The 41,426-nt window shown below is 29.4% G+C and carries 32 protein-coding genes, 8 pseudogenes and 1 other annotated feature; of the genes and pseudogenes, 35 read left to right on the plus strand and 5 right to left on the minus strand.

Annotation, left to right across the window (positions count from 1 at the left end):
* Positions 1-13 precede the first annotated feature (13 nt).
* The 28 genes and pseudogenes from HGPT_RS08815 to HGPT_RS02105 all read left to right on the plus strand — a co-directional run.
* Positions 14-277: pseudogene (locus HGPT_RS08815) on the plus strand (replication initiator protein A); the annotation flags it as partial.
* A pseudogene (locus HGPT_RS08820) lies at positions 274-456 on the plus strand (ATP-binding protein); the annotation flags it as partial. The pseudogenes HGPT_RS08815 and HGPT_RS08820, both read left to right, overlap by 4 nt.
* Positions 457-654: 198 nt before the next feature.
* Entirely contained in the window at positions 655-1,347 is a 693-nt protein-coding gene (locus tag HGPT_RS02000; protein WP_019138219.1) for a response regulator transcription factor, read from the plus strand.
* Positions 1,344-2,375 (plus strand): sensor histidine kinase, encoded by a 1,032-nt coding sequence (locus tag HGPT_RS02005; RefSeq protein ID WP_019138220.1) that lies wholly within the window; start codon positions 1,344-1,346, stop codon positions 2,373-2,375. Before HGPT_RS02000 ends, HGPT_RS02005 begins: the two co-directional genes overlap by 4 nt.
* Before the next feature lie 180 nt (positions 2,376-2,555).
* A complete protein-coding gene (locus HGPT_RS02010; RefSeq protein ID WP_019138221.1) occupies positions 2,556-3,221 on the plus strand; it encodes an ABC transporter ATP-binding protein in 666 nt (221 codons plus the stop codon).
* 17 nt (positions 3,222-3,238) lie between these two features.
* Positions 3,239-5,737, plus strand: coding sequence for an ABC transporter permease (locus HGPT_RS02015; RefSeq protein WP_019138222.1), 2,499 nt, complete (start codon positions 3,239-3,241; stop codon positions 5,735-5,737).
* Positions 5,738-6,121: 384 nt separating this feature from the next.
* The gene (locus tag HGPT_RS02020) at positions 6,122-6,331 is read left to right on the plus strand and encodes an SHOCT domain-containing protein (RefSeq protein WP_019138223.1); all 210 of its coding nucleotides are present in this window, start codon (positions 6,122-6,124) and stop codon (positions 6,329-6,331) included.
* 59 nt (positions 6,332-6,390) lie between these two features.
* Positions 6,391-7,770 carry a recombinase family protein gene (locus tag HGPT_RS02025; RefSeq protein WP_019138224.1) on the plus strand — a complete coding sequence of 460 codons (1,380 nt, stop codon included), beginning with the start codon at positions 6,391-6,393 and terminating at the stop codon, positions 7,768-7,770.
* 175 nt (positions 7,771-7,945) lie between these two features.
* Complete coding sequence (locus tag HGPT_RS02030) at positions 7,946-8,362, plus strand: serine integrase family protein (protein ID WP_019138226.1); 417 nt, start codon at positions 7,946-7,948, stop codon at positions 8,360-8,362.
* Positions 8,355-9,701 carry a recombinase family protein gene (locus HGPT_RS02035; RefSeq protein WP_425357418.1) on the plus strand — a complete coding sequence of 449 codons (1,347 nt, stop codon included), beginning with the start codon at positions 8,355-8,357 and terminating at the stop codon, positions 9,699-9,701. The genes HGPT_RS02030 and HGPT_RS02035 overlap by 8 nt, the downstream gene beginning before the upstream one ends.
* A 29-nt stretch (positions 9,702-9,730) precedes the next feature.
* Positions 9,731-9,916, plus strand: a complete 186-nt coding sequence (locus HGPT_RS10565) for a hypothetical protein (RefSeq protein WP_019138227.1) — start codon at positions 9,731-9,733, stop codon at positions 9,914-9,916.
* 195 nt (positions 9,917-10,111) lie between these two features.
* A pseudogene (locus HGPT_RS10470) lies at positions 10,112-11,660 on the plus strand (sensor histidine kinase).
* Positions 11,632-12,237 carry a response regulator transcription factor gene (locus tag HGPT_RS02045; RefSeq protein WP_019138228.1) on the plus strand — a complete coding sequence of 202 codons (606 nt, stop codon included), beginning with the start codon at positions 11,632-11,634 and terminating at the stop codon, positions 12,235-12,237. Before HGPT_RS10470 ends, HGPT_RS02045 begins: the two are co-directional and overlap by 29 nt.
* A gap of 331 nt (positions 12,238-12,568) precedes the next feature.
* Positions 12,569-13,249: an ABC transporter ATP-binding protein gene (locus HGPT_RS02050; RefSeq protein ID WP_019138229.1), complete on the plus strand. Its 681-nt coding sequence runs from the start codon at positions 12,569-12,571 to the stop codon at positions 13,247-13,249.
* A complete protein-coding gene (locus HGPT_RS09630; protein ID WP_020693787.1) occupies positions 13,239-13,925 on the plus strand; it encodes an ABC transporter permease family protein in 687 nt (228 codons plus the stop codon). Before HGPT_RS02050 ends, HGPT_RS09630 begins: the two co-directional genes overlap by 11 nt.
* Positions 13,926-13,947: 22 nt before the next feature.
* Positions 13,948-15,591 (plus strand): FtsX-like permease family protein, encoded by a 1,644-nt coding sequence (locus HGPT_RS02055; RefSeq protein WP_245544082.1) that lies wholly within the window; start codon positions 13,948-13,950, stop codon positions 15,589-15,591.
* Positions 15,592-15,661: 70 nt separating this feature from the next.
* Positions 15,662-16,336, plus strand: coding sequence for an ABC transporter ATP-binding protein (locus tag HGPT_RS02060; protein ID WP_019138230.1), 675 nt, complete (start codon positions 15,662-15,664; stop codon positions 16,334-16,336).
* Position 16,337: 1 nt separating this feature from the next.
* Positions 16,338-18,428 carry an FtsX-like permease family protein gene (locus HGPT_RS02065; protein ID WP_019138231.1) on the plus strand — a complete coding sequence of 697 codons (2,091 nt, stop codon included), beginning with the start codon at positions 16,338-16,340 and terminating at the stop codon, positions 18,426-18,428.
* Between the two features lie 52 nt (positions 18,429-18,480).
* Positions 18,481-18,698, plus strand: a pseudogene (locus tag HGPT_RS10570) (hypothetical protein); the annotation flags it as partial.
* A 20-nt stretch (positions 18,699-18,718) separates the two neighbouring features.
* On the plus strand, positions 18,719-18,976 hold the full coding sequence (locus HGPT_RS02070; RefSeq protein ID WP_019138232.1) for a hypothetical protein: 258 nt from the start codon (positions 18,719-18,721) through the stop codon (positions 18,974-18,976).
* A 377-nt stretch (positions 18,977-19,353) separates the two neighbouring features.
* On the plus strand, positions 19,354-19,698 hold the full coding sequence (locus tag HGPT_RS09635; protein ID WP_245544084.1) for a TetR/AcrR family transcriptional regulator: 345 nt from the start codon (positions 19,354-19,356) through the stop codon (positions 19,696-19,698).
* Positions 19,698-19,943 (plus strand): TetR-like C-terminal domain-containing protein, encoded by a 246-nt coding sequence (locus HGPT_RS09640; RefSeq protein ID WP_245544085.1) that lies wholly within the window; start codon positions 19,698-19,700, stop codon positions 19,941-19,943. The genes HGPT_RS09635 and HGPT_RS09640 overlap by 1 nt, the downstream gene beginning before the upstream one ends.
* A gap of 98 nt (positions 19,944-20,041) precedes the next feature.
* A pseudogene (locus tag HGPT_RS02080) lies at positions 20,042-21,834 on the plus strand (oleate hydratase).
* A gap of 101 nt (positions 21,835-21,935) precedes the next feature.
* A complete protein-coding gene (locus tag HGPT_RS02085; protein WP_019138233.1) occupies positions 21,936-23,999 on the plus strand; it encodes a hypothetical protein in 2,064 nt (687 codons plus the stop codon).
* Complete coding sequence (locus tag HGPT_RS02090; RefSeq protein WP_019138234.1) at positions 23,996-25,201, plus strand: hypothetical protein; 1,206 nt, start codon at positions 23,996-23,998, stop codon at positions 25,199-25,201. The genes HGPT_RS02085 and HGPT_RS02090 overlap by 4 nt, the downstream gene beginning before the upstream one ends.
* Positions 25,202-25,211: 10 nt before the next feature.
* The gene (locus tag HGPT_RS02095) at positions 25,212-27,134 is read left to right on the plus strand and encodes a vWA domain-containing protein (RefSeq protein WP_019138235.1); all 1,923 of its coding nucleotides are present in this window, start codon (positions 25,212-25,214) and stop codon (positions 27,132-27,134) included.
* 131 nt (positions 27,135-27,265) lie between these two features.
* The gene (locus HGPT_RS02100; protein WP_019138236.1) at positions 27,266-27,787 is read left to right on the plus strand and encodes a GNAT family N-acetyltransferase; all 522 of its coding nucleotides are present in this window, start codon (positions 27,266-27,268) and stop codon (positions 27,785-27,787) included.
* 262 nt (positions 27,788-28,049) lie between these two features.
* Entirely contained in the window at positions 28,050-29,291 is a 1,242-nt protein-coding gene (locus HGPT_RS02105) for a YkvI family membrane protein (RefSeq protein ID WP_019138237.1), read from the plus strand.
* A gap of 64 nt (positions 29,292-29,355) precedes the next feature.
* Here HGPT_RS02105 and HGPT_RS02110 read toward each other — a convergent pair whose 3' ends face one another.
* On the minus strand, positions 29,356-30,822 hold the full coding sequence (locus HGPT_RS02110) for a helicase HerA-like domain-containing protein (protein WP_019138238.1): 1,467 nt from the start codon (positions 30,820-30,822) through the stop codon (positions 29,356-29,358).
* Between the two features lie 113 nt (positions 30,823-30,935).
* Here HGPT_RS02110 and HGPT_RS02115 point away from each other — a divergent pair, with 113 nt between their 5' ends.
* From HGPT_RS02115 to HGPT_RS09645, 3 genes and pseudogenes are all read left to right on the plus strand, one after another.
* Entirely contained in the window at positions 30,936-31,682 is a 747-nt protein-coding gene (locus HGPT_RS02115; protein WP_019138239.1) for an AAA family ATPase, read from the plus strand.
* A gap of 87 nt (positions 31,683-31,769) precedes the next feature.
* Entirely contained in the window at positions 31,770-33,113 is a 1,344-nt protein-coding gene (locus HGPT_RS02120) for a C1 family peptidase (RefSeq protein ID WP_040542388.1), read from the plus strand.
* 361 nt (positions 33,114-33,474) lie between these two features.
* Positions 33,475-33,588, plus strand: a pseudogene (locus HGPT_RS09645) (transposase); the annotation flags it as partial.
* A 478-nt stretch (positions 33,589-34,066) separates the two neighbouring features.
* On the opposite strand, the pseudogene HGPT_RS02125 reads toward HGPT_RS09645, so the two are convergent.
* The 4 genes and pseudogenes from HGPT_RS02125 to HGPT_RS02140 all read right to left on the minus strand — a co-directional run bounded on the left by HGPT_RS02125 (position 34,067) and on the right by HGPT_RS02140 (position 38,128).
* Positions 34,067-35,348: pseudogene (locus HGPT_RS02125) on the minus strand (O-acetylhomoserine aminocarboxypropyltransferase/cysteine synthase family protein).
* Positions 35,349-35,444: 96 nt separating this feature from the next.
* Positions 35,445-35,686: a binding site (T-box leader), on the minus strand.
* A 62-nt stretch (positions 35,687-35,748) separates the two neighbouring features.
* Positions 35,749-36,462 carry an ABC transporter permease gene (locus HGPT_RS02130; protein WP_019138243.1) on the minus strand — a complete coding sequence of 238 codons (714 nt, stop codon included), beginning with the start codon at positions 36,460-36,462 and terminating at the stop codon, positions 35,749-35,751.
* Positions 36,463-36,471: 9 nt separating this feature from the next.
* Positions 36,472-37,227 carry an ABC-2 family transporter permease gene (locus HGPT_RS02135; protein WP_019138244.1) on the minus strand — a complete coding sequence of 252 codons (756 nt, stop codon included), beginning with the start codon at positions 37,225-37,227 and terminating at the stop codon, positions 36,472-36,474.
* Positions 37,228-37,231: 4 nt separating this feature from the next.
* Positions 37,232-38,128 (minus strand): ABC transporter ATP-binding protein, encoded by an 897-nt coding sequence (locus tag HGPT_RS02140; protein ID WP_019138245.1) that lies wholly within the window; start codon positions 38,126-38,128, stop codon positions 37,232-37,234.
* 134 nt (positions 38,129-38,262) lie between these two features.
* On the opposite strand from HGPT_RS02140, the pseudogene HGPT_RS02145 reads away from it, so the two are divergent.
* The 4 genes and pseudogenes from HGPT_RS02145 to deoC form a co-directional block, all read left to right on the plus strand.
* Positions 38,263-38,957 (plus strand): annotated as a pseudogene (locus HGPT_RS02145) (response regulator transcription factor).
* On the plus strand, positions 38,944-40,266 hold the full coding sequence (locus HGPT_RS02150) for a sensor histidine kinase (RefSeq protein WP_019138246.1): 1,323 nt from the start codon (positions 38,944-38,946) through the stop codon (positions 40,264-40,266). The pseudogene HGPT_RS02145 and the gene HGPT_RS02150 overlap by 14 nt, the downstream one beginning before the upstream one ends.
* A gap of 113 nt (positions 40,267-40,379) precedes the next feature.
* A complete protein-coding gene (locus HGPT_RS02155; RefSeq protein ID WP_019138247.1) occupies positions 40,380-41,105 on the plus strand; it encodes a YebC/PmpR family DNA-binding transcriptional regulator in 726 nt (241 codons plus the stop codon).
* The coding region (gene deoC, locus HGPT_RS02160) for a deoxyribose-phosphate aldolase (protein WP_019138248.1) at positions 41,105-41,426 on the plus strand (322 nt) is incomplete at its 3' end. The genes HGPT_RS02155 and deoC, both read left to right, overlap by 1 nt.

The following is a 41,426-nucleotide window of genomic DNA, read 5'->3' on the forward strand; positions in this document are numbered from 1 at the left end:
GAGTTTATAAAATAATGATTTTAGTAAAGGGCAAAAACCTTATGGAATATATAAAAACATATTTTTGACTGATGAAGAATACAAGGACTTAACAAATGAGTTAGGAAGTAGAATTAGTGAGTATATTGATAGATTGTCATCTTACATGAAAGCATATAACTGAGTTTATCAAGACCACAAGGTAACTATAATCAATTGGTATCTTAATGATCAGGCAAAAAATATTAATGACAAATCAACAAGAAAAATGAATTACGATATAGGAGAGAGTTTATGAAAAGCTTAAAAGATTTTGTATTAAGAGAAAATGATATTGAAAGAAATGAACATATCTAGTGCAATGTATGTGGTAAAAGAGTAGATGGAGAATTAGTTGACCTTGGCTTTACAAAGTTTATTCCCAGAATTAAATGTGAATGTGAAATAAAGAGAGATAAGGAAAATGAAAAAAGAGATTAACTAATACAGGATATGACTATTATGCTATTCAGAAAAGAGTGAACCAACTATTATAATATGTGAGTAAGAAGCCTGTGCCGATTTTGGTGCAGGCTATTTTTTTATATTAGGAGATATTTTATAAATTTGTTCGCTGTAATATTTTTCGGACATTTACCTGATATACTATATACATAAAATAAAGGAAGTGGGGATATGAAGAAGATTTTAATTGTCGAGGACGACAATTTTTTGAATAAATTGTTAGCTTATAACCTAATTGCAGAAGGCTATGATGTTACTTCTGTCTTAAAAGCAAGGACTGCCGCTGAAACCATTCTCCAGCGAGAATTTGATTTGGTAGTTCTCGATATCAATTTGCCCGATGGGAATGGTTTTGAGCTGTGCAAGCTTATAAAGCCTCAGTATCCATCCACCATTGTAATTTTCCTGACAGCCAATGACCAGGAGAGTGACCAGATACGAGGTTATGAGGCGGGTGCAGTAGACTACATCACAAAACCGTTTGGAATCGCGGTATTGCAGAGGAAAATCAAAGCCATGTTGGACATGCTGGAACATCATAAACCAGTAAAGGATATTTACGATGACGGGCGCTTGTTTTTGGACTTCTCGGAGCAGGCGGCTTCCTTAAATGGTAAAACTATAACTCTATCAGCTATGGAGTTTAAAATGCTGAATCTGTTTCGCAAAAATCCTCGGATAGTTTTGACTAGGAGACAGCTTTTAGAAAAGCTGTGGGATATAGATGAGAAGTTTGTGGACGAACACACACTGACAACCACCATCAGCAGAATTCGTAGTAAGATTGAATCTGATGGAGGAGCACCATACATCAAGACTGTATACGGCATGGGTTATCAATGGACAGGAGGCGAAGCAAAATGAAGTTTAAGGATCTATCAGTAAAGCGTCTGTTTGAGAGGCTTACTCTGGGACTTTTTCTCTCTATGTTTGGAATTATCATAGCTTTGTTTCTTATGACAAGACAGACGGCAGTCCTACTGACAGGCGGAGCGATGCTGACGTTCACCATTTTAGGACTCTTTATATTAACTCGGGAGGTTGGGAAACGCCTTTTGCAGTTTACCGATACTCTGTGTCAGACCTTAGACTATATGATTGCTGGAAATGAAGTTCCTCAGTGTCCGAAAGACAGCGAAACCCAACTTGATAAAATTGACCATCGCCTGACTAGGCTATATCATATCATGCAGGAGAATCGCCGTCTTGTTGACGAAGAAAGGAAGGAATTACAAACTCTTGTATCGGATATTTCGCATCAAGTAAAAACACCTATAAGTAATCTAAAAATGGCGACAGATACAATGTTGGAAAAGCATATGACCGAGACGGAGCGTATCGACTTTATTCACGGAATCCGTAGTCAAACAGATAAACTTGACTTTCTTTTTCAGGCCTTAGTGAAAACCTCACGATTGGAAACGGGAGTAATTCAGCTGGATAAGAAACCGAGTCGCTTGTTTGACACTGTGGCACAGGCCATGAGTGGAATTGTGTATGAAGCTGAACAAAAGAAAATCGCTGTGTTCGTGGATTGTTCGGAGGATTTCGTTGTTTCCCATGACAGTAAGTGGACATCTGAAGCAATATTTAACCTGTTGGACAATGCGGTGAAGTACACCGAGACAGGAGGAAAAATCACTGTGTCTGTAGTATTATGGGAAATGTATGTAGAGATTAAAGTAACAGATACGGGTAAGGGTATTTCTGAAAGTAATCAGGCCGCAATATTCCAGAGATTTTATCGTGAGGAAGAAGTACATGAACAGCAAGGTATAGGTATTGGTCTGTATCTGGCCCGCGAGATTGTAACACGTCAGGGAGGTTATATTAGAGTAATTTCTGAGCCAGGTAAGGGTTCAGAATTTTCTATAATGCTTCCTTTGTGGTGAAAAAAGTTTTCTACTTATGGAAAATTGAAACACAACGTAGAGATAAAATGAAAAGTCTTATCATTGTAACATTCTTTCATGGTTTTCGATGCATTTTTTAGCTACTGTAACATTTCACGGACATTTGGGTTTTATAATATTCTTAACAACAGGTAGGAAGCCTTGAAAGGAGTTTTGAATATGAACGTTTTACAGACAATTGACTTGAAAAAGTATTACGGCACAGAACCTAACATTACTCGAGCTCTTGACGGAGTAAACTTCTCAGTTGAGGATGGAGAGTTTGTGGCTATTGTAGGAACATCTGGAAGTGGGAAGTCTACCCTTCTTCACATGATGGGAGGACTGGATATTCCCACCAGCGGAACTGTGATTGTTCGGGGCGAAGAACTTGCAAAGAAAAATGACGAACAGCTTACCATCTTTCGTCGTCGCAATATTGGTTTTATTTTCCAAAACTATAATCTTGTTCCCATTTTGAATGTTTATGAAAATATAGTCCTGCCAGTAGAGCTTGACGGGGATACGGTGGATCAGAAGTTTTTTAACGAGCTTGTTAATCTTTTGGGATTGAATGATAAACTGACAAGTATGCCAAACAATCTTTCAGGTGGACAACAACAGCGTGTAGCTATTGCACGTGCATTGATTAACAAACCAGCTATTGTGCTTGCTGACGAACCTACTGGTAATCTTGACAGTAAGACAAGTGCAGAGGTATTAGGTCTTATCAAGCGTACCAGTGCAGATTTTCGTCAAACTGTAGTTATGATTACCCATAATAATGACATTGCCCGTCTTGCAGATCGAATTGTTCGTATTGAGGATGGAAAAATTGTGGAGTAAGTAGGAGGTGGTATAGCATGATTTGGCCTTTTGAAAATAATACCAGCAATATTGAAAAGAAGATTGCTAAGCGTAGTTTACATAATGAACAGCAGCGCAATCTATTTGCAATCATTGCTTTGGTTCTGACTGCATTTATGATAACTGCGACATTCAGTATTGGATTTAGTTATTTTGAAACATATAAGATGCAGCAAATTCGGCTAATGGGGACTACTGCAGATGTAGGAATCACAAATGCAACAGAAGAACAGTTAGTAGAAATATCAAAATCAAATCTTGTACAAGACGTAGGAATACAGCAACATTTAGGTAGTATTGATACAGAAAAACTGCAAAATGCGAAATTAGGTATAGTTTGGATAAACGATACAGAATGGAAGGTTCATCGTCTACCGACCATATCAGATATCGTAGGAAATTACCCTTTAAATAAAAATGAAATTATGCTGCCAACATGGGCGCTTAAACAGATGGGTATTTCTGATCCACAAATAGGGATGGAAATAGTACTGTCTTATCAAATTGGTGATAGCTATGATTATGTATCAGACACCTTTTTGTTGTCGGGCTACTATACGGACTACATTTCAATGCGTACAAATAATCGTGGCTATGCTTATGTTTCAGATGCTTTTAAGGACAGTTTAAATGAATCGCTGGATAATAGTTTTACGGCAATGATTAGTTTTCAAGGTAATGATGATGTTGATAAAAACTGTGAAAGATTACGTGGTGAGATTGACTTTACAGAAGGTCAAGCATTTGAAATTGTCCCATTAGGACAAGCTAATGGTTGGACAATTATTTTAGCTGTAATAATGTTAGCATTTTTTATATCATTTAGCGGATATCTTTTAATATACAATATTCTTTATATCTCTGTCATAAAAGATGTGCAATTTTATGGCCGTCTAAAAACAATTGGAGCTACGAAAAAGCAAATAAAGAGAATTATCTATAAACAGACAATTAAAATTTCCTGTATTGGTATTCCGCTTGGTTTGCTACTTGGTGCGATTGTTTCTTTTGGTATTGTTCCCTATTTCCTGAATATGATGTACTCAACAAATTCTGATGTGGGTACAAAAATATCTTTTTCTCCTTTTATTTTTATTGGAGCAGCTATATTTACATTCCTAACAGCTATGATTGCAAGCATGAAGCCTGCTAAAATTGCTGGGGGCGTTTCACCAATAGCGGCACTTCGATATACAGTAAAAAGCACAAAGACAGTCACCAAAAATGGCGGAAAAATGAAGTTATCTAAAATGGCATGGAACAATGTCTTTAGGAATGTAAAGAGTACAATTCTCGTCTTTACGTCATTGTTTTGTGGTTTTTCCTTGTTTCTAGTTGTCACGGGATTATTGTATGGATTAAGTCCAGAGAATTATGTTAAGCAATGGGGAGTAAGTGATTTTGCACTCACATATAGTATTTACGAAGATGAAGATTTAATTACCAATGAAATGGTGTCAGAGATCAGTCAGATTGATGGAATCAAGAATTTGAGGTTGACATATGCGTCTTATCCTCAAGTAACAGTAGATGTTTCATATGATGATGCTGTATTTCATGACTTTCTCATGTCATTAGATGGAGTAAGTGGACTTGATTTATCCGATTCTTCAAAGTTAAAAAATTATCAGCAAAATTTTTTCAGCGGAGTTTTTGGAATTGATAATGCATATTTGAAAGAAGTCAATGAAAACATAAATTCGCCCGTTGATATAGATGCCTTTGAGCAAGGAGATGTTGTGTTACTTTCCAATACGTTAGAAGGCATCATTCAACCAGGACAGAAAATAACTATTCAGACACAGAACGGACAACACTCTTTTGTAGTGGCAAATGGTTTTTTGAATGATGGTTTTCGTGCTGGAGGAGGAAATGAGCGTGGAACAGCTCCTGATTTATATATTAGCCAAACAGCCTTGAAAGAACTTTTTCCACGAAATAGAGTGTTTCGCATGGCCTTTGATACGGATGGTCAAAATGACGAAAGTATATTGAAAGAATTAAAGCAAATCACCTCATCTAAAGCAAAAATTGATATTGTATCCCGCTATGAACGTAGAGAAGAAGTGCGAGATTATCTAGTTACAGCAAATGTTCTAGGAACAGGGTTATCTGTAATTTTAATGTTGGTGGGTGTTATGAACTTTGTAAATACAATGGTTGTTAACGTAAGTACTAGGCGTTATGAATTAGCTGTTCTAGAAAGTGTTGGAATGACAAAGAAACAAATTAAACGGATGCTGTCTATGGAAGGTTTATACTACTGGGGTATTTCTTTTTCCCTCGTAGTCACAATAGGGACGGCAATCTTCTTCTTACTATATGTTTTATTTAGCAAAGTAGTCTATTATGCTGTTTTTTCTTATCCATTTATCCCGATGATACTTGCATCTGGACTGGTGTTGTTAATTTGCCTTATAGTTCCTATATTGGTATACAAAACTGATATTAATCTTCCAGTTGTTGAACGTTTGCGATTGACAGAGCGAGTTTAAATAAATAAAAAGATATCTTTCAGATTAATAACATCTAAAGGGAGTAGATTCTAACTGCTCCCTTTTTTTATTTTACATACATATTAAAATTTATAAAACAAAAGTAATCTACTTGATAAAACAACCACTCAAAAAATAAGATTTAAATTATATAAAAAAGACTAGACAGAAATCAATTTTAAATAATAGAGGAATATTATCTTATAGATAAATAAGATATGTAGATCAATTTGTATCAAGTCAGTAAGACTGATGGGTTTTTGTATTAATAATAGAATTAAACTTTACTCAAAACTACTCCCTTTGTCCTAAGGGATATAGAGGAAAGAAAATTAAGGTTAAAAATAGCCTTAATTTCTTTGCCTGTGATATAGGAGGTGGAGTATGAGAGTAGAAAAGCTTGAAGGTGAAAAAGAAGTTATAAAGACTGAATATACTGAAAGGGATTTAAAGGCAGAGCTTAATTTCTATCTATCGGATAAATTCATTCAAGACCTCTTTCTTTTAGATGAAATCAGTCTTGAAGAATATAGGAAAATTAGGAGAGAAAACATTAAAAAATTCAGACCTATTCTTTCAGAATTATTGCTATAAGACTTGATAAATACTCACTTGTACGGGAATATAGCACTAGCAGAAAGGAGGTTGAATGGATGAAAAAGATAACAAAAATAGAAGCAAATCAAAAAGAAGGATCCATATTAAGAGTTGCTGCCTATGCAAGAGTATCGACAGATGAGGAAGCTCAGCTTGTAAGCCTTAAAACACAAAAAGCACACTACGAAAAGATTATATCTGAGAACAAGTCATATGCTTTTGCAGGTTTATATTTTGACGAAGGCATCACTGGAACAAATAAAGAATGCAGGGATGGACTTCTAAAAATGTTAAATGACTGTGAAGACGGAAAAATAGACTTTATCCTAACTAAATCCATCTCAAGGCTTGCAAGAAACACGACAGATTGTTTGGAAATCGTAAGAAGACTCCTTGACTTAAACATTGGTATCTATTTTGAAAAAGAAAACATTGATACAAGAACCATGGAAAGCGAGTTGATGTTATCCATACTTTCATCCCTTGCAGAAAGTGAGTCCAGGTCTATTTCAGAAAATAACAAATGGTCCATAAAGAAAAGATTTCAAAATGGAACATTTATTATATCAAGCCCACCCTATGGCTATGAGAATATAGACGGAAAGATGGTAGTGAATGAAGAAGAAGGAAAAATCATAAAAGAAATATTTGAACAGTATCTCTCAGGTAAAGGAACTCACAAAATAGCAGATGACTTAAATAAAAGAAAGATTAAAGGACAAAAAGGAGCAAGCTGGCACGGGTCGACTATAAACGGAATCTTAAAAAATGAAAAGTATATAGGCGATGTCATCTACCAAAAGACTTATACAGATGAAAATTATAATAGACATAAAAATAAGGGAGAAGAAGACCAATATAAGATTATAGACAACCATGAAGCCATTGTAAGTAGAGAGGAATTTGAAAAAGTACAAGACCTAATAAAGATAAGGGCTATAGCAAAAGGAAATGGAGAAAACACCAAAAGATATCAAAATAGATATAGCTTATCAGGAAAAATCAAGTGTGGCGAGTGTGGTTCAGGCTTTAAAAGAAGGCATCACTGTAATGGCAAAGATAAATATATAGCTTGGACTTGCAGCGAACACCTAAAAGATATTAATAAATGTTCTATGAAGTTTATTAAAGACAAGGACATAAAACTAGCATTTATGACTTTAGTAAACAAGCTAGTCTTTGGAAAAGATAGTATCCTTACACCACTTTTGGAATCATTAAAGAGTGTGGACAGCAAGGGAGAAGTTGCGAAGATAAATAAAATAGAAGAAGGCTTAGAAAAACTAAAGGAAAGAAAAGAGGTTCTAAGCAAACTAATAACTTCTGGAGTTTTAGATGCAAGTATTTACGCAAAAGAAAGCAGTAAAATTTCAAGCGAAGAAAGTTATCTACTCAAAGAAAAGGAAAGAAGTAAAAAAAGCCATCCTTGGAAATGATGAAGAAATGAGAGAACTTGAAAACTAATAGGAATCTTAGATAAAAGTAAAATGATAGATCACTATAAAGGTGACTTGTTTGAAGAAATTATAGACCACATTCAGGTTGTCAATAGAAAGACCCTTGATTTTCATTTAAAGTGTGGACTTGTATTAAGAGAGGAAGTGAAAGAAGATGTCTAGACTATGTTATGGCTATACCATAAGAGATGGTAGATTAGAAGTTCAAGAAAAAGAAGCGGAAAATATAAGAAAAATCTTTAAAAACTATCTTGCTGGCAACGCCCTTATAAAGTCAGCAGACCTTGCAGGCTTAAAGAAAAACAGCTCAAGTGTAAAAAGAATCTTAATCAATAAAAAGTACTTAGGAAATGAGATCTACCCCAAGATAATAGATAGAGAAAGCTTTGAAAAGGCGGGACAAATGTTAAAAGAAAGGGCAGTGGCCATGGGACGAGTTTGGGAAAAGGAAGAAGAGATTATTAAAGTTCCTTGTAAGTTTAGGTATAAAGAGGAAGGAGTTCTACCAATAGATCCCCTTGAACGAGCAAGCCACCAGTACAATTTAATCGAGGTGATAGATGATGAATAGCAAGGTCATAGTTATACCAGCGAAGAAGAAAAAAGGAAACTCCATCAAGGAATCAGAAAAGAAGAAACTAAGAGTAGCTGCCTATGCAAGGGTATCAACAGATAGCGATGAACAAGCAACTTCTTATGACACTCAAGTAGGCCATTACACAAACTATATTAAGAAAAATCCAGATTGGGAATTTGCGGGAGTATTTTCTGATGAAGGAATCAGTGGAACTTATACCAAGAAAAGAGCAGGCTTTAATAAAATGATTGAAGAAGCCATGGAAGGAAATATCGACTACATCATTACAAAGTCCATATCGAGGTTTGCCAGAAATACCCTAGACTGTTTAAAGTATATTCGTAAACTAAAAGAAAACAACATCCCAGTTTATTTTGAAAAAGAAAACATCAACACCATGGATGCAAAGGGAGAAGTCCTCCTTACCATTATGGTATCTCTTGCTCAACAGGAAAGTCAGTCTTTATCACAAAATGTGAAGCTGGGATTTCAATACAGATTTCAACAAGGTCAAGTCCAAGTAAACCATAATAGGTTTTTAGGCTACACAAAAGACGAAGACGGAAAACTTGTCATAGTTCCTGAAGAAGCAAAAATAGTAAAAAGGATTTACAGAGAATATTTAGAAGGAGCAAGTCTACGAGATATAAAAGAAGGGCTTGAAAAAGATAAGATAATTAATGGTGCAGGAAATAAGAAGTGGCATGTATCAAACCTCAATCAAATATTAACTAATGAGAAATACATGGGGGATGCCCTCTTACAAAAAACATACACTGTAGATTTTCTAAATAAGAAAAGAGTAAAGAATGATGAGATTGCACCTCAATATTATGTAGAAAATAGCCACGAAGCCATCATACCAAAAGAAATCTTCATGAGAGTCCAAGAAGAAATTGATAGACGAGCTAATATGGTAAGTGGTAAAGGAAAGAGAAGAATTTATTCGAGTAAATATGCCCTTTCAAGTATTATTTACTGCTCTAAATGCGGGGATATTTACAGGAGAATAGCATGGAATAATAGAGGAAAGAAATATACTGTTTGGAGATGTTGTAAAAGAGTAACCCATGGACCAGAAGCATGTAAAGCAAGAACCATAAAAGAGACTGATCTACAAGAGGCAGTCGTAGAATCCATTAATCAACTTATATCTGAAAGCAATGAATTAAAAGAAATAATAAAAGAAAATATAGAAAAAGTCATCACAGGTGATGAAAGTAGCAGGATAGAAACAATAGACAAAGAAATGCTTGAGGTACAAGAAAAACTTTTAAAAGTAGCTAATGCAAGAAAGACTACACAGACCTTGCAAAAAGGGTTGAAGAATTAAGGAATGAAAAAGAAAAGATACTCCTAAATGTGGTAGAAGAGAAAAACGAACAAAGCAGGCTAAAGGAATTAGAAGAGTTTTTAGACAATCAAGAATTAGAAATAGAAAGCTATGATGAAGAATTGGTAAGGAAACTAGTAGACAAGATAGTAGTATATGAAAAGAAGCTTAAAGTGATATTCAAATCAGGATTAGAAGTCGAGATTGAGAAATAAATTGAATTTATTCAGATTTTTTTCACATAAGTTAGCAGTAATTTATTTGATTTGAGATTATAATTATGTATATGATGAGAAATAGATAATTCAAAATGCTCAATACAGGAATAAAAATAGCGTATGCAGTAGAATTAAATTGAATTTTAATATTTAGCTTGAAGGTATAGGAAGTAATTAGAAAAAGAGGTCAGGATGAGAAAACAAAATTTTATTTTAATTACACATATATTATTGCAATTTATTTTGTTTATTCCCTTAGCACCATTTATAAAATATCAACAGACATTAGATATGGGAATTGTAATAGTATTTTTACTAGGTATTATAAACTTTTTAGCTTACATTATATGTGTGTTAAATGCTGAAAAAGAATATATACTGATGCATAGCTTAGTTGTTGAATTATTTATTATTTTCATGTTTTTACAAGATTTAATATTAAGAAATCTTTCGACAGGAAAGTATATCGAACTATTAATCTATAGCTTGATACTATTTGCAAGTTTCAATCTTTTAAGCTCATCGAATAGAATTAAGTTCATCCCATTAATTACAACAATGGGGATTATCATATCAATAATAATAATGAAATTTAATACTTATTTGGCATATTCAATATTTAATTATGTTGTGATTATTTTGTTATTGGCTCCAATTATATTATATTCAAAGGATAAAAATATTCGAAAATACGAAAGTAAGACGATTATAATATTGCAAATTTTATTTATAACAGCTTTTTTTCATATACAAGAAGTATGAAACTGAGGGTCTTCTTTCTATAAGTGAGTATCAGCTGTTTACATGTATCTTCATAGAGTCTATATTGCTGTACAGGATCAGTAAGACAAAAATCAAAAGCGGTTTCTTATTTTTCTCCCGTTCTTTGAAAAAAATATTTCCTGAATTTATAATTTTGTCTCTAATGCTCCATTTTACATTATTATCTTTTTCAGGAGTGATACTATTTTCTTTAAGCTTTTTCATGTTTATAGTAGAATTTAGCTTGTTTGAAAAACATAAAAAATCCAATTATATAACTTTTGAGGAGATGTTGGATAACTATTATGCTGAAAAGCATAGAAATTTAGAAATTGAAAAACTGAATACTTTAAAGATACAGACATTTTTACATGATGACATTCTACAGATTATAATAGCTATAAGAAGGTGGATAGAAGATAATCTTTCAGGATCTGGCAAAAAATACATTATAGAAAACCTGGATAAGTTAAACGATTTGATTCGCCATGAAATAAATTCATTCAACCCAATGCTCAATGATTATAGTTCTCTATATGACGCATACAGTAGACTTATAGTTGATATAGAAAATATGTATTTAGATAATGAAATGCTTATAGAATTTGAATGTGACAGAAATATAGATTTACCCAGTCCTTATGCTGAATTGATTTACAAATGTATCAATGAATTATTAATAAATGCATTAAAACATTCAAAAGGATATAGTACAGACATTGTTCTTATAAATTCAGAAGATAAGATTCATCTTACCATAAAAAATTATGGAGACTATTTAGAAGATGAAGAAAAAATAGTAGAGGGAAATATAGGATTAAATATATTAAGATTGAACTTAAGAGAATATGGCGGAAAATTTGATTTTAATTTTTCCAATAATCAAAATGAACTAGATGAATCATTTGTAGAATTTAAAATAGAAGTTCCAATAGAGAGGAGAGTAGTAAATGAAAATCTTATTAATAGAAGATCATAAAATGGTTGCAACTTCTTTAAAAATGAGCTTAGAGACGGACGACTCTATTTCTGTAGATATAGTAAATAATCTTAGAGACCTAAGTATAAATGAATCCGTCCTTAACTATGATCTGTTACTTATAGATATTAATTTAACAGGAATAGAAGGGACGATAAATGGTTTAGATGTGGCTGAAGAATTGATTAATAAGTATGAAGCTCTAAAAATAGTAATATTAACAGCGTATAAATTAGACTTTTATATTAAAAGAGCAAAAAGAATTGGATGTAAAGGATTTATTTCCAAAGAAGAAGAGACATCTAAACTAATAGAAGATATAAAATCTATCGCTTTGAAAGGTAAAGTAATCTTCCCAGAAGAAAATCATATGTTAGAGCCATTAACGAAAAGTGAAATTCATATAGTTAAACTATATTCAAACGGACTATCAAGGAAAGACTTGGCTAAGACACTAAATACAAATGTAAGAAGCCTGGCAGTATCCTTATCAAGAATATATCAAAAGTTAGGCGTTAGAAATTACCAAGAAATGATCGATAAAGTGCGTGAATTGGGATATGTTGATTCATTTTAGAGACAAGCATTAGAATTTTGTAATTCTAGTGCTTTTTTTATTCACAAAAGTTAGCTGAAATAGAATTCAAAAAAATATAAAATTAAAGGAAGGTGGAAATTAATAACATTTAAGGTTCGTAAAGCAATGAATTATTCTAGTAAACTAAAAAAATAAATAAAAATAGTTAGGAATAACTAAAGAATAAGAACTTAAGACTTTAGATTTTAACGAAGTATAAGTTTGTGGCAAGGCTGTTGATAGTAAACGATTTATAGTATGTATGATTATTTTGATGATACAATTGTGAATAAACATATAAATAGATTTTCAAATTTACGGAGGATGTTTAATGATTTTAATTATAGATAAAGTGAAAAAAATATACAAACAAGGAGAAATAGAAGTCAAAGCAGTAAATGATGTAAGTTTTACTGTTAAGGAAGGAGAATTTTTATCTATTATTGGAGACAGTGGTTCGGGGAAGACAACATTGTTAAATCTTATAGGAGGGATTGATCATCAAACAGAGGGGAAAATTATGTTTGATGATGTTGAATTAAATAATTTAAATGAGGAAGAATTAACAGAGTATCGTAGAAAGAATATAGGGTTTATTTTCCAAGAATACAATCTAATTCCTATCTTAAATGTTCGAGAAAATATAATTTCACCTTTAAATTTAGATGGCAGAGAAGCCGATAACGACTATTTGGATGAAATTTTAGATTTGTTAGAGATAAAACAAAAAATATCTGCTTTCCCAAACCAATTGTCAGGAGGACAACAACAAAGAGTAGCTATTGCCAGAGCTCTCATTTCGAAACCAAAAGTAATTTTAGCAGACGAACCAACAGGAAATTTGGATCAAAGAAATAGTCAAAATATAATGGAGCTATTTGTTCAGATGAATAAAAAATTTAATCAAACAATTATAATGATTACACACAATTTAGAATTAACAAAGTATTGCGATAGAGTTATACGCATATTAGATGGTCAAATTGTGGAGGATAAAAAAAATGAAAAATAATATCCTGAAAACATATGTCAAAAGAGATTTGAAAGTTAATAAAATTAAAAGTTCTACAATATTGCTGACTATAATTTTATCTTTTGTCTTTATTAGCATAATGAGTTTGTATTCTATAAGTGCTAAATTAATGTTTCAGGAAAAACTAGAAAATGGACATCAAGCATCATTAATTAAAGTAAATCCTAAACAAGTTGAAGGGATAAAATTAGAGAAGAGCATAAAAAAAGCGGAAATAGGATATATTTTTCCAGAAGTTAGTATAGGTGATATAAATCTAAGAGTTGCATATATGGATTCAGATTTACGTGACTTAGGGAATGTAAATAATATAGAAGGATCTTATCCTCAAAAAGATAATGAGATAATAGTGTCTGAAAACTACTTAAAACGTATTAACAAAAAAATTGGTATTAGAGAAAGTATAAACCTAAATTTAGGTAATGGTTCAAAAAAATATATAATAAGTGGAATTTTATATAAAGAAGGTATAGAAGGAACTTATCCCGTATTTGTATCTAAATCTTATGTTGATAAATTTGGTCAAGTTGATAATTACTTAGTACAACTAAGTATGAAATCACCAAATTCATACTCTGAAGATATGCTAAAAAATGAGATAAATTCAATAGCATATAAGTATAAAGTAGATGAATCTAACGTTCATTTTTTTTGATATGTACTTTAGTTATATGAAGTTGGTTAATACAGATCAATATATTATGCTTTTAATATTGGCAGTTTTGTTAGGGGTAGTTTCTTATTTAATTATCCATAATATTTTATATGTTTTTACATTAGAAGATAGGAAAAATATAGCAATTCTTAGATTGATAGGAGCAAGTAGAAAACAGTCAATGATTATTCTAAATAAAAGGATATTATATATTGGTCTAATAGGAATTTGCTTAGGAATTTTAGGGACTTTTAGCATATTTTTTATCAATAACAGAAATGGACTAATATTTTTATTAGAACATAATCCATTATATATAATAGTCACTTTAATACTTAGCAGTTTGTATATTTTTATGGTTCTTAAATCTTCGGCAATCTCTATAAGAAAAGATATAAATAGAATTTCTGCTAAAGAACTTTTTACGAGTGGTCAATCTACAAGCCACCTGGTAAAGAGAAAGAAAAATAGTTTTGTTACACCTAAATTTATAGCATGGCTTAATATAAAAAGAGATCCTAGAAAGACAATAACTATGATTCTATCACTAAGTATTGGAGGAGTATTACTTGTTTCATCTTATGCTTTTTTAAAATCCTTTGATCCAGAACAATTAGCAAGAAAAAGTTATACAAATTATGAAATAAGTATTATGTCAAATGAAGATTCTATTTTGGACAGTTCTAATGATGAAATTAATGATGATATGGAAAAAAGAAATCCATTAGATAATAACTTAATTCGTTCATTAGAAAAGGTTGATAATGTAGAAAAAATTGAAGTGGTAAAAGGTATAAATGCGACTTTTGTAAGTCCAAATGGAAACTCAGGAGATTTGAGTATTGTAGGATATACTAATCAACAAGAAAGCTTTCTTAATAACAAACTTATAGAAGGAAATACCTCATATTCGAAGTTGACCAAAGAAAAGGGAGTTATTGTTAATCAGCCAAAAGAAATAAAAAAATATTATGGATGGGATGTACAAATAGGTGACGAAGTAAAATTTCAACAAAATGGCAAAGATTTTATGGCTAAAGTAATGGGTATAACCGATACTTTAAGTAGTGGGATATACTTTTATATTCCAGATAATTCATTGAATTATTTTGGAGATAATAATACTAATTTTAATTATGAATTGAGACTTGAATTAAAAGATAAGACATTAAAGGCTCAAAAAAGTACTGTAAATAAAGTGAAACAATTGATAAATATGCGTCCATTAAAAATGGAAACCTATTTAAATGCGGTAGATGAATATAAAGTTTCTTTAAAAACTAGTAAAAAGTTTCTTTTATCAATAACTATATTAATTTTAATTATGGGTGTTGGAAACTTAATAAATACTTACTTTACAAATGTGATTAGTAGGAAGAAAGAGATTTCTTTCTTAAATCTTGTAGGAATGAGTAAATCTCAACGTATTAGTATGCTTATGAGCGAAAATCGTTACTATATGAAGAGAATTCTTATAATTACTTTAATAGGTGGAGTTATTATTTCGTATGGTCTTCACGTTTATACAAATAATGATCCGATTCTTGGTGGATTGCAATATAGATTCCCGATTGCAGAATATATATTGTATTCTATTATCATGTATTTCATTGGAAGAATTGTTTTGAGGATTGTTGATACCATATTGATTACGAAGAGGAAATAGTATGGGGAAAAATAAGAAATCAAATTAAAGTGAAAGGTTAATAATTGCAAAGGAAGAGGAGGTAATTAGTGTGGAAAATCTAATAAAAATAAAAAATATTTATAAGAGTTATGGTAAAGGTTCAGTAAAAAATGAAGTTCTTAAAGATATAGATTTAAATATTAATGAAGGTGAATTTGTTTCTATAATGGGAAAATCTGGATCTGGAAAGTCTACACTTTTAAATATAATAGCTACTATAGAAAAACCGGATAAAGGTCAGATAGTAATTGAAGGAAACAATATAGAGAAACTTAGTTTAAAAAAGGCAAATGACTTTAGAAGAAAATATTTAGGTTTTATTTTCCAAGATTTTAAATTAGTTGAATCTATGAATGTTAAAGAGAATATTGCAGTTCCACTATTATTAAAAAACGAAAAGCCTAATACTATAAATCAAAAAATAGACAATATCTTAAAAAAATTAAATATAGAATACTTAAAAGATAAAAACTCTTATGAAATATCTGGTGGAGAAAAACAAAGAGTTGCTTGTGCAAGAGCACTTATAGGTAATCCTAAGATTATACTGGCCGATGAGCCAACGGGGGCTTTAGATTCTAACTCTGCTGAAAATTTGATGAATCTTATAAAAGATATAAATAAAAAATTTAATACTACAGTGCTTCTAGTTACTCATGATAAAAATGTTGCCGAGTATGGAGATAGAATTATAACAATAAAAGATGGAGAAATAGAGGGATAAGATGAGAATAAGAATATCTAATTTAAGTCTAAAAGATAAAGTAGATAAATATAAGACTTATTTCATATCAATTATTGTTTGTTCGGCTTTATTTTTTTCATTTCTTTCTATAGCGGATTCTAAAAGTGTGATAATGTCAAATGATTTATATGATTTTTCATATTTTGAAAAAATAATAAGGTGGTTAATATATATAGCATCAGCAGGGATATTTTTGATATTAAATTTCGTAAATGGAAATATTTATAAAATTAGAATTAAAAGCATATCAGTATTAAATATTATGGGAGCAAAAAGATCTACCTTGGCTAAAATACTTGCTATGGAGATGCTACCTATTTATTGTATAGGTGTTTTAATTGGAATTTGTGTAGGTCAAATCACTTCTCAATTTATAAATGCTTTTATAGCAAATGCAATTTTAGAAAAATATTCCATAAATTTAGTATTTTATGCTAGTACCCTTCTTAGAACTATTATTTATTTTGCTTTGATATTTCTTATAACAAATCTTTTTAATGCTTTTAAGATAATTAAAAAGAAACCAATAGATTTAATAAATGATGGAAAAAATATTAATAAAAAGACTGTATCAAAAACTAAGTTAATAATATCAAGCCTCATCTTCATTATCTGCTTAGTATATATATCATATAATATATACACTTATTTTAATTTAGGTAGAGACTTTACAGGTCCAATACCTAATTACGAAAGCAATAAAGTTCAAACTAGTCTTTTAATAGCGTCTATACTACTTATGTATTCATTTTTCTATACTATTATTTATTTTTTAGATAAGAAACGTAAAAATGAAAGCATATATCAAAAAGATAAGCTTTTTGTTTCATCTAATATTCAAATGAATATATTTGAAAATGTTAGGTTATTAGTAACTATAGTTATATTCTTGGTTATTTCTATTTTGGCTTTTTCATTGCCTAGAATCATGTCTACGATTGGGGAAGAGAATTATCATAATAGGATGAAAAATGATATATATGTTCTCACTGATTTTTATGTCATGGACAGTCAAAAAGATGTTATAGAGAATGATTATTCTTTTATTGAAAATTTAGTAGAAGAGAAGGAGGCAAATTTAGAAGGAAGCGTAGAACTTAAATATTTTTATCCAAGAAAAGAAGATTTTAAACCATATAGTAAGAAGAATAATAGATATGATGAATCTCGTTTAGCTATATCTTTAAGTCAATACAATGAATTAAGGAAAATGCAAAACTTAGATGAAATAGAACTTAAAGATAATGAATTTGCCTACCAAGTAGCAAATACTGTAGACATAGATCAGTATAAAAATGATTTAGCAAAAAATAGAAAATTAACATTGGATACAGTAGAACTAGTAGGTAAAGGTGAAGGACTTGATCATGTTTACAACGACAATCTAGGAACTTATATTTATGGTGGCATAAACCAGGATTTATTGATTTTTCCAGACAAAGTAACAGAAAATCTCGATCTTGCTAAAATTAACTTTGTTGGCAATACTGATGGAGGGTTAGATTATAAAAGTGCAAAAGAATTAGAAAATGAAATAGAAAATACTGTTAATAAACAGTTTACAAATTTGGAAGATAAATATAAAGAAGAGTTAGAGAAAGAAAATTCAGAAGGATTTTTACAAGTTATTAGGCTTGATGAAATAGAAAAAGTGGACACTAAATTTATGTCACTATTGACTTTAGTATTGGGAACATATATTGGATTTATATTTACAATCATTGTAATGACAATTCTATTAATACAGTCCCTAATAAATACCAAAAACTCACTAGAAAACTATAAAATGTTAGAAATTCTTGGTTTAGATAAGAATAGGATTTTAAGTATAAATAACAAAATCACACGCTCTTTCTCACTGATACCACTTATTATTTCTATTTTTATAATAGTATCTATACTAATATCTATCTATATTCGATTTAAAAATAGGATTAAGCTTTTTATTGGATTAGATAATTATATTTACTCGCTTTTAATAAGTATTTGCCTTGTACTAGTTTTTATAGTTCTATATATTTTTATTATAATTAGAGAAAATAAGAAGCTAGTAAATCAAAAAATGAGATAAGTAAGGAGATGAATATGTTTATAAAATTCAATGATAAACAAATGAATTTGAAAAGTCGGTTACAATTTCTATTATAACAAGTTTATGTGTTATGTTAGTAAAATCATTAATCACTTCTAATTTAAGAATGAATTCTTTAATAAAATATTATGACTGCAAAAGCTTTCTTGGATTCTCATTAGTCGTAAATGGTATTAATCTAATCATCTACACTTTTCTTTAAATAAGATATTAGAGAGACCGACTATAGATTTAATTCGAACAATATAATTCCAAAGAAGGAGAAACATATGAAGAAAAATATCAGTAAAAAATTATTTCTACTTGGACTCGTAATATTTGTGATTTCCTACTTACTGCCAATAGATATATTTGAAGACTATACAAACCTAAAACCAACTGGACTCACATCAATGTTTGTTTGCCCAATTATTGGACTAATAGGTTTAATATTTGGGGTAAAGGAAAAGGATAAGTTGTTTATGACGTTAAATGTCCTTTTGATCTTATTACTTCCTATAGTAATGTTTGCTAGTCATCTAATATAAGTAATTCGACTAAAACAAGAAAATAAATTAAACAGCTCTTTTATGGGCTGTTTTTTCTTAGTTCTAAAATGATATAATAAATTATAAGATGCTTATTGATTAACCTATTCCCACATACGAGGCTTTTTAAAAAAATTAAATTTTATCCATACCGACCACTCAAGCCATGTGGAATTAGTCGCTATCCTTGAGAAAAATAAATAATTGTTTATAAGGATTAAAAATAAATATTTAATTTTAAATGCCTTAATTTAGAAAGTTTGAAAATTTTAGAATTTTACTAATAAAATAAATCATAACTATAATGATACTAGAGATATGTGAAACTAATAAAGTTGACTAAAGAAATTATAATAATTCTAAGAAAGAGGTTTTTTATGGCAAAAAACTATACTAGAAATTTGATAAGAAAAGAGTTTATAAATCTTTTAAATAAAAAGAGTTTACATAATATAACTGTAACGGAGATAGCAAGGGAATGTAAGATAGAAAGAAAGACTTTTTATTATCATTATGAAAATTTACCTCAATTGATTAAGGAAATTTTTGATGAAGAACTTGAAAAGGTAATTGAGGAGTTCAATGAGACCTTATCATGGGAAGAGAGTTTTATTTTAGCTGCTAAGTTTATTTTAGATAATAAAAAAGTTGTAAAGCACATGTATGAATCTGATTATAAGATTGAATTGGAAAAATATATTTTTCTATTTCAGGAGAAATAATGAGGAAATATGTAAGAAGAGTTGCTGTGGATACTAAGGCAAAGGAAATTGATATAAAACTAATTGCTTATTTTTATCAATGTGCTCTAAGTTCTTCTTTGATTCAATGGGTAGCGACTGACATGAAGACAGATCCAAAGGCTATTGCACGCAGAATAGGAGAGCTAATGGACGGTAATATTTTGTTATCTTTAAAGAGAAGTGAGAATCTAAAAGAGTTTACCCAAAACTTTGATGTTGGGTAAAATTACCCCAAATGTCCTCTTTTGGGAGATGACACTTTATCAAAATAATGGTCTAATGAATATAGAAGGAAGATAAAGAACTATATAAGGAGGATGTTATGGAACTTAAAACTCATGATAAAAGACTTAAATTAACTAATGGAGATTTTCAAAGATTAGTTAAGGCTAGAAAACCAGAAGGTATTGAAGAAAAATCTGCATATCTAGTTGGAACTGGAATTGCAGCACTTACTGCAGCTTGTTTCTTAATTAGAGATGCTCACATGGAAGGTAAAAAAATTACTTTCTTAGAACAATTAGATATTCCTGGTGGTTCACTTGACGGTGAATACATGGACACTAGAGGATATGTTGCTCGTGGTGGTAGAGAAACTGGGGCTCACTTCGAATGTCTATGGGATATTTGGAGTTCTATCCCAAGCTTAGAAGACCCAGAAATGAGTGTTTTAGACGATTATTTCTACACTAACTACGACGATCCAAACTTTAGTAATTGTCGTATTACTCACAAACAAGGTGAAAGATATGATGATGGTAAATTTAATCTTACTCAAGATCAAGTTAAAGAAATTGCAGAATTATGCATGACTCAAGATGAAAAGCTTGAAGACAAAGCTATTGAAGATATTTTTTCAGATGGTCTTCTAAATTCGGATTTCTGGACACTTTGGAGAACAATGTTTGCTTTTGAAAATTGGCACTCTGCTCTTGAAATGAAATTATATTTAAATCGTTTCATCCACCACGTTGGAGGACTTACAAATTTATCTGCCCTTAGATTTACAAGATATGACCAATACAATTCAATTGTAAAACCTATGGTTAAATATCTTGAAAATCACGGCTGTAAATTCCAATATAATATTAAGGTAACTGATGTTGATTTTGATATTTCAGAAAATAAAAAGGTTGCTACAAAAATATTGCTGAAGATAAAGATGGAAATGATAAGTCAATTGATTTGACAGAAAATGATTTATTATTCATTACAAATGGTTCTATGACTGAAAATTCTAGTTATGGAGATGACAACACAGCAGCTGAACTTTCAGATGAACAAAGTGGTTGTTGGGAAATGTGGAAAAATATTGCTAAAAAATCTGATGATTTTGGACATCCAGAAGTTTTCTGTTCTGATGTTGAAAAGAGTAACTGGGAATCTTGTACAGTAACTTGTCACGATGAATCCGTTCCAAAATATATTGAAAAGATTACAAAGAGAAGCCCTTATGGTGGAAAAACTGTAACAGGTGGTATTGTAACTTGTGTTGATTCAAGCTGGTTAATGTCTTGGACAATTAATAGACAAGGACAATATCCAGAACAACCTGAAAATGATGTTGCTGTATGGGTTTATGGTCTATTCACAGATGTAGAAGGTGACTTCATCAAGAAGAAAATGAGAGATTGTACTGGTAAAGAAATTACAAAAGAATGGTTATTCCACATTGGCGTACCAGTAAATGAAATTGATAAACTTGCAGAAACTTGTACAGCAGTACCAGTTATGATGCCTTATATCACATCTCAATTTATGCCTAGAAAATCTGGAGATAGACCATATGTTGTTCCAAAGGGTGGAGTAAACTTTGCTTTTCTAGGACAATTTGCTGAAACTTTAGACGATCCAGGAAGAGATACAGTATTCACAACAGAATACTCAGGAAGAACAGCTATGGAAGCAGTTTATGTTCTTTGTGGAGTTGAAAAAGCTGTACCAGAAGTTTTTGCTTCAAGATATGATTTAAGATATCTCCTAAATGGAATGGTTGCACTATCAGATGGCAAAAAACCTGAACTTCCACTTAGTCCACTACAAAAGATGAAAGTTGCAAAACTTATAAAAGGCACAGATATAGAAGAAATGTTAAAAGAATTTCATATAATTTAATAGTTTATTATTAAATTATTAATTTAAAAATTTGGGACGGTTTAATTATCGTCCCTTTTTTAAACTATAAAATAAAGGAGTATTCTCATGAATAAAACAACTTGAATAATCAAGCTATACCTACTTTGGATGAAATTCAAAAAGTCTATGAAGATGTTTTGAGAAGCAAAGCATCAGAAGAAAATGAATCCAATCTAGAATCAGGAGAATTTTTTAAAACTTTTAGGAAATATGAAAAACTAAATAAAAAAACGAATAAAGAAAGTTCAATATTAAAAAAGTATGAAGATTATTTAAAATACGAGAAAAATAAACAAAAAAAGATTATTGAAGAATTAGAAAATTTAATTGAATATGAAAATTTTTTCTTAGAATACGAAAGAAATCTAAGTCAAAGGAATTATAAGAGTAATTTTGCTGGAAGTAATCCTGCCACAAGATATAGAATCAATAAAATTAATGAATATTCTAGAAAATTGAAAGAAATTATAAATTCATCTCCTGAAGCTTGGGAATTTTATTATCAAAGACAGTTAATGAGAGATATAGAAACTGGATATAACAAGGGTCTAGTTGAAGTGAAATATGTTGTTGATGCGAAGAAAAAGATAATTTCATCATTAAAACAAGGGACTCCAGTATATATAATTGGGCACTTGGGAAGTGGAAAAACACAGATAGCAAGAGAAGCAGCAATGGAGTTTACTATAGAAAATATTATTCAAGAAGAATTAGAAGACGATTTAGAAAAATGGTTTTTAAAAAATAAAAATGCAAGTGAAGATGAAGCTATATATAAGTTTAGGGAATTAAGAGAAAATAAGAGAAATTATTATAAAAATATTTTAAAATCTGGAAATCAAGAAGAAAGAGAAAATATCTATCCATATTTTATTTCTGGCTCTTACAATTTAACTTATGAAGATATGTTTGTAGAAAAGACTTTATCTTTAGAAAAAGCTTCTTCTAGAGAAAGTAACATAGACTTAATAGATAAGGTTGTGGATCAATATTTTACTTGGACAAAATCTCATGAAAAAGAATTAGAAAAAATGAATCCACAAAAACAAGATTTAATAAAAAGTAAGCTTTGGGATAGTATATCTGAAATTTTTATCGCTAGAAATACAACTTATGGAACAGTGGTTAAAAAGATAGAAAGAGAAATATTACTAGCTGTAAAAAAGGGAAGACCTGTTATTATAGATGAGCTTAACACTATAGCTATGCAAAATTTAATAGGTTTAAATGATATTTTACAAAGTAAGATTGGATCTTATGCTTATGTTACTGGAGTTGGTTCGGTAAAAATAAAAAAAGGTTTTGGTCTTATTGGTACAGGGAATCTTTCAACTGATTCTGTAAGTTATGAAGCAACCAATGATTTCAATCCAGCTTTTAAATCTCGTTTTCAAACAATAGAATATAATTATGTAAATCAAAACACTATTGGATCCTTAAAGAATCAAAAGGATAATAAAGAGAATGAACTCTTTAGAATAATATTAGTTAGACTTGCGGATAATAATGGGAATTTACACATTCCAACGCCTACAAAAACTCTAGAAGAACTTTTTAGATTGGCACAACTTTCAAGAATAACTCAAGAAGTCTTCATGGGAAAACTAATATCTGATGAAAATAAAAAGTTATCTCAAGATTCACCAGAATTAAAAGAATCTGTTTTGTCACTGAGAAATATTTTAAGAGTATTAGATAATTGGAATTTAGGAGAAGAAAAAGATTTAAGTATGGCTTTATGGGACGGGTTTATTAGTTCTATTACAGAGCCAAAAGATCAAGCATACATTTTTTCCCAAGCTCTGAGATTTGGATTTTTTAAAGAATCTGATGGCTGGAAGATAAACAATGAAAATCTTGGAAAAGTTACTCTTGAATATGATGAAATAAGAACAAGACCTTATGAATACACAAGGGGAGAAACAGAAAGTTTAAGTTATCTAGATTTAATAAAAATATTATTTGGTCCAAGTCCTCAAAGAAAAGAAGTGCCAGAGAATCTTAAAAGTTTTTTAGAAGAAATTGATAAAGAAGATAAAATTTCTTTGGAAGAATATGAAGAATTTGATAAAAGATTAAATCAGCTAGAATACTCTAAATTTTTTCTGGAGTATTTAGAAGATATGGAAAAAAGTAAAAAATGAAATTCTCTATAAATATAAATGAATTTAAAGAAAATTTAATAAAATTAAGAAAAGATTTAAATGAGAGTTTAGAAAAGGGTAATTTAGAAGAAGCTTTTGAAGATAAATTATTAGCAATTGAAGAAAATGAAAATATAATTTTGAAGGAACTTTTATCTTATTATAGGTTATATGCTCCAGATTTATATGAAACAAAAATAAATAATTCTCCTATAGAAATAGAGGGAACTTTTAAGCCTGAAAGTTATTTGAAATCTTATTTAAAGATAAAAAAAGATATATTTTTCTTTTGTGAATCAAATCAAAAATCTTTTTTTGGGAGATTTTTAGACGAAGATAAATCTAAGCTAGAATTAAGTTCTCCTATAAAAAATTTTAACAAATTAATAATTTTTTGCTATCAAATAAATGAAGATAAATTTTTAGTTTTTACTGTAAGTGGAGAAATATTTATTTTTTCATGCAAAAATAGTGAGGATTTCTTTGAGAATATTAATTCTTTAAAAATCAATAAAGTAGAAACAAAATTCAAAGGTTTTGAAAATATTATTAATTTATCAGATAAAAAATTTTTATGTCAATTAGGAAGGAATCACTTATTAATATTAGGATTTAATGATGACTATTCTAAAGTCAAAGTTTTAAATCAAATTAAATTATCTATTATAAAAGCAGAAATTAGTTCGTTGATTAAAATTTCTAATTCTAAATTTGCAATTGCAACAAGTGATGGAAATTTTTTAGAGGCAAATTTTATTGATAAGGAAATCAAAATTGAGGTCAATAAAAGTATTTTTGAAGGTCGAATTGAGAAATTAGCTCTTCTTGAAAATGAAAATTTAGATAAAAATATATGCGTAATTTTAGGAGAAAGTGGAAAGTTTGCACTTTATGATTTAGAAAAGAAAGAAGTAATAAATTTAGAAAAAGAAAAAATTAAAGGAAATTTATTTAATATTTCATCAAAAAATGGAAGTGCTCTTATTCTTACAGAAGATGGATTTGTATATTTATTGGAAGAAAATATGGGAGAGTGGAAATTAAATTCTAAAGTTTTTCTGTCTGAACTATTTTTAATAAATCTCATACCAATAGAATCATCAAATTTTTTATCTGTGGATTTTAATGGCAATTTTTCAATTTTAAATATTGATAGACTTGATTCTTTAGATAAACTGAAAAGAATTAGTTTATATGACTAGGAGGAAAGAAATGTTTGGATTAAGTAAAGAATCTTTAGATGAAAACAGTATAAAAAAAGAAGCTGAAGAAAATCTAAAGATATTTTTAGAAAATCATAAACAATCTCTCGCAACCTTTACTAGGGATCAGAGCCTCAGATATATTAGATCTAAGAGTTTAGAAAAATTTTCTCTTAAAGCAAGTGAATCTATTTTGTATCTTCCACTAGCTACTTTTGTGGAAGATGATTTAAATAATAATGAGGTTTTATGGCACATATATAATGAGTTAGCTTTATATCCAGATTGGAAGAAAAATCCTAAATATTATTTAGATAGAGATATTACGTGGAAAAAAGAAATTGATGAAATTACTTATATTATTTCAAAAAAAACTAATGAACTATTAGATGATGATAATAAAATTGATATAAAAACTATAAGAGAATATGTAAAAAGTGAAATTTTAGATTTTTTATTTGAAATAGATAAATATACAGCTTTTCTAAGAGTTCTAGAAAGCTGTCCTGTTTACAGAGATGAAGAAGAAAAAGAAAAAATTATAAATTATATGAGAGAAAAAATTGACCCTGAAGAAATCTTTTCTTCATTAGCTCACAAGGGATTCTCAGAAAGTTTTTTGATTTGGAATATTTATAGTGAAAATGAAAGTTTAGTTTCTGAAATAGAAGGGAAATTTGATACTAAAATTTTTTCACAGTCTATCTATAAATTTTTAACTAAAGAATTAATAAAAGAAATCAATGAAGATGAAGGTATAAGAAGGAGAGATCCTCTTATAAAATCTTTTATTTACCCAAGTTTTAAAAAATATTGGCTAGAAGAAATCGACTCCATGGGAACAAGTGAAAGCAGTGGAGAAGAAGGAAAAAAATTTTTTGAAGAAAGTAAAAAAGAAAAATCTTCCAATAAAATTGAGTCTACAAGAAAAGATGTGGAAGAAACACTAGAAGAAATTCTAAATCAAGAAATTAATAACATGAACGCTATTGGAGAATTTGATAAAAAAGATTTGGAATCTTATGGTGTTAATGAGAAGGATCTAGAGCTATTTAATTTTTATGTAAATAAGACAAACAAACAAAGAAAAGAAATGGGAGAGTTTTGGAAAAAGTTAATAGGTTCTGCAAAAAAAGAAATTAATGTAAAAAGAAATAGACAGGCAAGGGGAAAACTAAATGTAAATGATTTAATATACAATTACCCAGACTTTGTTGAAGCAGAACAAAAGGGGAATTATAAAGAACTTAAAATTTTTGATAAGAATTTTTTAGAATCTCATAACAAACTTTTGCCAGAAAAAATTGAAATATCTTTTTTAATAGATAATTCAGGATCTATGAATAAAGAGAAAATTGAAGCAACAAGAAAAACATTAGCAGCTACTCTTTTATCCATAAAAGACTTTAATAATTATTTGCAAATTGAGGCAAAAAAGACAAATCAAAAAATAGAAGTATTGACTGAAACGTGGTTTTTCGGAAAAAATCATTATAAAATAAAAGACTTTAAAGACAAGAAGGATTTAGAGGAATCAAAAATTATATCTTCTATAGTAAAAGTTGATGCAAGTGATGGAACTACTGAGGATGCAGCTTGTCTTAGGGACTTATATAATAATATAGATGATGAGCAAAAAATGAGAATAAATTCTAAAAAAGAATACAAAATAATATTTGAAATTACAGACGGAGCTTCTACTTTTCCTGGTTCAACAAAAGATATTGTAAGGGATTTAATCGAAGATGGAATAGAGATTTATGCAATTCAAATAGGAAAAATATCAAATATAGATACAAAAACCTTTAATTATATCTGGAATGATTCTTTTAAATATAAGCACGGAATCATTTTGGGAGAAGATATTCAAGAATTGACAAATGAACTTTTAAAATTAGTCAAAAAAAATATTGAATCAATTTTTCACAATTAAATAATAATTTTTCATTTTATAAATTTTTTAAACTCTTTGGATTAGAAATAATCTTAAGAGTTTTTGTGTTATATAATATATTTTAAGATAATACAAATATAAATTTTTAAAAATTAATTTAGGAGATAAAAATGATAATAAGAAAAGCAAATACAAGAGATATAGACTTTGTAGTAAAGATTTACGGTAAGATACATCTAGCTGAAGAAAAAGGCTTAACAAGCATTGGCTGGAAAAGAGATATTTATCCAGTTAGAAAAACAGCAGAAGATGCTCTTAAAAGAAATGACTTATTTGTCATGGAGGAGAATGGAGTCATTATAGCTTCTGGGATAATTAATCAGGAGCAAGTAGATGTTTATGAAAAAGCTAAGTGGAGATATACAGCAAAGGATTCAGAAGTTATGGTTCTTCACACACTTGTTGTAGATCCGGATACGAAAAGAAAAGGTTATGGAAAAGAATTTGTAAAATTTTATGAAGAATATGCAAGGAGTAACAATTGTAAATATTTGAGAATAGATACAAATGAGAAAAATAAAAAAGCTAGATCTCTTTATAAAAGTTTAGATTATGAAGAAATTGATTGTATACCATGTACTTTTAATAGACTTAAAGGTGTAAATCTAATTTTAATAGAAAAAAAGTTATAAAATTATTAATTTAAATAATTTAATTAATGAAAATAATTAAGTGAATTAAATATGAAATTTATTAATATAATAGATATTTACAAAAGTTATTTACAAATGTTTAAAGTATTAAATAAGGGGAGATAAAATGTTTAAAGTAAAAAAGAAATATCTTTTAGTAATTATTTATGTAATATTTCTTTATCAAGTATAGATTTGTAATTTATTTTCATTGTGATAATATATAAGGGTTAAGTTATTAATTGGAGAATAAGGAGAATACATGGATAAAAAAACTATAAGCATAATTTTGGCTTACGTAGGTGTACTTACAGGTGCGGGTTTAGCTAGTGGACAAGAAATTATGCAATATTTTATTTCCTTTGGGAAAGACGGACTTTACGGATTAATTGGTATAGGTGTACTTCATATATTTGTTGGGGGTATAGTGCTTCAACTGGGAAGTCATTTTGTCGCACAAAGTCATATTGATGTTTTAGAAGAAGTTTCGGAAAAATTTGTTACAAAATTTATGGATTTTGCTTTAATTTTAAATTGCTTTTTAATGGGTTTTGTAATGATAGCAGGAGCTGGATCAAATCTTGAGCAACAATTTGGATTAGCACCATGGATAGGTTCATTAATTTGTACTTTATTAATTATTGTTGTTGGAATGATGGATTTTGAAAAAGTGACAAAAGTTATAGGATTTTTCACACCTTTAGTTTTAGTTTTTACTTTAATTGGAGCTATTTATACAATTGTGAAGGCAAATCCAGATTTTGAAGCTCTAGATGTATTAGGTAAATCAATGGGATCATCTCTTCCAAATATTGCAGTATCAACAATTAATTATTTTGGACTTTGTATGATTTCAAGTATTTCTATGGCTTTTGTATTAGGTGGAAGTAGAACTGATTCTTCTCAAGCAAGAGCTGGGGGAATGCTAGGTGGTGGACTTGTTGCAATTCTTACAGCTTTAGTTGGTCTTACTCTTTTCTTTGCACTAAATGATGTTAAAGATGCTGATATACCAATGCAAATAATTTTAAATAATGTACATCCTTACATGGGACTTGCAATGTCACTAATTATTTTTGGAATGATTTTTAATACTGCCATCTCATTATTTTATTCAGCAGCTAAGAGATTGTCACTGACAGAAGAAAAATTTAAGAGAAACTTAGTAATTTTCACTTTACTTGGATTTGCTTTATCCTTTATGGGATTTAAGAAACTAATGGCCCTTTTATACCCAATACTTGGATTCTTAGGACTTATATTAATAATTATCCTCATTGTAGCTTGGTTTAAAGAAAGAGATGCAATAAAATCAGAAAATAAAAAGAGAGATCAAATGAGTGATCTTACTAGAAAAAAATTAGATGACGATGAAGATTTTGGCAAGAAAGACAGAGAAAAACTAAATAAACTTGCTGAAGCTTCAATTATAGAAAATGATAAAATAAAAGAGGCTGTTGAGGAAGAAGTGGAAGAAGAGCTAGAAGAAGAAAAAGATAATTAAGTAGAAAAGACTGGAAATAGTTAAAAACTAAAATCCAGTCTTTTTTTACCTTTAATTTTTGCAATTATCTTTTCTTTTTTATAGAACCAAGTATTCCTCTTGCAATTTCACGACCAATACTTCTAGTAATTGTACCTAACATGGAATCTATGCCCTTGTCTACGTAAGATTTTTTATTTGCATGTTGTTTTCTTTCTTTTTCTAGTTCCTTTTCTCTTTTTGCTAACTCTTCTTCTCTCTCTTTTGCGATTTTCTCCCTCTCAAATCTTTCTTTTAAAATTTCATAAGCAGATTCTCTGTCATAAACATCTTTGTATTTATTATAAAGATCTGAAGTCTCAACTAAATTTCTATATTCAAGATCACTAAGAGCATCAAAAGAAGAATGAGGAGCTAAAATCATTGATTTATCAGCCACTGTTGGAGCTCCACTTTCATCAGCAAAAGAGACTATTGCTTCGCCAGTTCTCAAATTTATAATTGCTTCTTTTAAATCAATAGAATCATCTTGTCTAAAAGTATCGGCAACTGTTTTAATAGTTTTTAATTCTTTAGGTGAGAAAGCTCTTAATTGATGAATAATTCTATTGGATAGTTGTGAAGAAACTTCTTCAGGTATATCTAAAGGATCTTGTGTTATAAAGAAAACACCGACACCTTTACTCCTAATAAGTCTAACAACTTGAATAATTTTTTCCTTTAAAATGTTTGGCGTATTGTTAAAAAGTAAATGGGCTTCGTCAAAGAAAAACACTAATTTAGGCTTATCTAAGTCACCAACTTCAGGGAAAGTTTCATAAATTTCTGATAACAAATATAACAACAACATTGAATATAAAAGTGGATTTGAAATTAGTTTATTGGCATTTATAATATTCACAAAACCCTTGCCTGTGGCATCAGTTCTTAATAAATCATTTATATTAAGAGCAGGCTCTCCAAAAAACAATTCTCCACCAGCATCTTCAACATATAATAATTTTCTAGAAATTGCAGATAAACTTTGACTAGCTACATTGCCGTAGGTCTTGCTAATTTCATCACGATTTTCAGACACATAATTTATTAGTTCTTTTAAATCCTTTAGGTCAATTAGAAGAAGACCTTCGCTGTCAGCAACTTTAAAAATTATATTTAAGACTCCACTTTGTGTGTCATTTAAGCCCAATATATTTGATAACATTAATGGACCCATTTCAGAAACAGTCACTCTAAGTGGGATTCCTTTTTCTCCATAAATATCCCATAAATTAACAGGATAATTTTTAAATTCAAAATCAGCTAATCCCAAAAAATTAAGCCTTTCTTGCAATTTTTCATTTATCTTTCCAGCCTTAGAAATATTAGCAAGATCGCCCTTTACATCAGCAAGAATAGTTGGAACTCCAGCATCTGATAAAGCTTCAGTTAAAACTTTTAAAGTCACTGTCTTACCAGTGCCGGTAGCTCCACTAATTAGACCATGTCTATTAATTTTATTTAAAAGAATATAATTTTCATTTTTTCCCTTGCCAATAAGAATTTTATCCATAATAGCCCCCTTTATCATCTAAGATTATTATAGCAAACTTATCACAAGTTCAAAGCAAATAAATTTTTTTGAGTGATATAATAAAATAGAAAATGAAGAGGGGAGGATTTGTTTTGCAATACATAAAAGAAATTTATAAAATAAATAAAGAAGATTTGCCAAAAGATTCCTATTTAAATAACATTCCTTTCTTAAAAAACTTTAATGGAATAAAAATAGAAAAGCCAGTGACATTTTTTGTTGGAGAAAATGGGAGTGGAAAATCTACTTTGCTTGAAGCTTTGGCAATTGCTATTGGTTTAAATCCAGAGGGTGGATCTAAAAATTTTAATTTTGCAACAAAAAATACTCATTCTGAACTTGGTAGTTTATTAGAAATTGCTAGGGGACCAGCTAGGGAAAAAGATGGATTTTTTTTGAGAGCTGAATCTTTTTATAATCTTGCAACAGAAGTTGATGATTTAGAAAGATCTGGCTTTGGTAATTGTAATTTTTATGACAATTATGGTGGGAAGTCCCTACACAGCCAATCTCATGGAGAGAGCTTTAGATCACTTGTCTTAAATAGATTTAGATCAAGAGGAATTTATCTACTTGACGAACCAGAAGCTGCACTTTCTCCAACGTCGCAGATGTCTCTTCTCTATATTATCCACCAATTAATAAAGGAAGATTCTCAGTTTTTTATTGCTACTCATTCGCCAATATTATTAGCATTTCCAGATGCAGAAATCTTTGAATTTAATGAATATGGATTAGAGAAAAAAACCTACAAAGAAACAGAAGCTTATAATATAACAAAAACTTTTCTAGATAATCCAGAAAAAATGTTAAATTTATTATTTGAAAAAGATTTGTAAAATTTTAAAATTTCAATTATAAGAGTATACTTAATAATAAAGAGAAATTTGATAATAGATTTAATAAAGAAAGGGAGAAAAACTTTTATGGAATTGACACAAGAATTTTTAAAAAATAGTAGAGAAGATTTTTATAAAAATAGAGCCAATAGAATAGCACAAAGAGCAGCTGTAAATAATGGCCTTGTTGAAGCTTCTATTGATAGACTTGAAGATAAGAATAATACTTTTTCTTTTAATATTGAACTAAAAGAAAAAGAAATAAGAAATCAAAAACAATCTGGAAGATGTTGGATGTTCGCAGCCCTAAATTTAATGGAATATAAACTCTGCAAAAAATATAATTTAAAGGGATTTGAACTTTCCAAAAATTATACTTTATTTTTTGACAAACTTGAAAGATGCAACTATTTTTTAGAATCAATAATAAATACACTTGATGAAGATTTAGACAGTAGGCTACTTTCTCATATACTGACAGATCCAATGGGTGATGGTGGTCAATGGGACATGATCAAAAATATTATAAATAAATATGGATTGGTGCCTCAATATGCAATGAAGGAATCTGTAAATTCGTCTGCAACTGCAAGTTTAAATAATTATTTAACTAAAATTCTAAGAATGTATGCAAAAAATATTAGAAAATCTTATGAAAAAAATAAAGACATTGAAAAATTAAAAGCTTTACAAGAAAAATATATGAGAAAAATTTATGAAATTTTATCAATAGCCTTGGGAACACCTCCAGAAAAATTTGATTTTGAAGTTAGAAATGAAGATGATGAATTTATTTCTCATAAAAATTTAAGTCCACAAGAATTTTTCGAAAATTATTTAGATATAAATTTAGATGATTATATATCTTTAATTAATGCACCTACAAAGGACAAACCCTACTTTAAATCTTATACAGTAGATTTTTTAGGAAATGTAAAAGAATTAGATGAAGTTAGATATGTAAATGTGCCTATTGATGTAATGAAAAAATCAATTTTAAAACAGTTACAAGCTGATGAAGCAGTTTGGTTTGGTTGTGATGTTGGACAATTTTTTAATAGAAAAGGTTCCTCGCTTGATCTTTCAAGTGTAAAAGTTTTTGATTTACTAGATGTAGATTATGACTTTTCTAAAGAAGAAAGATTGGACTATAAAGAGTCACTTATGACTCATGCCATGGTTTTTGTTGGTTGTGATTATGATAAAGAAAATGACAAAATAAATAGGTATAAGGTTGAAAACTCATGGGGCAAAGATTCAGGAGAAAGAGGTTATCTTGTTATGAGTGATGAATGGTTTGATGAATATATGTATCAAGCTCTTATAAACAAAAAATATTTAGATGAAAAAGTTATTAAGGCTTATGAAGAAGAACCTATTCATTTGAAACCATGGGATCCAATGGGTTCTCTTGCAAGTATAAAATTTTAAAATTTTAAGATTAATTTTATGACTTTAAAATCAAGCTATTTAAAAGATAATTAAATGCATCTTTTTAGTCCTACACCGATATTAGGCTGTAGCGGGTTTCCCGTTATCGAGATAAGACTTAATTGACCCTGATAGGTTTTTATTATTTTAATAAAGATAAAAAGGTGGAATCACGGTAGCTCGTCCTTTGTTTAGGACGGGCTATTTGTAATTAGAACCACTGGCTTGGCTGGGTTTCAATTTAGCTTTAGCGATGAAAAACAAATAAAAAAAAACCTCCGTGTTAAAATAAATTTTTGGTTTACCAGAACACAAAATAACAAGATCTTTTTTGAGTCTAACTTATACATTCAGTTTATAACACACAAAATGGAATTGTAAGTACCACATAATATTTGAGTCGAAATACAGAAGGAAAGTATTTTATGGAAGTAAAATATTGGAAATAAGAGCAATATTAAGAGAATTATGTAATTGAAAAAGAGTAAATTTAATAGAAAGAGAAGTCTGCTCGGATCAAGTTCAATGTTAATCGGAATACTAGCGAGGCTAGTATATAAAACTTTATGGGTTTTATAAGTTAAGAGTAGCATAATGATATGTGATAAATGGGGCAATTTAAAATACAAATACAGAGGAAGAAAATTTTAATGATGGGGAAATTTTTTAGATACAGCAGGTAAGAATACAAAAAGCAATAAAAGAGAATATTCATAATTAACTTAAAGAAGATGAAATGAGTGATCAAATAACAATGGATAACACAGACCTTTTTAGAGATTAGCAAGTAAAAATGCAAGTGGTAAATCACAAGGCACCATTGAGGCACGACAAGTCTAAGGGACCTTTGTACCGCAAATGCAAAACCACCCATTTGACGGGTGGTTATGATTTAAGATATTTAAGAAGTTCTTTTTTTAGATATTTAAATGGAATAAAATAATTATTTTATATTATAGGGAATTTAAAGCTTGTTCTACATCAGCTATTATATCTTCTGCATCTTCTATGCCAACGCTCATTCTAATTAAGTCAGGGCTAATGCCGGCTTTTTTTAAGTTCTTCATCATTCATTTGTCTATGAGTTGTGCTTGCAGGGTGAAGGACACAAGTTCTTGCATCGGCTACGTGAGTTACCACAGCTGCAAGTTTTAGTGAGTCCATAAATTTTGTAGCAGCAACTCTTCCGCCTTTGATTCCAAATGCAATTACACCACAGGATCCCTTCGGCAAATATTTTTGTGCAAGTTCATGTTGTGAGTCATCTTCTAATCCAGAAAAATTAACCCAAGATATTTTATCATTAGATTTTAAATATTTTGCAAGGGCAAGTGCATTTTCGAAATGTCTTGGCATTCTCAAATGAAGGGTTTCAAGTCCTATACCTAAATAAAAAGAATTTTGTGGTGAAGGGATACTTCCAAGGTCTCTCATTAGAGTTGTTGTCATTTTTGTAATATAAGCTCCTTTTCCAAAGCTTTCTGTAAAGACAACACCGTGGTAGGATTCATCAGCTTCTGTTAGTCCAGGGAATTTGTCTTTATATTTTGACCAATCAAAATTTCCTGAATCAACAATTGCACCACCAACAGAGTTAGCAGATCCATTCATGTATTTTGTAGTAGAGTGAGTAACAATATCTGCGCCCCATTCAATTGGTCTTAAAAAAATTGGTGTAGGGAAGGTATTGTCAACAATAAGTGGCACTCCATGGTCGTGTGCTGCTCTAGCAAAGGTTTCAATATCCAATACTTTAAGCGATGGGTTTGAAAGAGTCTCTCCAAATACAACTTTAGTATTTTCTTTAAATTCTTTATTTAAATCTTCAATTGAAATATTAGGGTCAACAAATGTTGCTTCAATTCCAAAGTTTTTTAAGGTATTTGCAATTAAATTATAAGTCCCACCGTAAATTGCTGATGATGAAATTATGTGATCTCCTGCTTTTAAAATATTTAACAGTGCATAAAAGTTAGCAGCTTGTCCTGATGAAGTCAAAATTCCTGCAACGCCGCCTTCAAGAGCGACAATTTTATTTGCAACGGCATCATTTGTTGGATTTGCAAGTCTTGTATAAAAATAACCAGCTTCTTTTAAGTCAAAAAGGTTTGCCATTTGTTCTGAAGAGTCATATTTAAAGGTTGTTGATTGTACAATAGGTACAACTCTCGCTTCTCCATTTTTGGGTTCATAACCAGCTTGAACACATAAGGTTCCTAAATTTTTCTTTGTCATATTTTCCTCCTAATTTTTAAATACTTGTCGGCATCTTAAAGGAAATAAAAAATAAATATTTTAAAAGCTTTTATAAAATAAAAAAAGCTCCCGTCCCTAAAGGACGAAAGCTGTGCTTCGTGTTACCACCTTTTTTTATTATTTTATCGCTAAAATAACCTCATAGAGTACCAACATACTCCGAACGCTATAACAGGCGTACCTGTCGCAGTCTAAACTATTGTCTCGGTGCGAAGACTCCAAGGCCATGTTCCAAAGCAATTCTTTTGATTTCTTTCACCAAATGAAATCTCTCTGTGAAAAGTTTTACAATGTACTCTCCTCTTCAAAGTCTATGTTTTGAATTATAAGTTGAGAAAATTTTTTTGTCAAGGATATTTTTAAATAAATTATTTTATAATTACTCATACTTTAAGAATTTATTTGCTAAAATTGTAAAAATAAGAGTCTCAAATAAGGAAAATATGATCATTTTTAATCCTTCATTTCTACTTATTAGTTCAAAATGATTTGTTGTAATGGCGAGTTTGCTTGAAGCTATAATATTTTGAAATATCGGCAATATATTTTGTGCTACAAGACAGAAGCCAAAAATTGATATCAAAATAGAGATAAGAACTATTAAACCTAAAGACTTAAATTTCAAACTTAGATAATTCATTATAGAAATTATTGGAATAGAAGATAGGATGCTTATCCCAATGTAGTAAAAGTAGAGGCCCAGACCTTCAATTTTAAATCCGCAGATGAATTTTCCACTCATGATAAATAAAACTATAAAATATATTTGACATAAACTTATTAGTATTAGGGCAACAATAGATTTACTCATTATAAAACGAATATTTTTTATTGGGCTAGTTCTAATTAATTTTAGACCCGCCTTATGTTCCACTGACCAAAGACTTGAAACAATAATTGCTATAAGTGGGATTATAAAAAACATGAAGTAAAATAGGGATGTTTGTGTCCAAAGACTTTCCCATTTATTTTTTAAAATTTCTTGATTTTGCAAATAGTTTATTGTCCCAAAAATATTTGCAAGAAGGGGAATAATTAATATTGTAGTTAAGAGTGAAAATAATTTTAATTTTTTAAATTCTGTTTTTAACATGAATACCTCCTAGATGTCCTTTGAAAGTGAATATTTATTAAGTCTTATGATGTAAATTAAAGCGATAAGAATATAAATTAAACTTATTGGCAATGTGAGATAATTTATTTTATTCATAGTCTGTATAAAAACTTGTCCTTCTCTTGCATAATTTATATTTAAAATAGTGGCGAAGAGTCCAAAGGGATTTATTTGTGATAAAAACTTTGATGTTAGCATAGTAATTATTCCAGACATTGCTCCAACAATTGAAAAGAAAAGGGAGAAGTAAATCTTTTTACTTTTAATTTCAATTATTGTGAAGATCATGATCATAGAAATGTTAATTGATAAAGTCGTTAAAAAGTAAATTATTATTCTTTTTATTAAGTTTATTTCTAAGTCAAAGTTTATATTTTTACTTGCTAAGAATATAATTATCAACCACTCAAGAATTTGTAGTAAGAAAACTTTTATGGACAAGTTTTTGATTTTATCCAACAAAATCTTCTGAACCTTTAAGCCAAGACTTATTTGCAGTTGCCACATATTATTTTTCTCTTCAATCTCAATTACTTTTTTCACAAGTGATGATAGGGCAATGGGATTAAAGAATAAGGAAAATGCAAGATAAGAATCTAATATTCTTGCAAGAGGATACTTGTTAGATTGAAAGTCTTTTGTCTTGAAAGCAATAAGAATAGAAAATAAATGAATTGCAAATAAAATTAAAAGAGTGAAATTTAATTTTAGTCCCTTATTCTTTTTTATTTCTAGATTTTTCATGAGATCACCTTGCACTTGTTTCTTTAATAAATAATTTTTCAAGACTTTCTTTTCTTTTTTCGACCCTATAAATATCAAGGTCATTGACAAGATTTTTTATTATTCTTGCAACTTCTTCTTTACTCTTGTTACCTAGGACTAAATAGTCGTCAATTATATTTTCTTGAGATAAAGCTAGGATTTTTGAAGCCTTAAGATTATCTGAGGTTTTTAAAACAATTACTGGTGGATGAAGTTCTCTATATTCTTCTAGGGAGCCAGTGTAAGTTAAGGATCCATTTTTAAGGATGCCAATGTGAGTGGAAATTTTTTCGATTTCATCCAAGATATGTGACGAGATTAAGATGCTGGTATTTGAATTTTTTACAATTCTTTTGAACAAGTCCCTCATCTCTTCAATGCCATAGGGGTCAAGTCCATTAATGGGTTCATCTAATATTAAATATTTTGGGTTCCCAATAAGGGCGATTGCAATACCCATCCTTTGCTTCATACCAAGTGAAAATTCTCTTACTTTCTTGTCTTTACTTTTTATTAGTCCGACATCTCTTAGCGTTTTATCAATCTTGTCTTTACTTATATTTTTCATATCACAGATAAGATCTAAGTTATCATAGGCAGTGAGATGGTCATAAAAAGATGGGGCTTCTATTAAGGAACCTAAATTTTTATTTGTTTCCTTTTGATTTTTTTCATTTATTTCTTTTCCGTATAAAGTTATTTTTCCTGAATCCTTCTCTACTAAACCTAGGATAGATTTCATTAGAGTGGACTTACCAGCACCATTGGGACCTATCAGTCCAAAAATACTTCCTTCTTTGATTTCTAAATTAATATCTTTTAAAACTAAATTTTTTCCATAAGATGTATTAAGGTTTTCAATTTTTAAAATATTATTCATTTTCTTCTCCTCTCTTTTTAGTAAATTCATTATAATAAGTTGCTATCACATGGAAATTTTATCTAGATTACTTTTACATCACATTTTCAAATATCAGTTTTTATTGTGATAAAATTGCTTTAAAGGAGAAAGAAATGAATATTTTTAGAGAAGCGAAGATTTTATTAGTTGATGATGAGTCTGACTTAATAAATAGTATGTATAGTTTTTTAAAGAAAAAAGGCTTCAGTAATCTTTTAACAGCAAAAAATATTGCAGAAGCAAATTTCAAACTCAAGAACAATAAAGTTGATTTAATGATATTAGATATAATGCTTCCAGATGGGAGTGGTTTTGACTTGTTAAAAGATCTTGAAAAAAATCCAACTTGCCTGTGATTGTTTTGTCGGCCTTAAGTGGTATTGACGACAAGAAAGAAGGATTTGATTTAGAAGTTGACGATTATATTGTAAAACCCTTTTTGCCTGAAGACCTCTTATGGAGAATAGAAGCAGTCATTAGGAGAACTTATCAAAATAAAAATGAAAAAATAATCTTATCTGGTGGAATTGTTTTTGATAGAGAGAGGGCAATGTTAATAAAGAATTACGAGGAGATACAATTGACGGCAAAGCAATTTAAAATTTTAGATTATCTTGCCACTAATATAAATAAAATTGTTTCAATAGATCAAATATTAGAAAAGTGTTGGGAAGAAAGTTTTGGTTACGAAAATACCCTTATTACACACATTTATAGGTTAAGGGATAAGCTTGAAGAAGATCCGGCGAATCCACAAATACTTATTACAGTAAAGGGCTTGGGATACAAATTACTTGGAGATAATTAAGAATGTTAAATTATTTTTTAAAAAACTAAAGAAGTTTATATTATTTATATTAATTTTATTGTTTTTAATGCTATCCTGCCTAACTGGAATTTTTTATTCTAGTTTTAAATTTTCAAAAAAGTATATAGATCCAAATAAGGTTTTTGAATTTTTAGAGGAGAACAAGGAAGAAGATAAAAATAAAGATAATTATTTTACAAAGGAAAATAAAAACTTTTTAGAAAAAAAGAATATTTGGGCAATGAGAATTGATAAAAGTGGAGAAGTAATTGAAAGCTTTAACAAGCCTGTAGAAGTTAAAGGTAAATTTGACATAATTGATGTCGTAAGATTTACAAGGTATTACTTAAATGATTATCCCGTTTTTACTTTTGTCCTAGATGATGGAATATTAGTTTTAGCTTATCCAAAAAATTCCTTAGATAAGTTTCCATTTAATTATTATTCTTACGACTTAGCAAAAATAAATTTTTTTATTTTATTAATTAGCATACTCTTCTTTTCTTTACTTGTTTATTTATTTTATCTTTATGAAGTTAAAAGTATTTTTAAAAAATTAAATCCACTTCAAAAAGCTATCAATAATATTTTCGATGAAGATTATGTGGAAGTAGAAGAAGGAGAGTTAAAAGAAATTTCTAAAACAATAAATGAAGCAAATGAGAAATTTACAAATCTCAAAAAAAGTCAAGCAAGTTGGCTTAGAGGGATTAGCCACGACGTAAGGACTCCTCTCACAAAAATTTCTTGGGAGATGGAAGGGATTAAGACAAAAGAAAATTTAGACGAAGTCAAAAAAATTGAAGATCAAATTTTAAAAATAAGTAGAATTATTGAGGACTTAAATTTAACAAATAGTCTTGAGAACCTTAGTGATAAACACTTTGAGTATAAGGATCCAATCTCTGTCATAAGAAAGTTACTTGTAAATAGCTTAAATGAAAATTCTGACAAAGAAATTATTTTTGAGAATAAAATAAATAAAGAAATAAAAATAAAAATGGATAATCATTTATTTTATAGAATGCTGGAAAATATTTTAAACAACAGTATTAAATACGGAAAGGGAAAAATTTTTTTAAATTATGAAATTTTACAAGACAGATTAGTTATATTAATTAAGAATGAGGGAAGACCTATTGATGAAAGTATTATAAAAAGACTAGATGAAGAAAATTTATCAGATGTTCAAAGACATGGTATGGGCTTATTTGTATCAAAGCAAATTTGTAAGCTCCATAAGGGAGAGATGAAAATAGAAAATTATAATCAAGATGTAAGTGTATCTTTTATTTTTTATCTAAAATAAAAATAAACTATTAAGAAGCATCATCTTATGCCCATAATATTGACGATTACTTAATATTTGTAATATAATAATCAATATGCTAAAAATAGTGATTTATATAGAAAGGTGATTAAATGTCAGGACATTCTAAATGGAATAATATTAAAAATAAAAAAGGTAAGGAAGACGCAAAGAAAGGTAAAATTTTTACTAAACTTGCTAGACAAATAACTGTTGCAGCTAAGGAAGGTGGACTTGATCCAGATTACAACCCTTCTCTTAAGGTTGCCATCGATAAGGCAAAAGCAGAAAATATGCCAAATGATAATATAGACAGAGCTGTTGCTAAAGCTGGTGGTGGAGATAACGACGATAACTTTGAAGAAATTGTTTATGAAGGTTATGGTCCAGGTGGAGTTGCGGTTATGGTTCATTGTTTAACTGATAATAGAAACAGAACTGCTCCGGAAGTAAGACATATTTTCGATAAATATGCTGGAAATTTAGGTCAACCAGGTTGTGTATCTTTTATGTTTGATAAAAAGGGTTCTCTAGGAGTTTTAAAAGAAGGACTTGATGAGGATGAATTTACTTTAATTGCAATAGATGCTGGTGCTGAAGATGTAATTGACAGAGGAGAAGCTTTTGAAATTATTACTGAACCAGAAGATTATCACAATGTAAGAAAAGTTTTAGAGGATGAAGGTCATACTTTTATCGAATCTGATATAACTTTTATTCCACAAACAGAAACATCTCTTACAGAAGAAGATGACATTAAAAATATGGAAAAACTAATCGATGCTTTGGAAGATAATGATGATGTTACAGATGTCTTTACTTCATGGGAGAGAGATTAATGGAAATTAATAGAATTATTGACCGTACATTATTAAAACCTGAATCTACTGAAGAACAAATAGATAAACTTTTAGAAGAAGCTAAAGAATATAATTTCTTTTCAGTTTGCGTTAATCCAGTTTGGGTTAAAAAATGTGCCGAAAGTCTTAAAGATTCTGATGTAAAAGTTTGTACTGTAATTGGATTTCCACTTGGAGCCAACACAAAGGAAACAAAAGCTTTTGAAACAAAGAATGCTCTTGAAAATGGTGCAGATGAAATTGACATGGTAATTAATATTGGACTTCTTAAGTCTAAAAAATTTGATGCTGTAAAAGAAG

It is taken from the genome of Peptoniphilus timonensis JC401 (assembly GCF_000312025.1).
Lineage (GTDB): Bacteria > Bacillota > Clostridia > Tissierellales > Peptoniphilaceae > Peptoniphilus_A > Peptoniphilus_A timonensis.

What these genes read in the sequence shown, in the direction of transcription:
- HGPT_RS02090 (WP_019138234.1), top strand. Translation starts at nt 23,996, where the DNA reads ATGAAATTCTCTATAAATATAAATGAATTTAAAGAAAATTTAATAAAA.
- HGPT_RS02130 (WP_019138243.1), bottom strand. Translation starts at nt 36,462, where the DNA reads ATGTTAAAAACAGAATTTAAAAAATTAAAATTATTTTCACTCTTAACT.
- HGPT_RS02105 (WP_019138237.1), top strand. Translation starts at nt 28,050, where the DNA reads ATGGATAAAAAAACTATAAGCATAATTTTGGCTTACGTAGGTGTACTT.
- HGPT_RS02025 (WP_019138224.1), top strand. Translation starts at nt 6,391, where the DNA reads ATGAAAAAGATAACAAAAATAGAAGCAAATCAAAAAGAAGGATCCATA.
- HGPT_RS02100 (WP_019138236.1), top strand. Translation starts at nt 27,266, where the DNA reads ATGATAATAAGAAAAGCAAATACAAGAGATATAGACTTTGTAGTAAAG.
- HGPT_RS02155 (WP_019138247.1), top strand. Translation starts at nt 40,380, where the DNA reads ATGTCAGGACATTCTAAATGGAATAATATTAAAAATAAAAAAGGTAAG.
- HGPT_RS02015 (WP_019138222.1), top strand. Translation starts at nt 3,239, where the DNA reads ATGATTTGGCCTTTTGAAAATAATACCAGCAATATTGAAAAGAAGATT.
- HGPT_RS02065 (WP_019138231.1), top strand. Translation starts at nt 16,338, where the DNA reads ATGAGAATAAGAATATCTAATTTAAGTCTAAAAGATAAAGTAGATAAA.
- HGPT_RS02045 (WP_019138228.1), top strand. Translation starts at nt 11,632, where the DNA reads ATGAAAATCTTATTAATAGAAGATCATAAAATGGTTGCAACTTCTTTA.
- HGPT_RS02135 (WP_019138244.1), bottom strand. Translation starts at nt 37,227, where the DNA reads ATGAAAAATCTAGAAATAAAAAAGAATAAGGGACTAAAATTAAATTTC.
- HGPT_RS02005 (WP_019138220.1), top strand. Translation starts at nt 1,344, where the DNA reads ATGAAGTTTAAGGATCTATCAGTAAAGCGTCTGTTTGAGAGGCTTACT.
- HGPT_RS02140 (WP_019138245.1), bottom strand. Translation starts at nt 38,128, where the DNA reads ATGAATAATATTTTAAAAATTGAAAACCTTAATACATCTTATGGAAAA.
- HGPT_RS02035 (WP_425357418.1), top strand. Translation starts at nt 8,355, where the DNA reads ATGAATAGCAAGGTCATAGTTATACCAGCGAAGAAGAAAAAAGGAAAC.
- HGPT_RS02070 (WP_019138232.1), top strand. Translation starts at nt 18,719, where the DNA reads ATGAAGAAAAATATCAGTAAAAAATTATTTCTACTTGGACTCGTAATA.
- HGPT_RS02120 (WP_040542388.1), top strand. Translation starts at nt 31,770, where the DNA reads ATGGAATTGACACAAGAATTTTTAAAAAATAGTAGAGAAGATTTTTAT.
- HGPT_RS02010 (WP_019138221.1), top strand. Translation starts at nt 2,556, where the DNA reads ATGAACGTTTTACAGACAATTGACTTGAAAAAGTATTACGGCACAGAA.
- HGPT_RS02030 (WP_019138226.1), top strand. Translation starts at nt 7,946, where the DNA reads ATGTCTAGACTATGTTATGGCTATACCATAAGAGATGGTAGATTAGAA.
- HGPT_RS02050 (WP_019138229.1), top strand. Translation starts at nt 12,569, where the DNA reads ATGATTTTAATTATAGATAAAGTGAAAAAAATATACAAACAAGGAGAA.
- HGPT_RS09640 (WP_245544085.1), top strand. Translation starts at nt 19,698, where the DNA reads ATGAGGAAATATGTAAGAAGAGTTGCTGTGGATACTAAGGCAAAGGAA.
- HGPT_RS02000 (WP_019138219.1), top strand. Translation starts at nt 655, where the DNA reads ATGAAGAAGATTTTAATTGTCGAGGACGACAATTTTTTGAATAAATTG.
- HGPT_RS02095 (WP_019138235.1), top strand. Translation starts at nt 25,212, where the DNA reads ATGTTTGGATTAAGTAAAGAATCTTTAGATGAAAACAGTATAAAAAAA.
- HGPT_RS02020 (WP_019138223.1), top strand. Translation starts at nt 6,122, where the DNA reads ATGAGAGTAGAAAAGCTTGAAGGTGAAAAAGAAGTTATAAAGACTGAA.
- HGPT_RS09630 (WP_020693787.1), top strand. Translation starts at nt 13,239, where the DNA reads ATGAAAAATAATATCCTGAAAACATATGTCAAAAGAGATTTGAAAGTT.
- HGPT_RS09635 (WP_245544084.1), top strand. Translation starts at nt 19,354, where the DNA reads ATGGCAAAAAACTATACTAGAAATTTGATAAGAAAAGAGTTTATAAAT.
- HGPT_RS02110 (WP_019138238.1), bottom strand. Translation starts at nt 30,822, where the DNA reads ATGGATAAAATTCTTATTGGCAAGGGAAAAAATGAAAATTATATTCTT.